This window comes from Micromonospora sp. AMSO1212t, from assembly GCF_008868145.1.
GTDB lineage: Bacteria > Actinomycetota > Actinomycetes > Mycobacteriales > Micromonosporaceae > Micromonospora > Micromonospora tulbaghiae.
This window is the reverse complement of the sequence record NZ_WBKS01000026.1, coordinates 1-54,886: the sequence shown is the minus strand read 5'-3', so window position 1 is coordinate 54,886 and position 54,886 is coordinate 1. Positions and strand designations below refer to the sequence as shown.

The window sequence follows — 54,886 nt, the reverse complement described above, 5'->3', positions numbered from 1 at the left end:
GGGACAGGTGGGGGTGGGCGGCCGGGCCGGGTCGCCACGGGCCGGGCTCCAGATCGGTGTCCGGCCAGGGCAGGGCCGGGGCGGCCGGGCGGTCCCAGCCACGCGACTCGGTGTTGCCGTAGGGGTCGGGGTGGGACATCACGCACCGGCAGCCGGTACGAGAGCCACCACATGACGCAAGACCAAGACCATCCCCTACCGGCGTGAGACTTCCTGTTTTACCGACCGACGGCCGGGCGACTCCCGCCGTTCACCCCGTGGTGGTCGGGAATCGTGCCGAGCCTACTGCACCCGCCGCAGCGCCGAGGGTGTGCGCCGCCGGGCACGACGACGGCACCGGGCCGCCGCCCGGGCGGGCGACGGCGGCGCGGTGCCGTGCGAGGTACGCGGGTGCTCAGACCTCGAGCAGCTCGCTCTCCTTGTGCTTGACCAGCTCGTCGACGTTGGCGACGAAGCGCTGGGTCAGGTCGTCCAGCTCCTTCTCCGCGCGCCGGCCCTCGTCCTCGCCGACCTCGCCGTCCTTGACCAGGCGGTCCAGCTCTTCCTTGGCCTTGCGGCGGATGTTGCGGACGGCGACCTTGGCCTCCTCGCCCTTCTGCCGGGCGACCTTGATCATGTCGCGGCGCCGCTCCTCGGTCATCTGCGGCAGGACGATGCGGAGCTGGTTGCCCTCGTTGTTCGGGTTGGCCCCGAGGTCCGAGTCACGGATCGCCTTCTCCATGGCGCCCAGCTGCGAGTTGTCGTACGGCTTGATGATCACCATGCGCGGCTCGGGCACCGCGATGGACGCCATCTGCGGCAGCGGGGTCGGGCTGCCGTAGTAGTCGATGACGATCCGGGAGAACATGGCGGCGTTGGCGCGTCCGGTACGGATGCCGCCGAACTCCTCCTTGGCGTGCTCGATGGCACGCTCCATCTTCTCCTCCGCCTCGAGGAGGGTGTCGTCGATCACCGGTCTCCTCGCCTCCTTCTGTCGCTCGTCGTGTGTGGTGCGGGTGCTGCCGTGGCAGAGGGACCGCTGCCGGTCCGGCGGGCCGGTCAGGCGGTGATCAGGGTGCCGATCTTCTCGCCGCCGACGGCCCGGACGATGGTGTCGTCGCCCTGGGCGCCGAAGACCAGCATCGGCAGGCCGTTCTCCATGCAGAGGCTGAACGCGGCGGCGTCGGCCACCCGCAGGTTACGGCGCAGCACCTCGGAGAAGGTGATCGAGTCGAGCTTGCTCGCGGTCGGGTCGATCCGGGGGTCGGCGGTGTAGACGGCGTCCACGCCGTTCTTGCTCATCAGCACCACGTCCGCGCGGATCTCCAGCGCCCGCTGGGCGGCCACCGTGTCGGTGGAGAAGTACGGCATGCCGGCGCCGGCGCCGAAGATGACCACGCGGCCCTTCTCCAGGTGCCGGATCGCGCGCAGCGGGATGTACGGCTCGGCGACCTGGGCCATGGTGATCGCGCTCTGCACCCGGGTCTCGATGCCCTCCTTCTCCAGGAAGTCCTGGAGGGCCAGGCAGTTCATGACCGTGCCGAGCATGCCCATGTAGTCGGCGCGGGCGCGGTCCATGCCGCGCTTCTGCAGTTCGGCGCCGCGGAAGAAGTTGCCGCCGCCGACCACCACGGAGACCTGCACGCCGCGGCGTACCACGGTGGCGATCTGGCGGGCGATGCCCTGCACGACGTCGGGGTCGACGCCGATCGCGCCGCCGCCGAAGACCTCACCGGAGAGCTTCAGCACCACCCGGCGGGACCGACCGGGCGGAGGGGCGGTCGGGTCCTCCGCCGCCAGGCTCCGGTCACTCACAACCTGCGTCATCCGCCCCGCCCCTTCTCCCCGCGCATCGCGCGAGCGTCGCGTACGTGCCCCTGCCGACCCTATGTGACGAGGAGGCCGCGGTGCCTGTCGCGTACACCGGCGGCCTCCTCGTCGACGTTCTCCCCTGTGCCCGGGCCGGACGGCCCGGTGCGGCGGCTCAGGCCTGGCCGACCTCGAACCGCAGGAAGCGGGTCACCTCGATGCCGGCGTCGGCCAGCACCTGCTTGACGGTCTTCTTGTTGTCGGCGACCGACGCCTGCTCCAGCAGGACGAAGTCCTTGAAGAAGGCGTTGACCCGGCCCTCGACGATCTTCGGCAGCGCCGCCGCGGGCTTGTTCTCCTCGCGGGCGGTCTGCTCGGCGATGCGCCGCTCGGACTCGACGGTCTCGGCCGGCACCTCGTCACGGGTCAGGTACTTCGGCCGCATCGCGGCGATCTGCATCGCCACGGCGCGCGCATCCGAGGCAGCGGCCTCGTCGTCCGCCACCGACTGGCCGGCGCTCGCGCCGGCGGTGCCGGTGAACTCGACCAGCACGCCGACCGCCGGGGGCAGGTCCTGGCTCTTGCGGTGCATGTAGACCGCGGTGGTGCCGTCCAGCTTGGCGAAGCGGTTGAGCACCAGCTTCTCGCCGATCTTGGCGGACTGCTCCTGGATCAGGTCGGCCACGCTCTTGCCGTCGATGCTGCTGGCGAGCAGCTCCTCGGCGTTGGTGGCGCCGCTGGCCACGCCGTGCTCGACGAGCTGCTGGGCCAGCGCGATGAAGGCGTCGTTCTTGGCGACGAAGTCGGTCTCGCAGTTGAGCTCGAGCAGCGCCTGACCGGAGTGGGCGATGAGGCCGTTGGCGGCGGTGCGCCCGGCCCGCTTGCCGACGTCCTTGGCGCCCTTGACGCGCAGGATCTCGACGGCCTTGTCGAAGTCGCCCTCGGCCTCGGTCAGCGCCTTCTTGGAGTCCATCATGCCGGCGCCGGTGAGGTCGCGGAGCTTCTTGACGTCCGCGGCGGTGAAGTTGGACATGACTCTCTCTTCGGTGTCAGTGAGGTGGTCTGGGGTGCTGGTTACCCGATTCCGGGCCGGTTCTGCCCGGCGTACCCGTCGCGCCCCACCGCCGGGAATCGCCGACGGTGGGGACGCGACGGCGAGATCACTCCGCGGCGGCGGTCGCCGGCTGCTCGGCGGCGGGCGCGGGCTGCTCGGCGGCGGGCGCGGGCTGCTCCGTGGCGGCGGTCGCCGGCTGCTCGGCAGCGGCGGTCGCCGGCTGCTCGTCGGCCTTCTTCGGCTCCTCGAGCAGCTCGCGCTCCCACTCGGCCAGCGGCTCGTCGGCGCCGACCTGGCCGGCCTCGGGCTTCTCGTCCGCGCCCCGGTTACGGCCGGAGCGGGCGATCAGACCGTCGGCGACGGCGGCGGCGACGACCCTGGTCAGCAGCTCGGCCGAGCGGATGGCGTCGTCGTTGCCCGGGATCGGGAAGTCGACCTCGTCCGGGTCGCAGTTGGTGTCGAGCACCGCGATCACCGGGATGCCCAGCTTGCGAGCCTCGTCGACGGCGATGTGCTCCTTCTTGGTGTCGACGATCCACACCGCGGCGGGGAGCTTCTGCATGTCCCGCAGACCACCGAGGGTCTTGGTGAGCTTGATCTTCTCGCGGGAGAGCTGGAGCGTCTCCTTCTTGGTGTAACCGGCGGCGGTGCCGCTCAGGTCACCCAGGGCCTCCAGCTCCTTCATCCGCTGCAGCCGCTTGTACACGGTCTGGAAGTTGGTCAGCATGCCACCGAGCCAGCGGTGGTTGACGTACGGCTGGCCGACCCGGGTCGCCTGCTCGGCGATGGCCTCCTGGGCCTGCTTCTTGGTGCCGACGAACAGGATGCTGCCGCCGCCCGCGACGGTGGTGCGCACGAACTCGTACGCCTTCTCGATGTAGTCGAGCGTCTGGCGCAGGTCGATGATGTAGATACCGTTGCGCTCGGTGAAGATGAAGCGCTTCATCTTCGGGTTCCAGCGCCGGGTCTGGTGCCCGAAGTGCACACCGCTTTCCAGCAGCTGACGCATGGTCACGACGGCCATGGTGGGTTACTCCTACGTTGTCCCTGGTTGTCCGTCCGGCCGGCGGCCGGACGCCTGGCGCCCGGTCGCCGGCCAGGGTGGGCCCGGTAAGTCAGACCGGGACCAGGGAGGCCGTCGCCCCACGGAGGAGACCGTGGAGAGGGCACGCGAGGTCGACCGCGCGAGGCGGTCGCCAGTCGACCAGTGTACGCGCCCTCTCCGCTGCACGACCCCCGGGTGCGGAGCACGCCCGTGGTGTGCGGACTGCGGCCCGCGGTCAGCCGGCGGCGAGGGCGGCGGCGAGGAAGAGCACCAGGCCGACGGTCAGGTACGCCGTCGGCGGGCGCAGCCAGCCCCGGCTGCCGTCGGCGAGCGCCAGCCCGCCGGTACGCAGCCCGTACAGGCCGGTGCCGAAGATCGGCAGCCCGACCACCAGGAAAATGCCCACCACGACGTGCGACGTCGACACCGGGTCGCCGAACAGGCCGTGCAGCAACACCCGCACCGCCGGCACCTCCAGCACCAGCACCATCACCGCCAGCAGCACCGCCAGCGCGGGACGCCGGGTCCGGTAGACGCCGTCACCGGGCGGCGGCCCGTCCGGACGCGGCAGCACCGCGGGCATCGGACCGGTCGGCATCTCCAGCGGGTTCGGGGTCGCCATCGGCTGGGCCGGGCCACCCGGACGCTCACCGATCCGCAGCGGGGTGGCCTCACCGGGGTTCAGCCGCGCCGCGGCGGTCGGTTCGGCTCCTCCGTCCGGGCCCGTGGTTCCCGGTGCCGCCTCGACGACCGGGTAGCCGCCGATCGGGCTGAGCCGTGGCTTGTCGACGCCGCCGACAGCGCTCCGGGCGTCGACGCCAGGGCCGCCGGCCGGGTCGCTGCCGTGGGCGATGAGGCCGTACGGGTCGGTGCCGGCCGGGGCCGCGCCGGTCAGCGGGGCGGTCGCCGGCGTACCGAGCGAACTCGACAGCGGGTTCCCGTGCGCGGCGGTGCCGAGCGCGTCGACGCCGCTGCGGGACACCGCGCCGAGCGGGTCGTCCGCACCACGGGCCGCCGACTCGCGAGCCGCGCGACGGCCGGCGCGCGACCCGGGCAGCTCACCGGAGACCTCCGGGTCATCCGGCCGCTGCGACCGCCAGCTGCTCGTGTCGTCCACCAGCGGATCGGCGGAAGAGTACCGGCCCGGCTCGGCGTACCGGTTCTCACCGGCGCGCTGCTCGGGCGTGCCGTAGTCGTCGTCGCGGTAGCGGGGCTCGCCCGCGGCGCGCCAGTCCGACTCGTATCCCCGGTCGCCCCATCGCGACCCCTGCTCATCCTCGGAATAGCTCCGTCGTCCGTCCACGACCGGCACGGTATGCGACACGCACCAGCCGCGCCATTCGGGTCACCCGGGGATCGGCCCAGGTCAGCGCCGATATCGCCGGGTCGCCGACGGGACACGGTCAGTAGCCGTACGGCGTGAACGTCGGTGCGACGTCCGGGTACGGGAAGTCGTCGGCGAAAGCGGGCACCACCCACTCGCGGTTCAGCACGGCGACCAGGAAGTGAGCCAGGCAACCGTCGAACAGGTGCCACTCGCCGAAGTCCCTGGCCCCGTTCACGGTCACCCGCCACCGGTCCGGCGCGCTGCCCGGCTCGCGCAGCCAGTAGACCGTGTCCCCGTTGTCGGTCAGTGCGACCGCCGTCAGATTGTCGACCGGCGCGGGTAGCGCCTCACCGCTCGACGCGTACGCGCGCACCGTGTCGGCGGCCTCGGCGACACCGCGCGAGAGGTCCAGCCGCGGCACCGGATGACCGGGCGCGAGCACCGCCAGGAAGTCGTCGAACCTACCCGGGCCGTACCGGTCGACGAGATCCTTGTAGTCGCCGGGGAGCGCGAAGCCGAGCGAGCGCTCCACCGCCGGCCAGTTCGGCGGCGCGCTCAGCCGGGCGGGAGGCGGCACCATCCGCGCGAGCCGCTCGACGTACTGATTCATGCGAGTCTGAAGTCACTTCTGGTGACCCCGTACTCGTCGGGCACCACCAGGCAGCTGAATCGCCGGCCCGGGAGGCCGGACTCCTCGACACCCAGATTCAGGGCGAGCACGGCCGCATCCGTCTTCCGAAGCCTGGATCCGGCGTCCGCCTCGCGGAACTCCGCGATCCCGCCCCGCGTACCGACCACGACGTATTCGACTCTCCGGCCGGCGCCGTGTCCGTCGCGGTCATGGCGGGCATCCTGCAGCTGCCCACAGATGCCGCAGGTCGAAGCGTCGATGGACGTGTTCCGAGCCGTCACGGCGTTCCCTTCGCGGTCGCGTCGGCTCATCATGCCTCCGCATGGCCGCTCCGTAGCCGATCGGGCTCATGATCGTCGTTCCGTCCACAGGCGGCACCTTGTCCACAGGGCGGCCCTTCACGGCGCCCCTGATCGCGGCCGCCGGTCGCATCCTGGCCGGCATGACGAACCGGAACCGAGCCGTCGGAGCGTACGGCGAGCGGTGCGCGCTACGGCACCTGATCGAGACGGGCCTGCGCCCGGTCGCCCGCAACTGGCGCTGCCCCGAGGGCGAGATCGACATCATCGCCTGGGAGGGTCCGGTCCTCGCCATCTGCGAGGTCAAGACCCGCCGTGGCGAGCAGTTCGGCTCCCCCGCCGAGGCCGTCGTGCACGCCAAGGCCCGCCGGCTGCGCGGCCTGGCCGCGCGCTGGCTCGCCGAGACCGGCACCACCGCCGCCGAGGTCCGCTTCGACGTGCTCTCCGTCCGGCTCCCGGTCACCGGCCCCGCCCGCGTCGAGCACCTCCGCGGCGCGTTCTGACATGGGGTACGCGAAAGTGCTGAGCGTCGGCCTGGCCGGAGTCGCCGGGCATCTCGTCGAGGTCGAGGCCGACCTGGCTCCCGGCCTGCCCGCCGTGATCATCTCCGGCCTGCCGGACACCGCGCTGCACGAGGCGCGCGACCGGGTCCGCGCCGCGATCGTCAACTCCGGCCAGAAATGGCCCAACCGCCGCATCACGCTCAACCTGCTCCCCGCCACCCTGCCCAAGTACGGCTCGGCGTTCGACCTCGCCATCGCGCTCGCCGTCCTGGCCGGCTCGGGTGAGCTGCCGCCGGTCGCCCTGGACGCCACGGTCGTGCTCGGCGAACTCGGCCTCGACGGCGCGGTACGCCCCGTCCGCGGCACGCTGCCCATGGTCGCCGCCGCCGCCCGCGCCGGGCACACCCGCGTCGTCGTGCCCGCCGGCAACGCCGCCGAGGCCGCAGTCATCCCCGGCGTACGGGTGCACGCGGTCGACACGCTGCACCGGCTCGTCGCCCACGTCCGCGACGGCAGTCCACTGCTCGCCCCACCCGCCCACGTCCCGGCCGACGGCCCGGCCGGGCCCGACCTCGTCGACGTGGCAGGGCAACCGCTCGGGCGGCGCGCCCTGGAGATCGCCGCCGCCGGGGGCCACCACCTCGCCCTGTTCGGTCCGCCCGGCGCCGGCAAGACCATGCTCGCCGAGCGACTGCCGTCGATCCTGCCCGCACTGGACGACGAGGCCGCCCTGGAGGTCACCGCGCTGCACTCGATCGCCGGCCTGCTGCCGCCCGGCGGCGGGCTGCTGCGCCGTCCCCCGTTCCAGGCGCCGCACCACACGGCCACGGTGCCCGCGCTCGTCGGAGGCGGCTCCGGGCTGGCCCGGCCCGGCGCGGTGTCGCTCGCCCACCGCGGGGTCCTGTTCCTGGACGAGGCGCCCGAGTTCGGCAAGGGCGCGCTGGAGGCGTTGCGGCAGCCGCTGGAGAGCGGCCGGGTGCGGGTGGCGCGCACCCGGGGCGCCACCGAGTACCCGGCCCGCACCCAACTGGTGCTGGCAGCCAATCCCTGCCCGTGCGCGAAACCCTCCGGTGACGTCGACTGCGAGTGCCCGCCGCTGGCCCGGCGACGCTACCTGGGACGGTTGTCGGGCCCGCTGCTCGACCGGGTGGACGTGCAGGTCCAGCTGAAGGCGGTACGCGCGGCGGAGCTGCTGAGCACCGACGCCGCCCACGAGTCCTCGGCCACCGTCGCCGCCCGGGTCGTCGCCGCGCGGCACGCCGCCGCCGATCGCTGGGCGGCCACCGGGCACCGGGTGAACGCCGACGTACCCGGCCCGTACCTGCGCCGGCCGCCGTGGCACCTGTCCGCCCGGGTCACCACGGATCTGCGCCGCCGACTCGACACCGGTTCGCTGTCCGCGCGCGGCTACGACCGCGTACTCCGTCTCGCCTGGACCATCGCCGACCTGGACGGGCGGGACCGGCCCGGCCACGACGACGTTGCGGAGGCCATCCAGCTCAGGACCGGGGAGGTCGCGTGAGCGCCGACGATCGCCGGCTGGCGCGGGTCGCGCTCACCTGGCTCGCCGAGCCCGGCACCCGGTCGGTGTACGCCCTGGTCGAGCGGATCGGCCCGGTCGCCACGCTCGACCTGTTGCTGTCCGGCGAGGCCCCGGAACGGACACTCCGGTCGGCCGTCGCGGCGCGCGGCGTCTCCGGCGACGCCCGGGCGATCGCCGCGGAGGCGCTGGCCCGCGGCGAACGGCTCGGGGCCCGGCTGGTCACCCCCGAGGACGACGAATGGCCCACTCAGGTCGGCGACCTGCGCCGGCTGGCGCTGTCCGGGGCCACCCGGCGGGTCGACGTGGAGACCGACCCGCCGCTCTGCTTCTGGGTACGCGGAGCGTGGCCGCTCGGCGAGGCGCTGGCGCGCTCGGTGGCGGTCGTCGGCGCCCGGGCGGCCACCCCCTACGGCGCGCACATCGCCACCGAGTTGGGGTACGGCCTGGCCGACCGGGAGTGGACAGTGGTGTCCGGTGGAGCGTTCGGCATCGACGCCGCCGCACATCGCGGGGCGTTGACGGCGGGCGGGCGCACCGTGGCCGTGCTGGCCTGCGGGGTGGACCGCCCGTACCCGATGGGCAACGCCGCGCTGTTCGACCGGATCGCCGAGACCGGTCTGCTGGTGAGCGAATGGATTCCGGGCGCGGAGCCGCTGCGGCCACGGTTCCTCATCCGCAACCGGGTGATCGCGGCGGCGACGAGCGGCACGGTGCTCGTCGAGGCCGCCGCCCGCAGCGGCGCCACCCAGACGCTCAACCGGGCGCTCGGCCTGCGCCGCCCGGCGATGGTGATCCCCGGGCCGGTGGCCTCCGCCATGTCCGTCGGTGGGCACGAGGTGCTGCGGGAGCGGCCGGAGGCACGGTTGGTCACGAACGTCGCACATGTGCTGGAGGAGGTGGGGCGCATCGGGTACGACCTGGCCCCGCCCGCCCGGGCGCCCGAGCGCCCCCGGGACCGGCTCGACGAGGAGGCGACGCAGGTGCTGGAGGCGCTGCCCCGCCGCCGAGCGCTCGACCTGGAGAGCGTCGCGGCGCGCGCGGGCGTGGACCTGCGGACCGCCATGCGCAAGCTGTCCATGCGGGAGGAACTGGGGATGGTGGTACGCCGCGACGGCGGCTACGCGCTCGCGCCGCAGCCGGCCGCACGCACGTGAGCGCGTCAGTCGCCCTCGAACCGGATCTCGGCGTCGCGGCGCTCCGCACACCGGCGGGCGAGCCGGGCCAGCCGGTGGACGTGGTCGATCTCGACCGGCGCCCCGGCCACCTCGGCCAGGCATCGCAGCTCGCCGAGGAGCTGCGGCATCCGTTCGGTGCCCACGGTCAGCTCGCCGAGCGGATCGACACGGTCCAGCAGCGGGGTCCGGCCACCGCCACGGACACGCTTGAGCAGGTCGAGCAACACGTCCTGCGGGTCCGCCACGACCTCGATCGAGACGTACGCGGGCCGGTGACGGCCATTGCCCGCCGAAATCTGCCGGTAGAGGACGGCGTCCACTCCCACTCTCGGCCCTCCTCGTACCGGCGTCACCGTCACGGGACGCGTTCGCCTGATCGCGGCCGGATCGACCCTCCGTCAGGGCCGGCTCGGCCACGCTGCCCGCCGGTCGCCGCACCGGAGCGTGCCGCAGCATGAGTTTCCCCTGTCCAGACCGGCTTCTGCCACCCCCCGATCAGCGCGTCGGCACGCATCCCACGCCGGAAGGAGGCGGGCGACGTGCCGGATGGCACACCCGACGGGCGACGGCCGACACCGCGACGACGGAGCGACGGCCGCGCCGGCACGGCGAACGGCGGCGCTCCAGCCTTACGCTGGGACGGTGATCGCCGTCCGCATCCGCAGCCGCGACCGCGTGCGCCCGGACCGGGTGCCGCGGTGAGTCAGCGGCGGCGCGGCACCCGGGACGCGCACGAGGAGCTGCCCGCGTCGATGCGCGAGGCGGTGGACGACTTCGCCGACCACCTGTCGCGGGTCCGCAACCGCTCCGTCCACACCGTCCGGGCGTATGTCACGGATCTCGTGTCCTTGCTCGACCATGCGGTCCGGATGGGCTGCGCCGAACTGTCGGAGCTGGACCTCGCCGTGGTGCGTAGCTGGCTGGCGAAGCAGCGGACCATGGGGGCGGCCCGGACGACGATGGCACGGCGCGCCGCCGCGGCCCGGACGTTCAGCGCCTGGGCGCACCGGACCGGCCTGCTCGCCGACGACGTGGCCGCGCCGCTGGCCAGCCCTCGGGCCCGGCGGGACCTGCCCACCGTGCTGCGCGCCGACCAGGCCGCTGCCCTGATGGAGGCCCCGTCGCCAGGTCCACCCGAGGCCGACCGCTCGACGGTCCACCCCGACGGCGCCGGGCTCGGACGCGACCACGGAACGGCCGCCGAGCCGGACGGCGACGGCCCGCCCGACGCGGTGCTGCTGCGCGACCGGCTGCTGCTGGAACTGCTCTACGGCACCGGGGTACGCATCAGCGAGGCGTGCGGCCTGGACGTCACCGACGTCGACCAGGACCGCCGGGTGGTACGCGTGCTGGGTAAGGGCGGGCGGGAGCGGTCGGTGCCCTACGGAGTGCCGGCCCAGCGGGCGCTGGACGCCTGGCTGCGCGACGGCCGGCCCGCCCTGCTGACCCCGGGCTCGGAACGGGCGCTGCTGCTCGGGGCGCGGGGCGGGCGGCTCAACCCGACCACCGCGCGACGGATCGTGGCCGGCTGGACCGAGGCCGCCGGGGTGCCGCGGGTGACGCCGCACGGACTGCGCCACTCGGCCGCCACACACCTGCTCGAAGGAGGCGCCGACCTGCGCGCCGTGCAGGAGTTGCTGGGGCACTCGTCGCTCGCCAGCACCCAGATCTACACGCACGTCTCGGTGGAGCGGCTCCGGGCCGCGTACCGGCAGGCGCACCCCCGCGCCTGACCGCCGGGAGCGCACAGGCAGCGTCGGTGGAACGGTCAGCGTGCGGAATCCGGCCAGCGCATGATCCATCTCGGGCTAGGATCGACGGATGACGGTGCCGCAGCCACCCGAGCCGATTCCCGGGGCTCGGCTGCTCTTCTCCCTCGATCCCTCCGTCAGTCATCTCAACCACGGCTCGTTCGGCGCCGTACCGATCGCCGTGCAACGCGCCCAGCAGCGCCTGCGCGACGAGATGGAGGCCAACCCGCTGCGGTTCTTCACGCAGGGCCTGGTCGACCGGATCGCCCACGCCCGGCGGCACCTGGCCGCGTTCCTCGGCGCCGACCCGGACGGCACCACGCTCGTCGGCAACGCCACCGCGGGGGCGGCCGTGGTGTTGCAGTCGCTGGCGCTGCGCCCCGGCGACGAGATCGTGACCACCGACCACGGATACGGCGCGGTGGCGCTGTCGGTCGCCCGGGAGTGCGCCCGCACCGGAGCGGTGTCCCGCACCCTGCCGGTGCCGCTGACCGCCACCGACGAAGAGGTGGTCGAGATCGTCCGCGACGGGCTGCGCCCCGGGCGTACCAAGCTGCTGATCGTCGACCAGCTCACCTCGCCGACCGCCCGGCTGTTCCCCACCGCGGCGATCGTCGCGGTGGCCCGGGAGCGGGGCGTGCCGGTGCTGGTGGACGCCGCCCACGCGCCGGGGATGCTGCCGGCCACCGTCGCGTCCGTCGGCGCCGACTTCTGGGTCGGCAACCTGCACAAGTGGGCGTACGCGCCGCGCGGCACCGCCGCGCTCGTGGTCGCGCCGCCGTGGCGGGAGCGCATCCAGCCGCTCGTCGTCTCATGGGAACAGGACAGCGGCTTCCCGGTCCGGGTGGAGTGGCAGGCGACACTCGACTACACCGGCTGGCTGGCCGCCCCGGTGGGCCTGTTCACGTTGCGCAGCCTCGGAGTGGACCGGGTACGCGCGCACAACGCGGCGCTGGCGGCGTACGGGCAACGGGTCGTCGGGGACGCGCTCGGTGTGGCGCCCGAGCGGCTGCCGGAGCCCGGCGGGCCGGCGGTCGCCATGCGGCTCGTGCCGCTGCCGCCCGGTGTCGCGACGACGCTGGACGCGGCCCGGGAGCTTCGGGCCCGGATCGCCGACCGGCTCTCTGCCGAGGTCTCGATCGCAGGCTGGAACGGGCGCGGTTATCTGCGGCTGTGCGGCCAGGTCTACAACACCCCCGACGAGTACGACCGGCTGGCCGTCCGGCTGCCCACGCTGCTCGCCCAGGGCTGAGCCCGCGCGCCCGCCGCTCACCGGTGCCGTCGCCGGTCACCCGGTGAGGTCGGCGGAGACGGGGTGCAGCGGCAGCAACCGCACGCGGCCGAGACCGAGCAGGGCCAGCGGATCGAGGTATTCCGCGTCGCGTCGCAGCCCCCAGTGCAGGCAGGCCACCCCGGCACAGCCGGGATGCCCGGCGAGCAGGTCGCCGACCGGCGTGCCGGCGTCCACAGGGGTACCGGCGGTGAGCCGGACGCGGACCGGTTCGTAGGTGGTGCGCAGCCCGTCGGAGTGGCCGACGGTCAGCACCGGCCGGCCGGCGACGGTGCCGGCGAACAGGATGATCCCAGCGCCGGCCGCCAGCACCGGCGCACCGGGCTCGGCTGCGAGGTCGACGCCCCGGTGCCCGGACAGCCAGGGCTGCGGCGGCGGGTCGAACCGCCGCACCACCCGGGGCGCATCCGGCAGCGGCCACCGGAACCGCCCACCGGGCGCAGCCCGAAGTCCCGCCCCCGAGACACCCGCCATCGGGTCACCGGCTGCCGGGACACCCGCCGCAGAACCGGAGAACGGCCCGACCACGAACGAAGAGGCGCCGGCCCAGGACGACAGCGGCCCGGCCGAGGACGACAGCGCCGCCCGGGGCGGCGCGGAGGCGCCCGGCAGGCAGGCGACGAGGACCAACACCGGCAGCACGGCCCGGCCGGCGTGAGAGATGGAGGAACGCACGCCGGACACCTTGCCGACCCCGAGCACCGTCCCGCGAACCCCGCACGACCCCGCTGTGGACAACGCACCGGCTGTGGACGAGCGCCGAAATCGGGGCCGATCTGCTACGGCCCGGACGCCTATGCTGGCCGGGTGACGAAGGACTGGTACGCCTGGCACAGCGACTACGACCAGCCCGAGTCCGCACTGGCCCGGCGACTCGCCGAGGTGCGGCAGCGCGTCGCCGACGCGCTGGACGCGGCGCCGCCCGGTCCGCTGCGCGCGCTGAGTCTCTGCGCGGGTCAGGGCCGCGATCTGATCCCGGTGCTGGCCGCCCATGCCCGGGGCGGCGACGTGACCGCCCGCCTGGTCGAACTGGATCCGCGCAACGCCGACCTGGCACGCCGCGCCGCCGCCGACGCGGGGCTCACCGGCGTGGAGGTGGTGACCGGGGACGCCTCGCTGACCGACCGGTACGCCGACCTGGCCCCGGCGGATCTGGTGCTGGTGTGCGGCGTCTTCGGCAACATCGGCGACGACGACATCCGGGCCACGGTGCGGCACTGTGCCTCGCTCTGCGCCACCGGCGGCACGGTGCTGTGGACGCGGCACCGGCGCGAGCCGGACCTGGTGCCGGTCATCTGCGAGTGGTTCGCCGAGGAGGGCTTCGAGCCGGTCGCGGTGAACAGCCCGGCCGACGGTGTGGGCGTCGGCGCGCACCGCTTCACCGGCACGCCCCGCCCGCTGGCACCGGGCGCGCGGATGTTCGAGTTCGTGGGCTACGACGTGCTGGAGCGGACGGAGCAGCCATGACCACTGTGGACGACGTCAGCCGGCCCTCCCGGGTGGCCGGGCCGGACGAGGCGATCAGCGCCGAGGAGCTTCAGCTCGCCGCGCGCAACCACGGCATCCCGCTGGAGGCGTTGCGGTACGACGTGACCCCGGCGGGCCTGCACTACCTGCTCATCCACTACGACATCCCGGACGTCGACCCGGCCGCGTACGCACTGAACGTGTCCGGCGCGGTCGAGCGTCCACTGCGGCTGGACCTGGCGGCGCTGCGCGACCGGCCCCGGGTGACCCACCGGGTCACGTTGGAGTGCGCTGGTAACGGCCGGGCGCTGCTGCACCCCCGTCCGGTCAGCCAGCCCTGGCTGGTGGAGGCCGTGGGCAACGCCGAGTGGACCGGTACGCCGCTGGCCCCGCTGCTGCGCGAGGCCGGCCTGTCCGGCGACGCGGTGGACGTGGTGTTCACCGGCGCGGACCACGGGGTGGAGCGCGGCGTCGAGCAGGACTACCAGCGGGCGCTGCCGATTGCCGACGCGCTGCGCGAGGAGGTGCTCCTGGCGTACGAGATGAACGGCGCTCCGCTGCTGCCGCAGCACGGCGCGCCGCTGCGCCTGATCGTGCCCGGCTGGTACGGCATGGCGCACGTGAAGTGGCTGCGCGACATCACTGTGACGACCGAGCCGTTCGACGGCTACCAGAACGCGGTGGCTTACCGGCTGCGGCGCGACGCCGACGACCCGGGCGTACCGGTGACCCGGATCGAGCCGCGTGCGCTGGTGCGTCCGCCCGGGTTCCCGGACTTCATGTCCCGCACCCGGGTGCTGCGTCCGGGACCGTGCACTCTGGACGGCCGCGCCTGGTCCGGCCACGCGCCGGTGACCTCGGTCGAGGTGACGGTGGACGGCGGCGGGACGTGGACGCCCGCGGTCCTGGACGAGCCGGCCGGGGGCGAGTGGGCGTGGCGCCGATGGTCGGTGAGCTGGACGGCGACGCCGGGGCGGCACGTGCTCGGCGCCCGGGCGACCGACGCGTCGGGGCGTACCCAGCCGGTCGAGCAGCCGTGGAACCGGGGCGGGTTCGCGAACAACCTGGTGCAGCGGGTCGAGGTGGTCGTGCCGGCGGAGTGATCCGGGGGCGGTCAGCCGCCTGTGGTCAGCTCCCGAATCCGGAATCTGCGGGAAGCGAGATGTCGGGCTTTTCGAGCTCTTCCACATTGACGTCCTTGAACGTCATCACTCGAACATTCTTGACGAAACGGGCAGGGCGGTACATGTCCCACACCCAGGCGTCGTGCATCTCGACCTCGAAGTAGACCTCGCCGTCGGAGTTGCGCACGTGCAGGTCGACCTGGTTGGCCAGGTAGAAACGGCGCTCGGTCTCCACCACGTAGGAGAACTGGCGGACGATGTCCCGGTACTCCCGGTAGAGCTGCAGCTCCATCTCGGTCTCGTACTTTTCGAGATCTTCCGCGCTCATCGCACTCCGCCTTCCATGACCACATCTTCCCCCACCGGCGCCGGAGGTCGCGGCTGCTCGCCCAACGCCACGCCGACGGTACCCCCTGACGCGCCGCAGTGCCCCATCGGCTCGTCCGGGCGGCCGGCGAACGCGCCGGGCCCGAGACCCGGCAGCCCGGCCGCGGGCTCGGGTGGCGCCGTACCGGTGCCGTCGCCCGCCGGGCGGCGGGCGCGGGGAGGCCGACCGTCCCGTCCGGAGACGGTGGCCACGTTCACGTACGAGAAGCGGTGTTCCCGGCAGGGCCCGAGCGTGCGCAGGGCGGCGCTGTGCTCGGCGGTGATGTAGCCCTTGTGCTCGGCGAAGCCGTAGCCGGGGAACCGCCCGTCCAGTTCCACCATGATTCGGTCCCGGGTGACCTTGGCCAGCACGCTCGCCGCCGCCACACATGCGGCCACCCGGTCGCCCTTCCAGACCGCCAGGCCCGGCACGTCCAGCCCGTCGACGCCGAAGCCGTCGGTCAGCACGTACTCCGGGCGGGTGGTGAGCGAGGCGAGCGCCCGGCGCATCGCGGCGAGGTTGCACACGTGCAGCCCGCGGGCGTCCACCTCCTCGGCCGGGATGACCACCACGGCGTACGCCAGGGCCCGTGCCACCACCTCGTCGTAGACACGCTCGCGGGCGGCGGGGGTGAGCAGCTTCGAGTCGGCCAGCTCGTCGATCTCGCCGCGCCGGCCCTCGGGCAGGATCGCGGCGGCGGCCACGAGCGGCCCGGCGCAGGCGCCTCGACCGGCCTCGTCGGCGCCCGCCACGTGCCGGAAGCCGCGCCGTTGCAGGGCCCGCTCCAGCGCGTAGAGGCCCCCGTCGCGGCGCACCACGGTGCGCGGCGGGGTCAGCATGCGCCGCCTCCCGTCAGCACGGCGCCGAGCCGGCCGGGCAGGTCCGGCGGGTAGTAGCGCTCCGCGGAGGCGGCCAGGTCGGCGACCGGCCACCAGCGGTGCCCGTGCACGCTCGCCCGTTCGACGTCGTTGAAGCCGGCCGTGTCGACCTCCCAGCCCGTCACCCGGACCAGGTAGAACTGCTGATCCTGGCGGTACCAGACGCCGTCGAACGGGAACTCGACGGTCTCCGACCAGACCGGCGCGCCCAGCTCGGCCGGGGCCAGCCGCAGGCCGGTCTCCTCGGCCAGCTCCCGGGCGGCGCCGTCGGCCGGGGACTCCCCCGGGTCGAGCCCGCCGCCGGGGGTGAACCAGTAGCGGTGACCCGGCCGGGCCGGATCACTGCCCTGGAAGAGCAGCACCCGGTCGGACGCGTCGACCAGCAGCACCCGGGCCGCGCGACGAGGGGTGTAGACGGTCACCGCACCAGCCTGCCAGACGCCTGCGACGAACGACCACGCCGTCCCGCCGCCGAGGCGGGGCCGGCGTGCCGGCGCGTGGCGCGGGCCTGCTCAGGGATTGGGGATCCCGTCGAACTGCTCGGGGACGCTGAGCCAGGTCGCGCGGCTGACCGGCCAGAAGATGGTGAAGGCCCGGCCGACGACCTCGCCCTCGGGGATGGTGGCGACGTTGATGTCCTCGCCCGACTGCTGCCAGTGCTCCAGCGAGTCGCCGGACGCCTCCCGGTGGTCACCCATGACCCACAGGCGCCCCTTCGGCACCGTGACGTCGAAGTCCTGGTCGGCGGGCTTGTTGCCGGGGAAGATGAACGGCTCGTCGATCGGCTTGCCGTTGATGACCAGCCGCTCCTGACCACCGGTGCGGTCGCAGCAGACCACGTGATCGCCGCCGACGCCGATCACCCGCTTGATGAAGTCCTCGCCGTCGGGGTTGCCGCTCCACTCGGTGGGCGCCTTGAAGACGATCACCTCGCCCCGGTGCGGCGAGCGGAAGTCGTAGACCAGCTTGTTGACAAGCACCCGATCGTCGATCTTGAGGGTGTTCTCCATGGACGGCGACGGGATGAAGAAGGTCTGCAGCACGAAGGCACGCACCAGCACCGCGACCAGGATCGCCACGCCCAGGAGGATGGGCAGCTCCTTCCAGAAGGAGCTGCGGGGCTTCTCGGTCTGCTCGTCGATCACGGGAGGAGCCTACGTCGCCGGGTACGGCGCGGTCGCCCCGAACCCGCCAGAACGGTGAGCGTCGCCGCGACCGGGAGGATCAGGACGACGCCGCCGACCGGGTCGGGATCCACCGGCACCGGCCCCGCGGGCGCGGCGTCCGCGCGGGGCACGCTGGTGAACGTCTCCGGTACGGGCAGACTGGTCCACCGCTGCGACGGCCAGACGATCATGAAGGCGCGGCCGACCACGTTCTCGATCGGCACCGGCCCCTGACATCGGGCGTCCTGCGAGACCAGCCGGTGGTCACCCATCACGAAGATCTGCCCCGGTGGCACCACCACCTCGGTGAACTGCCGGGACCGGCACTCCTTGGGATTGGGCGGCAGCTCGACCGGGGAGTCCTCGGAAACGTACGCCTGCTCGTCCAGCGGCACCCCGTTGACCACCACCCGGCCGTCGTCGCAGCACCAGATCTTGTCGCCGGGCACGCCGATGACGCGCTTGATGAAGTCCTTCTCGCCGGGGCGGCTGACCCCCACCAGGTCGCCGAGCGTACGGCCGACCCGGCCGGCGAAGTTGGCCGGCGGCGCGGGCGCCTCCTGGGCGACCCAACGGTCGGTGCCCCGGAACACCACGACCTCGCCGCGGACCGGGTCGCGGACGTCGTAGACGACCTTGTTGACGAGCACCCGGTCGCCGACGAGCAGCGTGTTCTCCATCGACCCGGAGGGGATGAAGAACGCCTGGAGCAGGAACGTACGGATCAGCACGGCGAGGCAGAACGCCACGATCAGCAGCAGCGGCAACTCCTGCCAGAGCGGCATCTGGCGGCGGCCACGGCGGGCCCGCCGGCGCCAGGGATCGACGGCACCGTCCTCGTCAACCATCTGCACCATGCCACTCTCCGGTCCGCGGAAACGACACTACCGCCCGGGAGTCCCCTCGGAGACCCCACGGGCGGTAGTGGACCGTTTCGCACCGTCCGGCTGCGCCCGTACCGACCAGGGTAGTGCGATCTGGTCGATACGACATCCGCGCAGCTCGGGCGGCGTGGCGAACGAGAATCAGTTCGCCGGCTGCTTCTCCCGCAGCTCCTTGATCTTGGCCTTCTTGCCCCGCAGCTCGCGCAGGTAGTAGAGCTTGGCGCGACGCACGTCACCGCGGGTCACGACCTCGATCCGGTCGATGCCGGGGCCGTTGAGCGGGTAGGTCCGCTCCACGCCGACGCCGAAGCTGACCTTGCGGACCGAGAAGGTCTCGCGCAGACCGTCACCCTGGCGGCGGATGACGACGCCCTGGAAGATCTGGACCCGGGACCGGGCGCCCTCGACGACTCGCGCGTGCACCTTGACGGTGTCACCGGCACGGAAGTCGGGCAGGTCGGTACGCTTCGACTGGGCGTCAAGGGCGTCCAGGATGTTCATCGCTGCGTCCTCGTGAGGCTCACGGCGCATCGTCAGTCGATGCGCGAACGGGTGATTCTGACCCCCGGGTGGTGACCGGCGAGGCCGGCCCCGGTCGAGGGTCCTCGCAACCGCCCACGGCGTGGACGGATGCGGCAACCCCTCTACTTTGCCACATGCCCCGGTGGCGAGGAAAATCCGCCCCGGTCCAGCGTCGCCCGGTCCCGCTTGTCGAGCGTCTCCGGGTTCAGCGCGCCGATCATGTCGGGGCGCCGGGCGGCGGTCCGCAGCAGCGACTCGTCCCGCCGCCAGCGGTCGATCCGGGCGTGGTCGCCGGAGCGCAGCACCTCGGGCACGTCCAGCCCGCGCCAGCTCGCCGGCTTGGTGTAGAGGGGGGCCTCCAGCAGCCCGTGCGCGTGCGACTCCTCGTCCAGCGACCCGGCGTTGCCGAGCACACCGGGCAGCAGCCGGGTGACCGCCTCGAGGATCACCAGCACGGCCACCTCGCCGCCGAACAGCACGTAGTCGCCGAGGGAGACCTCGGTCACCGGCATCCGGGTCGCGGCGTGGTCCAGCACCCGCTGGTCGATGCCCTCGTACCGGCCGCAGGCGAACAGCAGGTGCGACTCGGCGGCCAGCTCGTGCGCCAGGGCCTGGGTGAACGGGACGCCCGCGGGCGACGGCACGAGCAGCCGGGGCAGCGTGTGCCCGTCCGGGCTCAGCTCACCGGGCGCCAGCGCGTCCAGCGCCTCACCCCACGGCTCCGGACGCATGACCATGCCCGGACCGCCGCCGTAGGGCGTGTCGTCGACGGTGCGGTGCACGTCGTGGGTCCAGGTCCGCAGATCGTGTACGGCCAGCCGCAGCGTGCCGTTCGCCCGGGCCTTGCCGATGAGCGACAGGTCGAGCGGGGCGAAGTACTCGGGGAAGATCGACACGATGTCGACGCGCATGCGGTGGCTCCAGCCGGAGGTCGAGAGCTAGAGGTCGAGCAGGCCGCCGGGCAGGTCGACGACGACGCGACCGCCGGCCAGATCCACCTCGGGCACGATCGCCTTGACGAACGGGACCAGCGCGGCACGCCCCTCGGGGCGCCGCAGCACCAGCATGTCGGACGCGGGCGCGTGGTCGATGCGGGTGACCTCGCCCACGTGCTCCCCGTCCCGGGTGACCACGGTGAGCCCGACCAGCTGGTGGTCGTGGAACTCCTCCGGGTCCTCCGGCGGGGCGACGTCGGCGCTGTCCACGCCGAGCAGCGTGTTGCGCAGCGCCTCGGCGACGTCCCGGCCCAGTACGCCCTCGAAGACGACGAGCAGGCGCCCCTGGTGCCAGCGGGCCGACTCGACGGTGAGCGTCGGCGGCACCCGCCAGGCGCCGGGCTCCGACGGGGTGACCCCCGGCTCGGTGGTCAACACCGAACCGGGGGCGAACCGTGCTTCGGGCTCGTCGGTACGCACCTCCACGGTGACCTCACCGCGGATGCCGTGCGGCTTACCGATCCGGCCTACGACGAGAAGCATCAGTACGAGTCGACGATGTCGACGCGTACCCCACGCCCGCCGATGGAGCCGATCACCTGGCGCAGCGCCTTGGCGGTCCGGCCGGACCGCCCGATCACCGTGCCGAGGTCCTCGGGGTGCACGCGGACTTCGAGGCGCTTGCCCCGACGCGAGTCGACCATGCGCACCCGGACGTCGTCCGGGTGGTCGACGATCCCCTTGACCAGGTGCTCCAGGGCGGGACGCAGCGCCATGTCAGGCCTGCTCGCCGGACTCGGCACCGGTCTGCTCCTCGGCCTTCGGCGCCTCGGCCTCCGGCTTGGCGGCCTCCGGCTTCGCGGCCTTCTTGGCCGGCTTGGCCGGGGTGTCCGCCACGCCGGCGGCGGCCTTCGCCTCGGCCTCGTACGCCGCCTTGCGGTCGGCCCGCTCGGGGGCGACCTTCAGCGGCGGCGGGGCCGGCAGGCCCTTGAACTTCTGCCAGTCACCGGTCAGCTCCAGCAGGCGCTGCACGGCCTCGCTCGGCTGAGCGCCGACCGACAGCCAGTACTGGACCCGCTCCGACTTGACCTCGATCACCGAAGGGTCTTCCTTCGGCTGGTACACACCGACGAACTCGATCGCGCGACCGTCACGCTTGGTGCGCGAGTCGGCGATGACGATGCGGTACTGCGGGTTGCGGATCTTGCCCATCCGCAGGAGCCGGATCTTTACGGCCACAGTTGTTTCGCTCCTGTTGCGATCTCACCGGCCCGTACGGGCGGTGTGGCGGGTGAGCGCCGACCGGCACAGTGGGGTTTGGGCCGGAGACTGCTCGGTGAACTGGCGACGCGCCCGGGTTAGAGGGCGCCGGACGCGCGCCGGATACCAGCGGTCCATTCTGCCAGATGCGGCCCGGAACTCTCACACCGGACCCGGACATCACGCCCGGGGCGGGTCGGGCCGTGACGGAGGACACCGGTTCAGCGCACCGGCGGGCGGTCCCAGCCCGGGGGGAGTTCGTCCGGTACGTCCCATTCCGCAGGTGGGACGAAGTCGCACCAGGTGCCGTCGAACGGGAACTCGCCCGCCTCGGCGATCCGGATCACCCGCTCGCCCTCGGCGCGTACCGCCTTCTCGTCGGCCACCCAGTAGTGCTCCGGGAACGCCAGCCGCTCGGCGAACTCGTCCTCGTCCTTCCACTCCCAGCTCAGGTCCGGGTACACCACCACGTCGAGATCCTGGTCGACCATGTCGACGCCGGCCACCGCGCCGTCGTCCCAGCGGACGCCGGGCTCCTCCAGGTTGACGTACCAGTTCTTGAAGCGGCCCGCCGCGTCGCGGAACCACCAGACCGAGTGGGCCGCGCCCGTGGGCAGGAACTTCAGCACCGGCGGCCCGTTCCACAACCCCTGCGCGAGCCGGTAGGACGACGTCACCCACTCGGCGAACGGCACGGCCCGCATGCCCAGGCCGGCGGCCGTCACCTCATGGGCGACGGGCGCTGTCCGCGCCACCCAGAGCAGCAGGCCGCGCTCGTCGTCGGAGACCACGCGGGCCGACCGGACCCAGCCGATCCGGCCGTGCCGCACGTTCCGGTGCAGGATCAGCCGGCCCGGCGCGAACCGGCCGGAAGGATCGCCGGGCCGCACCTCAGTACGCGCGGGCGAGGATCGCCACCAGTTCGGGCTCGTCCTCCGAGTCCGGCACCGAGCCGTCGGCGCGCACCAGGCAGCGGACCGTCACGCCCTGGCCGTTCGCCTCGGCCTCGCCCTCGACGCCGACCGCCGACCAGGGCACCCGCGCCCAGCCGGTGGCGGACGCCTCGATCGCCTCGGCCAGCGTCGACACCTCGACGGTGCGGGACCGGCGGAACTCCAGCGCCTGGTCGTGCAGCGCCCGCTGGTCTGCCTCCAGCGCGGCCAGTACCGCGCCGACCACGTCGGCGACGGGCGTCGGGGCCTTCGAGCCGTCCGTACGCCGAACCACCACGGCGTTGCCGGCGGCCAGGTCACGCGGGCCGACCTCGACGCGCACCGGGTAGCCGCGCAGCTCGGCGTCGACGGCACGGCGACCGAACGCGGTGTCGGTCCGGTCGTCCAGCGCCACCCGGACCCCGGCGTCGCGCAGCGCGTCACAGAGCTTCTGTGCCGCCTCGCCGACACCCTCGCCGTCCTTGACGATCATCACGTACGCCTGGACGGGCGCCAGCTTCGGCGGCACCCGCAGCCCGTTGTCGTCGCCGTGGCACATGATCAGGCCGCCGAGCATCCGCGTGGAGGTGCCCCAGGAGGTGGTCCACGCGTGCTCCCGGCCGCCCTCGGCCGAGGAGTAGCTGATGTCGAACGCCTTGGCGAAGTTCTGGCCCAGCTCGTGGCTGGTGCCCAGCTGGAGCGCCTTGCCGTCGCCCATCATGCCCTCGCACGTGTACGTGGCGGTGGCGCCGGCGAAGCGCTCCCGGGCGGTCTTCAGGCCGACCACCACCGGGATGCCGAGCACGTTGACCATCAGGTCCTCGTACGCCTCGTGCAGGATCCGCCGGGCGTAGGCCCGGGCGTCCTCCCGGGTGGCGTGCGCGGTGTGCCCCTCCTGCCAGAGGAACTCGCTGGTCCGCAGGAAGATCCGCGGGCGCAGCTCCCACCGGACCACGTTGGCCCACTGGTTGAGCAGCAGCGGCAGGTCGCGGTACGAGTCGATCCACTTGGCCATGAACTCGCCGATGACCGTCTCGCTCGTGGGGCGGACCACCACCGGCTCGGCGAGCTGCTTGCCGCCACCGTGGGTGACCACTGCCAGCTCGGGCGAGAAGCCCTCGACGTGCTCGGCCTCCCGCTTGAGGTAGCTCTCCGGGATGAACAGCGGGAAGTACGCGTTCTCCGCGCCGGCCGCCTTGATCCGGGCGTCCATCTCGGCCTGCATCCGCTCCCAGATGGCGTAGCCGGCCGGTCGGATCACCATGGTCCCCCGGACCGGGCCGTTGTCGGCCAGCTTCGCCTTGGCGATCAGGTCCTGGTACCAGCGGGGAAAGTCCTCCGCACGGGGAGTGAGCACGCGTGCCATGACCGCACATCCTATGCGTCCCGTGACGGGTCGCCGCAGCCGGGCGCGCCCGCACTACCATCTGCCGTCATGCTCTCCCCCAGCCCCGACCCGGCGCCGGCGCTGGCCCCGCTCGCCGCCCGATGGGTGGCCTGGGTGGCCGCCCACCGCCAGCCGGTCAACCCGCTCAAGGACACGACCGGCCGGCACGGCGGGCGCCACCAGCCCGACGACGTGTGGTTCCTCGCCGGCACGCAGGGCGGCGGGGTCGCCCGGCGTTGCGTGGTACCGGCGGGTCGCCCCCTGTTCTTCCCGGCGATCTGCTGCTGGCGGGTCGGCCGCCGGGACGGCCCGGTCGCGCCGATGTCGGACGCCGGCGGGCACGCCGAACTGGACGGGGTCGCGGTGCCGGTACGGCCGGCGGGCTCCCCCGCCTCGTTCCCGGTACGGGGGTTCTTCAACAACGTCGTCACCGCGTGGCCGTGGCCGGTGCACGTCTCCTGCTGGGGCCTGTGGGGTCTGGTGCCGCCACCCGCGCGGGGGACGCACCACCTGACCTTCGGCGGCCACGACGGAACGTTCCGGGTCGAGGCGGAGTACGAACTCGAGGTGCGCTGACGAGCGCCCGTAGACTTCGATCACCATGCCTAAGCCGAGGAACGTCACACCGGTGCGCGAGTCGATCGTCGACGCCGCCCGCTCGCTGACCGTCACGACCGGCTGGGCCCGGCTCCGGATGGGCGCCGTCGCGAGCGCGGCCGGGGTGAGCCGGCAGACGGTCTACAACGAGTTCGGCAGCAAGGCGGGCCTGGGCGAGGCGCTGGCCCGGCACGAGGTGGACCGGTTCGTCGGCCAGGTCCGGTCCGCGCTCGACGAGCACGACTCCGACGTACGCGCGGCCGCCTACGCCGCGATCCACCGCACCCTCGCCTCGGCGGCCGAGAACCCGCTGGTCCGGGCGGTGCTGACCAGCACCCGGGGCGGCTCGGAGGAGTTGCTGCCGTACCTGACCACCCGGTCCGAACTGGTGCTCGCCGAGGCCGCGGCGGCGCTGCTGGAGTGGACCGGGCACCGCCTGCCGGGCGCCGACCCGGCCGCGCTGGCGTTCGCGGCGGACAGCGTCGTACGCCTGGTGGTGAGTCACATCGTGCTGCCGGGCGGCCCGGTCGACGAGACCGCCGACCGGCTGGCCGACCTGGCGGTGCGGCTGTTCCTGACGGCGGCGACGACCCGCTAGGGCCGCCGACGCCGAGGGCGGCCGGTCAGCGGACGACCCGGCCGCGCAGCACGATCCGGCTGGGCGCCCGGACCACGCGCAGGTCACGGCGCGGATCCTCGGGGTAGACCACCAGGTCGGCGAGGCCGCCCTCGACCAGCCCGGGGAAGCCGAGCCACTCGCGGGCCCGCCAGGAGGCGGCGGCGAGCACGTCGAACGCGGACATCCCGGCCTGCTCGTGCAGCAGGAGCATCTCCTCGGCCGCGAGCCCGTGGTCGATGCCGCCACCGGCGTCGGTGCCGACGTAGATCGGCACGCCCGCCTCGTGCGCGGCGCGCACCACCTCGGGGAAGCGGTCGCGCAGCGCGAGCATGTGGTCGGCGTACCCGGGAAACTTGGGCCGGGCCTGCTCCGCGATGTGGCCGAAGGTCTTGATGTTGATCATCGTAGGGACGAGCGCGGTGCCCTGCCGGGCCATCAGGTCGATCAGGTCGAGGCTCAGCCCGGTGCCGTGCTCCACCGAGTCCACCCCGGCCCGCACCATGATCTCCACGGCCGACTCGGAGAACGTGTGCACCGCCGCGCGTACCCCGGCCGCGTGCGCTGCGGCGACCGCCGCGGTCATGGTGTCCTCGTCCCAGGCCGGTGCCAGGTCGCCCACACCGCGATCGATCCAGTCGCCGACCAGCTTGACCCAGCCGTTGCCGGCCGCGGCCTGCGCGGCGACGGTCTCAGCCACCTCCGCCGCCCCGACCTCCACGCCGATGTCGCGCAGGTAGCGCTTGGGCGGCGCGACGTGCCGGCCCGCGCGGGCCAGTCGCGGCAGGTCCGGCTCGTCCTCCAGTTCGGGGTACGGGTACGGCGAACCGGCGTCGCGGATCGCCAGCACGCCCGCGTCCCGGTCGATCCGGGCCAGCTCCCGGGCCTGGTCGAGCGAGGTGATCGGGCTGCCGCCGCGGGCGATGCCGATGTGGCAGTGCGCGTCGGTCAGGCCGGGAAGGACGAAGCCGCCGTCGGCCACCGTCTCGGCGCCGGGCACCGGTTCGAATGTCACCCGGTCGCCGACCAGCCAGACGTCCCGGACCTCGTCGTCGGGAAGGAACACACCGCGCACGTGCAGAGCCATGTGCACAGTCCTACCCGATCAGTCCTCCTCGCCGGCGAGGAGGTCGTTGCGGCGCGCGGTCAGCGCCGGCAGATCGACCGAGACCTTCCACGGCCGCTCGGTGACGAACAGGTCCTCGGCCTGACTGACCTGCTTGTACTCGCGATTGACGCCGAGCACGTACTCGGTCAGCGTGATCTTCTCCTTGACCGGGTCGAGCACCCAGTAGGAACGGACACCTGCGTGCGCGTAGACCCTGGCCTTGTCGTACATGTCGCGGAAGGTGGAGGTCGGCGAGATGACCTCGACGGCGAGCACCGCGTCCTCGACCGGCAACGGGCTCCGGTTGGCGTTGCCCCGCACGACCGCGACGACGTCCGGCCGGGGCTCGTTACGGTGGTCGACCCGCATCGACAGGTCGATCCCGACCTGGTACTCCTTCGGGCAGTTGACGCGGAGCGCGAGCAGCAACTCGACACACATGTCCTGGTGCAGCAGAGTGGGCGACGGCACGATCAACCTTCCGTTGATCAGTTCGTACGGAAGGTCCTTGGGCAGCTCGCCCAGGTCGTCGACCGTCCACTCGTGCCGCTCCGGCAGGATCGGGGCCGCGGTCATTGACATCTCCTTCCAGGGGGCGACATCACCCTAAGAGAGAGCGACGTCGCCCACCGTCACCGACACGCTAGCGCGGACCCTTGTCGCCGCCCTTGCCGAGCTTGTTGAAGTCGATCTTCGGGAGCTTGAAGCCCGGCGGCAGGCCCTGCCCACCGGCCAGGTCACCCGGGTCCAGGCCCGGCGGGAGCTGCGGCATGCCGCCCGGGAAGCCGCCCGGCATCCCGGCGCCGGTACGCGGCCGCCCGCCACCCTTGGTGCCCTTGCGCTTGTTCTTCGGCGACTTGGTCGCCTTGCGCCGGCCGCCGCCGGGCAGGCCCATCATGCCGCCCATCTGCTTCATCATCTTCTGCGCGTCGGCGAAGCGGTTGAGCAGCTGGTTGACGTCCATGACGGTGACGCCGGAGCCGCCCGCGATCCGGGCCCGGCGGGAGCCGTTGATGATCTTCGGGTTGGTGCGCTCGGCCGGGGTCATCGACCGGATGATCGCGGTGACCCGGTCGAAGTGCTTGTCGTCCAGCTCGGCGAGCTGGTCCTTCATCTGCCCCATGCCCGGCATCATGGCCAGCACGTTGGCGATCGGACCCATCCGCCGGACCGCGATGAGCTGATCGAGGAAGTCCTCCAGCGTGAAGGTCTCCCCGCCCATCAGCTTGGCGGTCATCTTCTCCTTCTGATCGGAGTCGAAGGCCGCCTCGGCCTGCTCGATCAGGGTGAGGACGTCGCCCATGCCGAGGATCCGGCTGGCCATCCGGTCGGGGTGGAAGACGTCGAAGTCCTCCAGCTTCTCGCCGGTGGAGGCGAACAGGATCGGCTGGCCGGTGACCTGGCGGACGGAGAGCGCGGCGCCACCGCGGGCGTCGCCGTCGAGCTTGGACAGCACCACGCCGGTGATGCCCACGCCGTCGCGGAACGCCTCGGCGGTGCGCACGGCGTCCTGACCGACCATCGCGTCGATGACGAAGATGACCTCGTCGGGCTGGACCGCGTCGCGGATGTTCGCGGCCTGCTGCATCATCTCGGTGTCGATACCGAGCCGGCCGGCGGTGTCGACGATGACGATGTCCCGGGCGGCGCGGCGGGCGTGCTCGATCGAGTCGCGGGCCACCTGCACCGGGTCGCCGACGCCGTTGCCGGGCGCCGGGGCGTACACCTCGACGCCGGCCCGGCCACCGAGCACCTGGAGCTGCCCGACGGCGTTGGGACGCTGGAGGTCGGCGGCGACGAGCAGCGGCTGGTGGCCCTGGCTCTTGAGCCAGCGGGCCAGCTTGCCGGCGAGCGTCGTCTTGCCGGAGCCCTGGAGGCCGGCCAGCATGATCACCGTCGGCGGGTTCTTGGCGAACTGGAGCCGCCGCCCCTCGCCGCCGAGGACGTTGATCAGCTCCTCGTTGACGATCTTGACGATCTGCTGCGCCGGGTTGAGCGCCTGGGAGACCTCGGCGCTCCGCGCCCGCTCCTTGACGTTCGCGATGAAGCCCTTGACCACCGGCAGGGCGACGTCGGCCTCCAGCAACGCCATCCGGATCTCGCGCGCGGTGGCGTCGATGTCGGCGTCGGTGAGCCGGCCCTTGCCGCGGAGCTTGGTGAAGATCCCGGACAGGCGGTCACTCAAGGTGTCAAACACGCGAACATCCCGTTTGTCGTTTTCGGCGGGCACATGCTGCCGGGCCGGTGGTCCAGCCCACCGTTAGGGTAGCCCGCCGCCCACCCGCCCGCTCCGGCCCGGCGGCTCGTTCCGCTACACGGCGGCGAGCACGGCGGCCTCGATCCGGGCCCGTTCCTCGTCCGAGGGCCAGCCGCCGACCAGGTAGAACGCGTCCACCACGTCACCGCCGAGCGTCGAGATCCGGGCCGCCCGCACCTGGGCGCCCGCGTCGTCCAGCGCGCAGGTGACCCGGTACAGCAGCCCGGCCGCGTCGGCCGCCCGCAGCTCCAGCAGAACCGCGTCGGTGGCCGCCTCCCGGTGCCAGACCACCCGCGGCGCGGCGCCCTGGCTGCGCGCGGCCAGGGCCCGCCCGCGCAGCCGCTGGATGACCGAGACGTCGCCGCCGACCGCGCGGCGCAGGTCGGCGCTGAGCGCGATCGGCTCCGGGGCCAGCCCGTAGCGCGGCTGCACCCGGCACTCGACCAGGGCCCGGCCGTCGACAGTGGCGGCGTCCGCGGAGATCACCTCCAGGCGGTGCAGCGCCAGGCAGCCGGCGACAGTGGCGAGCAGCCCCCGCCGGTCCGCCGCGGCCACCGACACCCGGTCCTCACCCAGGTGTACGACCGGCAGCGGCCCGGCCACGAGCGCCGGGTCCGGAGCCGGCGGGGCGGGCACCACGCCCGTGTCCAGCGTGGTACGCACCCGGCTCACCAGCTCGGCGATCAGCCGGCCCTTCCAGCCGGACCAGACGGCCGGACCGGTGGCGGCGGCGTCGGCGCGGACCAGGGCGTGCAGCAGTTCCAGCGTGCCGGTGTCACCGACGCGCTCGGCGACCCCGGCGATGGTCTTCGGGTCGGACAGGTCGCGCCGGGTGGCCACGTCGGGCAGCAGCAGGTGCAGCCGGACCAGTGTGCCGATGAGCGCCGCCTCGGCCGGCGGCAGCCCGATCCGGGCGGCGACCGCCTCGGCCAGCGGCGCGCCCACTGTCGAATGGTCGCCGGGTAGCCCTTTGCCGATGTCGTGCAGGAACGCGCCGAGCAGCAGCAGGTCCGGCCGTTCCACGTCGCGGGTGTGCCGGCTCGCCTCGTACGCGGTCTGCACCAGATGCCGGTCGAGCGTGAACCGGTGCACCGGGTTGTGCTGGGGCAGGCTGCGCATCCGCGTCCACTCGGGCAGCCAGCGGTCGATCAGCCCGTACCTGTCGCAGGTCTCCCAGGCGGGCACCAGGCCGGAACCGGCGCCGAGCAGGGTGATCAGCGCGGCGCGGGCCGCCGGCGGCCAGGGCGCGGGCAGCGGCGGGCAGTACGCGGCAAGCCACTCGCAGGTGGCCCGCGCGATCGGCAGCCGGGTGGCGGCGGCAGCGGCGGCCACGCGCAGCGACAGGCTCGGGTCGGGGCGGGCCCCGATGGCGGTGCGGGCGAGCACCAGCTCCCCGTCCTGCTCCACCACGTCCCGGGCGACCGGGCGGCGCAGCGGACGGCCGGGTGCGGCGCGGTGCCGGCCGGAGCGGAGCCGGTCGGCGGCCCGCCAGGCGTCGTCGAGGGCGTGGCTCACCGTGCGGGCGTCGCCGGCCACCAGCCGCAGCAGCGCATCGCCGTCCTCGGCGCCGAGCAGGCGCGCCACGCCGTCGCGTTCCTGGGCGACCAGGCGGTCGACCCGTCGGCCCACCTGCTGGTGCAGCGCGTCGCGGGTGTCCAGCAGCCGCCGGTGTGCCGCGTGCACGGCCGGGCGGAGCGCGTCGGTGACCCCGGCGGTGGCGATGGCGCGCAGGATGCCCACGTCGCGCAGCCCGCCGGCCGCCTCCTTGAGGTCGCCTTCGAGCAGGAAGGCCAGTTCGCCGTGCGCCTCCCAGCGGGCGGCGGTGATCTCGCGCAGGCCGGGGAGCTGGCGGATCGCGGTCCGCCGCCAGTGGTCGGTGGCGGTACGGGAGAGCTGGTCGGTGAGCGCCGGGTCGCCCGCCACGTGCCGGGCGTCGAGCAGGCCGAGGGCGACCTTGACGTCGTCCTGGGCCACCGACAGCGCCTCGGCGACGGTGCGCACCGAGTGGTCCAGCCGCAGCCCGGCGTCCCAGATCGGATACCAGAGCGACGCGGCCAGCTCGTCGATGCCGGGCACCCCCGCGTGCAGCAGCACCAGGTCGAGGTCGCCGTAGGGGGCGCACTGGCGGCGGCCCAGCCCGCCCACCGCGACGAGCGCGACCCCGTCCCGCTCCGGGAAGGCCCGGCACAGCCAGGCGTCGAGCGCGTCGGCTCGCGCGGACCGGGCCGCCACGCCGATGCCCCCGGGTACGCCGACGACCCCGTTGACCACCGCCGCCTGACCCTCGGAAGGGCCGGTGGCAGTGGTCAACGAGGTCATGTCGGCGGATCCGGCGATCAGAGGGCGTCGAGCCCGCGCTCGCCGGTACGCACCCGGACGACCTCCTCGACGCCGGTCACCCAGACCTTGCCGTCGCCGATCTTGCCGGTCCGGGCGGCGCCGACGATCGCGTCCACGATCTTGTCGACGTCCATCTCGTCGGTGAGCACCTCGACCCGGATCTTGGGCAGGAACTCGACCGTGTACTCGGCACCCCGGTAGACCTCGGTGTGCCCCTTCTGCCGGCCGTAGCCCTGGACCTCGCTGACGGTCAGCCCGGCCACGCCGAGTGCGTGCAGGGCCTCCTTCACCGCGTCCAGCTGGTACGGCTTGATGACCGCGGTCACCAGCTTCATGTCCAACCCCTCCATCCCAGGAACGTTAACCGGCGACCTTCTCGCTGACCGGCGCGGACTCGTCGGACTCGACGGCGGGCTCCGCGGTCGACTTGCCGGCGCCGATCCCGGCCATCGCGAACGCGCCACCGCTGCTGCCCGTGGTGGGCGACAGGTCGTAGCCGCTCTCCGCGTGCTCGGCGATGTCGATGCCGTCGACCTCGGCCTCGGCGGAGACCCGCAGGCCGATCGTCTTGTCGATCACGAAGCCCAGGGCGAAGGCGATCACGAAGGAGTAGACGCTGACGATCAGCGCGCTGATCGCCTGCTTGCCGAGCAGCGTGGCGTCGCCGCCGACGAACAGGCCGTCGGTCTCCACCAGCGAGCTGACCGAGGCGGTGCCGAACAGGCCGATCCAGAGGCAGCCGATCCAGCCGCCGACGAAGTGCACGCCCACCACGTCGAGGGAGTCGTCGTAGCCGAGCCGGTACTTCAGACCGACCGCGAGGGCGCAGACCGCACCGGCCACCACGCCCAGCAGCACCGCTGCGGCCGGGGTGATGAACGCACAGGCCGGGGTGATCGCGACCAGGCCGGCGATGGCACCGGACGAGGCGCCGACCAGGGTCGGCTTGCCGTCGCGCAGCCACTCCACCACGATCCAGCCGAGCAGCGCGGCGGCGGTGGCGACCTGGGTGTTGATGAACGCCAGCGCGGTGACCCCGTCGGCGGTCAGCTCGGAGCCGGCGTTGAAGCCGAACCAGCCGAACCACAGCAGCGCGGCGCCGAGGGCGACCATCGGGACGTTGTGCGGCTTCATGCTCTCGCGCGGCCAGCCGACCCGCTTGCCGAGCACCAGCACCAGCGCGAGCGCCGCCGCACCGGCGTTGATGTGCACAGCGGTTCCACCGGCGAAGTCCAGCGCGCCGATGTCGCCGCCGATCAGCCCGCCGCCCCAGACCATGTGGGCGACCGGGAAGTAGACCAGGGTGGCCCAGCCGAACGCGAACAGCAGCCAGCCGGCGAACTTCACCCGGTCGGACAGCGCGCCGCTGATCAGCGCCACGGTGATGACCGCGAACATCATCTGGAAGGCGATGAAGACGTAGATCGGGATACCCGTCTCGCCCCACAGGTCGTTCTCGCCGACGAAGGTCTTGGTGCCCAGGTACTGGCCCAGGTCACCCCAGAACTTGCCGCCCTCGCCGAAGGCGACGGTGAAGCCGTAGAAAAGCCACAGGATGCTGACGAGCCCGATGGACGAGAAGCTCATCATCATCATGTTCAGAACGCCCTTGGACCGGTTCAGGCCGCCGTAGAACAGCGCGAGACCGGGGGTCATGAGCAGCACGAGGGCAGTCGAGACAAGCAACCAGGCAGTGTTCCCGGTGTCGATCTCCACGCTGCCTCCTCTCGTTGTCGTATTCCTCCCTCCGACTGAGACCTGGCAGCATCGCCCGTCAGCCGGTTGCGCGGAAGCTTTGTCGCCGGCTGTTTCCTTCAGCGACACCGCACGATTTCCGACGCGTGACGGGTTGTTTCCGGCGTGTGAAGAACGCCGATCTTGGTCAGCGGAGCGCGTACTCCAGCTGGTGCCGCTCGTAGTCGAGCAGCCGCAGGTCACGCATAGGACGACGCAGGTGACCCTTGTGGACGATCCGGACGAACGCCGGCTCACCGGCCGCGGCCATCCGCCGGATGCCCTCGACGTGGTCGACGATGCGCTTGCGGATGGTCCGGATGAGGCGGTGCCGGTCGCGCGGGATCAGCCCGTACGCGTCGGCGAACAGCCGCAGCCGGCGCGGCCGGTCGGGGTGCTTCCAGCCGAGCGTGACCGAGTCGCGGTCGGAAAAGATCGGCACCCAGGTCCAGGCCGCGTACGCCACGTCGTAGATGCGGGCGCCGGGCGAGGCGAGGTCGAAGTCGATCAGCCCGAGCGTGCCGTCCGGCCGCCAGATCACGTTGTGCGGCGCGGCGTCGTGGTGGCAGATGACCTCGGTGTCCGGCGGGGGCGGCCCGAACGAGCGCCAGACCGCGCCGGGCGGCGGGGTGAAGCCGTACTGCGCGTCGTGGAACATCCGCAGCATGGTGGCCACCGTCACCAGGGCCTCGTCGGTGACCCAGTGCGGGGCCAGCGGGTACTCCCCGCACTCCCCCTCCAGGTACGACAGGACCTCCCGGTTGCGCTCGTCCATGCCGAGCGCCCGGGGCGCGCCGGTGAATCCGACGTACTCCAGGTGGCGCAGCAGCGCGTGCACGGAGGGCGTCCACGGGCCGGCGTTGCGCCGGACCGTGTCTCCCACACGGACCACTGTGCTCACGTTCCCGCCGTGCAGCGGGATCTCCTGCGAAGTCACGTACGGTCTCCCGAGGCGTGGCGACGGGTGGCTGGGGTCGCGCCACCCCGCGTAGGCGCGATCGTCAGTCGTCACGGGAGAGGCTACGCGTCCCGGGCGAGCGGCTCGGTGCCGAGCAACGCGTCGACGAACTGTGCCGGGTCGAACGGGGCCAGGTCGTCCTTGCCCTCGCCGAGGCCGACGAGCTTGACCGGGATGCCGAGCTTGCGCTGCACGGCGATCACGATGCCGCCCTTGGCCGTCCCGTCGAGCTTGGTCAGCACCACGCCGGTGACGTTCACCGCCTCGGTGAAGACCCGCGCCTGCTCCAGCCCGTTCTGGCCGGTGGTGGCGTCGAGGATCAGCAGCGTCTCGTCGATCGGGCCGTGCTTCTCCACCACCCGCTTGACCTTGCCCAGCTCGTCCATCAGCCCGACCTTGTTCTGCAGCCGGCCGGCGGTGTCGATGAGCACGGTGTCGACGCCGGTGTCGATGCCTCGCTTGACCGCGTCGAACGCGACGCTCGCCGGGTCGGCCGCCTCAGGCCCGCGGACCGTCTCGGCGCCCACCCGGCCGCCCCAGGTCTCCAGCTGGTCGGCGGCGGCGGCCCGGAACGTGTCGGCCGCGCCGAGCAGCACGCTGCGGCCGTCCGCGACGAGCACCCGGGCGATCTTGCCGCAGGTGGTGGTCTTGCCGGCGCCGTTGACGCCGACCACGAGCACCACCGCCGGGACGCCCTCCTTCGGCGCGGTGCGCAGCGAGCGGTCCAGGCTCGGGTCGAGCGCGTTGACCAGCTCGGCGGCGAGCAGCGCCCGCAGCTCGTCCCCGGTACGGGTGCCGAGCACCCGGGTCCGCTCGCGCAGCCGGTCGACGATCTCCCGGGTGGCGTCGATGCCGACGTCGGCGGTGATCAGGCTGTCCTCGATCTCCTCCCAGGTGTCCTCGTCCAGCCGGTCACGGCTGAGCAGGCCGAGCAGGCCCTTGCCGAAGACGTTCTGCGAGCGGGACAGCCGGGAGCGCAGCCGGACCAGCCGGCCGGCGGTGGGCTCCGGCACCTCGACCTGCGGCACCTCGACCGGAGGGGCCGGCGGCGCCTCGACCACCACGCCGGTGGTGAGTTCCGCCTCCGGGGCCTCGACCGGCGGGCCGGCCAGGTCCTCCTCCGTCCGGGTGTCGACCTCCGTGCGCGGCAGCGGCGGCTGCGGGCGCCGGCGCAGCCGGGGCACCACGAGGCTCAGGCCGCCGATGATCAGCACGCCGAGCAGGGCGAGAGCGACGAGGAGGTATTCCGTCATGCCCGAAATCCTGTCAGATGCCGGCGACGGCGTCCCACTCACCGCCTCGGCACGCGCACAACCTGCGGGTACGCTCGCACCGGAAGGCGTACCGCAACCGCCGGCCGGGTAGGGAACAGCCGAAACGATCTTGTCGGAGGTGTGTGTCGTGCTCGGTTCCCGCCTGCTCATCGGCCCGTTGCTGCGCCGGGTCGTCGACACGCGGGCGACCGTCTGGGTCGAGACGAGCGCGCCCGCGGTGGTCACCGTCCGCACGGCCGACGGCGCCACCGGCAGCGCGCCCACCTTCTCCGCGTACGACCACCACTACGCGATCGTCGTGGTGACCGGGCTCACCCCGGACAGCGCCACGACCTACGAGGTGCTGGTCGACGACGAGGTCGCGTGGCCGCTGCCCGACTCGTCGTTCCCGCCGAGCGTGATCCGGACCCGCGCGCTCGACGACGCCGACCAGCCGGTGCGGCTGCTGTTCGGCTCCTGCCGGGAGACCACCCAGCACTCCACCGCCCGGAAGCTGCCGCCGGACGCGCTGGACGCGTACGCCCGGCGGGTGATGGCCGCGCCCGACCAGGCCGTGCTGCCCGACCTGCTGGTGCTGCTCGGCGACCAGGTGTACGCGGACGAGACCTCGCCGACGGTGCGGCGGCTGCTCAAGCGACGCCGGCGCCGGCCGAAGGACGCCCCGGCGACGCAGGTGGTCAGCTTCGACGAGTACACCAAGCTCTACCTGGAGTCGTGGCGCGACCCGGAGATCCGCTGGCTGTTCTCCACCGTGCCGAGCGTGATGATCTTCGACGACCACGAGGTGATCGACGACTGGAACACCTCGCAGTCGTGGCGCGCGGACATGCGCGAGCAGCCGTGGTGGGCCGAGCGGATCCGCAGCGGCCTCGCCTCCTACTGGGTCTACCAGCACCTGGGCAACCTGAGCCCGGACGAGATCGCCGCCGACCCGGTGTACGCGAAGGTGATCGCCGCCGAGGACGCCACGAGCGTGCTGCACGAGTTCGGCGAGCGGGTCGACAAGGAGGCCGACCTGGCGCACGACACCGAGCGCTGGCGGGCCGTGCAGTACCAGTGGAGCTACGCGCTGGACCTGGGCCGCACCCGCCTGGTCATGCTGGACAACCGGTCCAGCCGGGTGCTCCTGCCGCGCAACCGGGCGATGCTGCCGCCGGGCGAGTGGTCGTGGTTCCTCGACCAGGCGCACGGCACCTACGACCATCTGGTGGTGGGCAGCTCGCTGCCGTGGCTGCTGCCGCCGGGCATCCACCACGTCGAGGCGTGGAACGAGCGCCTGGCCGACTCGGACCGCCCCTGGGTGGCCCGGCTCTCCGAGCAGATCCGCCGGGCCCTGGACCTGGAGCACTGGGCGGCGTTCCGGCGCTCGTTCGAGGCGCTGGGCGAGCTGTTCGCGCGGCTGGGCAGCGGCACCGCGCCACGCACCGGCGCGCGGGTGGGCGCCGGGCCGGCGTACGCGCGACCGGCGTCGATCAGCGTGCTCTCCGGCGACGTGCACCACTCGTACGTGGCGCGGGCCCGGTTCGCCGACCGCGACGTCCGCACGCCGGTGCACCAGCTCACCTGTTCGCCGATCCACAACCAGGTGCCGGCCGGCATGCGCCCGCTGATGACGCTGGGCTGGAATCCGGGGCCGGCCGGGGCGACCCGGGCGCTGGCGCGTTCGGCCGGGGTACGCCGCCCGCCGGTGCGCTGGCGGAAGCTGGCCGGGCCCTATTTCGGCAACGCCGTGGCCACGCTCACCCACCAGGGCCGTAAGGCCGCCGTGGTGATCGAGGGCACGACCAGCGACGGCGAACTGCGACCGGTGGCGCAACAGCAACTCAGCGAGGGCGACTGAGTACCCTCTGAGCGTGGACGAGACGCTGCGCGCCGTGGAGCACGAGTTGACCGCGCTGCTGCGCCGCGGCCGGGCGCTGTCGTGGGAGATCGCCCGCGAGGTCCACCCGAACCTGGAGCCCAACGCGTACGGCCTGCTGCTCTGGCTGCGGCGGTCGGGGTCGACCCGGCTCACCGACCTGGCCGCGAAGCTGGGCATCGGCAAGGGCACGCTGAGCCGCCAGATCGGCGGGCTGGAGGCGCTGGGCCTGGTCCGCCGCGACCCGGACCCGACGGACCGGCGGGCCGCCCAGCTCAGCCTCACCGAAGAGGGCACCCGGCGGTTCGACGCGGCCCGGGCGGCCCGACTCGGACAGATCAGGCGTTCGCTCGAAAGCTGGCCACAAGAGGACGTCGCGGACCTTGCCCGGCTGATGCACCGCTTCAACGAGTCGTTCTGACCCGGCCCCACCTGGAACAAAGCCCGGCCGGGTGAAGTTGTTGCTTTAGGCAACCACCTCCTACGGTTGCCCGAGGCAACCCTTCTCCCCCGTCCCGGAGGCCACCCACGATGACGACTCAGGCGACTGCGCCCGCACGGGCGACCGCCGTCGACATGTCCCACCGGCAGATCCTGGAAGCCCTCTCCGGCCTGCTGCTGGGCATGTTCGTCGCGATCCTCTCCTCCACGGTCGTCTCCAACGCGCTGCCGCGGATCATCACCGACCTGCGCGGCGGTCAGTCCGCGTACACCTGGGTGGTCACCTCGACGCTGCTGGCGACCACCGCGACCACGCCCATCTGGGGCAAGCTCTCCGACCTGTTCAGCAAGAAGCTGCTGGTCCAGCTCTCCCTGGTGGTCTTCGTGCTGGGCTCGGTGCTCGCCGGGCAGGCACAGACCACCGGTGAGCTGATCGCCTGCCGGGTCGTGCAGGGCGTCGGCGCGGGCGGCCTCACCGCCCTCGCCCAGGTGATCATGGCGACGATGATCGCCCCGCGCGAGCGCGGCCGGTACAGCGGCTACCTCGGCGCGGTGATGGCCGTCGGCACCATCGGCGGGCCGCTCATCGGCGGCGTGATCGTGGACACCTCCTGGCTCGGCTGGCGCTGGTGCTTCTACGTCGGCGTGCCGTTCGCCGTGCTCGCCCTGATCGTGCTCCAGCGGACGCTGCGGCTACCGGTGGTCAAGCGCGATGTGAAGATCGACTGGTGGGGCGCCACGCTCATCACCGCCGCCGTCTCGCTGCTGCTCGTCTGGATCACGCTGGCCGGTGACAGGTACGACTGGGTCTCCTGGCAGAGCGGTGCGATGGTGGCCGGCGCGGCGCTGCTCGGCGTGCTCGCCACCCGGGTCGAGAAGCGTGCCGCGGACCCGATGATCCCGCCGCGGCTGTTCCGCAACCGCACCATCACGCTCGCCGTCATCGCCAGCATCGCGGTCGGCGTCGGCATGTTCGGCGCCTCGGTGTTCCTCGGGCAGTATTTCCAGATCAGCCGCGGCGCCAGCCCGACGATGTCCGGCCTGATGACGCTCCCGATGATCGGCGGCCTGCTGGTCTCCTCCACGGTGGTCGGCCGGATCATCACCGCCACCGGCCGCTGGAAGAGCTGGCTCGTCATCGGCTCGGTACTGCTCACCGCCGGCTTCGCGCTGATGGGCACCATGCGCGCGGACACCCCGTACTGGCACCTCGCCGTCTTCATGGCCCTGATCGGCCTCGGCGTCGGCATGTCCATGCAGAACCTGGTGCTGGCCGTGCAGAACACGGTCCGCCCGGACGAACTGGGCGCGGCCAGCTCGGTGGTGGCGTTCTTCCGCAGCCTCGGCGGCGCGATCGGCGTGAGCGCGCTCGGCGCGGTGCTCGGGCACCGGGTCACCGGCTACACGGCCGACGGTCTGAGCCGCCTCGGCATCCCGGCCTCCGGGTCGGGTGGCGGCCTGCCGGACGTGCATACGCTGCCCGGCCCGATCCGCACCGTGGTCGAGTCCGCGTACGGGCACGCCGCCGGTGACATCTTCCTGGCCGCCGCCCCGTTCGGGCTGCTCGCCCTCGTCGCGGTGGTCCTCATCCGGGAGGTGCCGCTGCGCCGCTCCAACGCCGAGCCGGTCCCCGCCGGGCGGGAGAAGGCCGACGTGATCCCGGTCGGAGCGGGGGACTGACGATGGACGCCGCGGAACGTGAGCGGTACGGCCCGCGGACCCGTCCGCTGCCCTACGAACGGGGTACGGACGGGCCACGGGTGGTACTGGTCGGCGTGGACGGCAGCCGCACCTCGATGCGCGCCGCCGCGTACGCCGCCGGGCTGGCCCGGCGGCAGGGCGCCACGCTGGTGGCGGTGTTCGTCAGCTCGCCGACCTCGTACAGCGCGATGCTCTCCGGCGTGGTGGCCGGCGCGGTCCAGCAGACCCACGACGAGCTGGCCGACGAGCTGCGCGCCGAGTGCCGGCGTGGGGCCGAGGAACTGGACCTGCCGGTGACGTTCCTGTGCCGGCGCGGCGACGCCTACACCGAGCTGTGCCGGGCCGCCGACGAGCACCGGGCCGACATGGTGGTGGTCGGGTCCTCCGAGCAGGCCGGGCACAAGCTGGTCGGCTCGGTCGCCACCCGGCTGGTCCGCACCGGCCGCTGGCCGGTCGTCGTGGTGCCGTAGGCCGGCGATTAACGCATCGCGGCGTGCCCGGCGCTCACCTAGCATCCCTCGGATGACCTGGACCGCACCTGAGATCGACCGCCGCCACGAGCCCTACGTCGCCGACGAGCGCTCCATGCTGCAAGGCTGGCTCGACCTCCACCGTGACACCCTGCAACACAAGTGCGCCGGGCTGACCGCCGAGCAACTGCGCACACCGAGCGTGGAGCCCTCCGGGCTGACCCTGCTCGGCCTGGTCCGGCACATGGCCGACGTCGAGCGGTGGTGGTTCCGCCACCGCGCCGCCGCCCTGGACCTGCCGGACCTCTACGACTACAGCACCGACCCGGACGCCGACCTCAACGACATCGCCGACGTCGACCCGGCCGAGGCGTTCGCCACGCTGCGGGCCGAGATCGAGGCCGCCGACCGGGCCGTGGCCGACCTGCCGCTGGACCACACCTTCCGCCTACGCCGGGGCGACACCGTCAACGAGATCAGCCTGCGCTGGGTGTACGTGCACATGATCGAGGAGTACGCCCGGCACAACGGCCACGCCGACCTGATCCGGGAACGTGTCGACGGCGTGACCGGGAGCTGACCCGGCTCAGTACGCCAGCGCCGCCCGCAGGTACCGCAGGTCGGCCGGGCCGCTCCAGCGGTGCGCGGACAGGCCCGCCACCCGGGCGCCGGCCACCGCGCGGTCCTCGTCGTCGACGAACAGCACCCGCCCCGGCGGCGTCTCCAGTGCCTCGCAGGCGGCCTGGAAGTACTCCTTCGCCGGCTTGTGCACCCCGATGACCGAGGAGTTGACGATCACGTCCAGCTCCTCGGTCAGGCCCAGCGCGGCCAGGTCGGCGTCGAGCAGGTCGGTGGCGTTGGTACCCAGCCCCACCCGGATGCCCGCCGCCCGCACCTCACGGACGAACGCCAGCACGTCCGGATCGACCTCGCCGCGGTAGCTCTGCCACTCCTGGACCGCCGCACGGGCCCGGTCCACGCCGACTGCGGGGGTCAGCGCGTCGGCCACGCTCGTCATCCACTGGGCGTGGCTGACCTGCCCGGTCAGCACCGGCTGGAGCAGTCCCCAGGACATCGCGATCTCACCGAGGACGCCCTCGGTCAGCCCGTACTCCCGCTCGACGCCGACGGCCACCGCCGGGTCCCAGCGGCGCAGCACGCCGTCGAAGTCCACCAGGAGCGCCGTGGCGCGTTCCCGACTCACTCGTCTGTCACCTGTTCCTCGTCGTCGGCCCGGTTGAGCCGCTGGCTGATCACCTGGGTCACACCGGCGCGCATGGTCACCCCGTAGAGCGCGTCGGCGATCTCCATGGTCCGCTTCTGGTGTGTGATCACGATCAGCTGGCTCTTCTCCCGCAACTGTGCCAGCAGCGTGATCAGGCGGCCCAGGTTCACGTCGTCGAGCGCCGCCTCCACCTCGTCCATGATGTAGAACGGGCTGGGCCGGGCGCGGAAGATCGCCACGAGCATGGCCACCGCGGTCAGTGACCGCTCCCCGCCGGAGAGCAGCGAGAGCCGCTTGATCTTCTTGCCCGGCGGGCGGGCCTCGACCTCGACACCGGTGGTGAGCATGTCCTCCGGGTCGGTGAGGATCAGCCGGCCCTCGCCGCCGGGGAACAGCACCGTGAAGACCTGCTCGAACTCCCGGGCGGTGTCGGCGAACGCGCTGGCGAAGACCTCAAGGATGCGGTCGTCCACGTCCTTGACCACTGTGAGCAGGTCCCGGCGGGTGGCCTTGAGGTCCTCCAGCTGCTCGGAGAGAAACTTGAAACGCTCCTCCAGCGCCGCGAACTCCTCCAGCGCGAGCGGGTTCACCTTGCCCAGCAGGGCCAGCTCCCGCTCCGCCTTGGCGGCCCGCTTCTCCTGCACCGGCCGCTCGTAGCGGACCGGCTCCGGCACCGGCCGGCCGTCCTTCTCGGCGAGCGCCACGTCCGCGTCGGTGGGCGGCACCAGCCGGTCCGGGCCGTACTCGGCGACGAGCGTGGCCACGTCCAGCCCGAAGTCCTCGGCGGCCTTGGCCTCCAGCTGCTCGATGCGCATCCGCTGTTCGGCGCGGGCCACCTCGTCGCGGTGCACCTGGCTGGTGAGCCGTTCCAGCTCGGCGGCGAGGCGCTTGGCCGCGCCGCGTACCTCGGACAGCTCGGCCTCGCGCGCGGCGCGCTCGCGGGCGACGGCGTCGCGGTGCTCCTCGGCCCGGGCGATGGAGACGGTGAGCCGGGTGAGCGCCTCGCGGGCGCCGCCGACCACGGCCCGGGCGATCTGGGCGCCCCGGGTACGGGCCGCGCGCCGGGCCGCGGCGCGCTCCCGCGCCGCGCGTTCGGCGGTGGCCTGCCGGGCCAGCGAGTCGGCCCGCCCGGCGATCGAGGCCACCCGCTCCTCGGCGGTACGCACAGCGAGCCGGACCTCCATCTCGTTCTGCCGTGCCTGCGGCACCATGGCGGCGAGCTGGTCCCGCTCCTCGGTGGACGGCTCGGCGTCGATCGGGGTGGCCTCGGCCAGCCGGAGCCGTTCCTCCAGTTCGGCGAGCGCCGCCAGGTCCCGTTCCCGGGCCGCCTCGGCGCGGGAACGGGACTCGCCGAGCCGGTCGGTCTCCGCCTTCGCCGAGCGGGCCGCGGCGCCCAGTTCGGCGAGGCGGCGCGCGGCGGCGTTGCGGTGGCTCTCCGCCTCCCGCTTGGCGGCGGCGGCGTGCTGCACCGCCTCCTTGGCGGCGGCCACCTCGGCGCGCGCCTCGGCCAGCTGTTCCCGCAGCTCGGTGGCGGTGCGCTCGGCGGTGGCCCGGTTGGCCCGCGCCTCCTCGACGGCGGCCTGCACCTCGATGAAGCTCGGCGCCTTGGCCGAGCCGCCCGCCGCCGCGTACGCACCGACAACGTCACCGTCGGGGGTGACCGCGCGCAGCTCCGGGTTCGCGGCGACGAGCGCGGACGCGGCGGCCAGGTCGTCGACGAGCGCCACGTCGCGCAGCGCCCGGTGCACGGCCGGGCGGATCGAGGCCGAGCACTCCACCAGGTCGGGGGCCCAGCGGGCGCCCTCGGGCAGCTTCGGGCGCAGCGCGTCGGCGGAGCCGTCCATGCCCGGTCCGGCGGGGCTGCCGACGAGCAGTCCGGCCCGGCCGGCGTCGGAAATCTTGAGCAGCCGCATCGCCTCGACCGCCTCGTCCACGCCGCTGACCGCCACCGCGTCGGCCAGGCCGCCCAGCGCGGCGGCGAGCGCCGCCTCGTCACCGGGTGCGACGGTGAGCAGCCCGGCGAGGCTGCCGAGCAGCCCTGGCACCTGGTCGGCGCGGGCGAGCAGTTCCCCGGCGCCGTCCTTGCGGCGCAGGCCCATGGCGAGCGCCTCCTCGCGGGCCTTCCAGGTGGCGGCGTCCTTCTCGGCGGCGCGCTCACCGTCGGCGAGGCTGCGCACCGCAGCCTGGGCCCGCTCGTGCACGGCCACCGCCTCGTCGTGCCGGGCGTCCAGGTCGGCGTTGTCCCGGTCGGCCTCGGTCGACTGTTCGGCGACCGCGTCCAGGTCGGCCTGCGCCTTCTCGGCCCGGCCCATCGCGTCGGTGTGCGCCGCGGCGAGCCGTTCGATCTCCTCGCCGGCGCTCGTGGTCCGTGCCCGGGCGGAGTTGACCTGGCCGGTCAGGCGGGCCAGCCCCTCCCGCCGGTCGGCGATGGCCTTGGCGGCGGCGACCAGCTCCCGCTCGGCGGCGGCGAGCTGCCGTTCCAGCTCCTGGCGGTGCTCGACCGCCTCGGCCAGCCGGATCTGGTCCTCGGTGAGCGCGGCGCGCAGCTCCTCCTCCTGCTCGCGGACACGCCGCGACTCCGCCTCCAGCTGTTCCGGGTCGCGGCCGGGGCGCTCGTCGTCGCCGGGGGCGCTGAGGTGACGCAGCCGCTCCCGGGCCAGTTGCTCGATCGAGCGGAACCGCTCCTGGAGCGCGGAGAGGCGGTACCAGGTGTCCTGCGCCGCCGCGAGCAGCGGTGCGTCCTCGGCCAGCGCCGCCTCCAGCTCGCCGAGGCGGCCCTGCACCTCGCCGTGCTCGGCCTCGATCAGCTCGCGCCGCTCGCGCAGCGCGGTCTCGTCGGCGATCTCCTTGTCCAGTGTGGTCCGCAGCGTGTACAGGTCGTCGGCGAGCAACCGCAGCCGGGCGTCACGCAGGTTGGCCTGGATCCCGGCGGCGCGGCGGGCCACCTCGGCCTGACGGCCCAGCGGCTTGAGCTGGCGGCGCAGCTCGGCGGTGAGGTCGGTCAGGCGGTTGAGGTTGGTCTGCATCGCGTCGAGCTTCCGCAGCGCCTTCTCCTTGCGCTTGCGGTGCTTGAGGACGCCCGCCGCCTCCTCGATGAACGCCCGCCGGTCCTCCGGCTTGGCGTGCAGCATGCCGTCGAGGCGGCCCTGGCCGACGATGATGTGCATCTCCCGGCCGATGCCCGAGTCGGACAGCAGCTCCTGGATGTCCAGCAGACGGCAGGAGTCGCCGTTGATCTCGTACTCGCTCTCGCCGGAGCGGAACATCCGGCGGGTGATGGAGACCTCGGTGTACTCGATCGGCAGCGCGCCGTCGGTGTTGTCGATGGTGAGGGTGACCTCGGCCCGGCCCAGCGGCGCCCGCCCGGCGGTGCCGGCGAAGATGACGTCCTCCATCTTGCCGCCACGCAGCGCCTTGGCGCCCTGCTCGCCGAGGACCCAGGCGATGGCGTCGACGACGTTGGACTTGCCGGAGCCGTTCGGGCCGACCACGCAGGTGATCCCGGGCTCCAGCTTCAACGTCGTGGCAGAGGCGAAGGATTTGAAGCCCTTCACCGTCAGGCTCTTGAGATGCACCTTCTCGATCCTCGTCCGGTGGCCGCCGTACCGTCGCCGGCTGCGCGGACCTGGTGAACCCGCAGACTAACCCGGGACCGGGGCGGCGCCGCCACGCGACCCACCCGCCGGACCGGCTGTCTGCTTTCCGCCCGGAGGTCACGGACGGAACGGAAATGCATGATCACAATTACCGGGCGCAATTCCGGGCGGTTCCGCAAGATCGAGAATTGCGACGGCGGCGACGAAAAGGGGTACGCACATGGCTGCGCGCCGGCACTTGAGTGTCGGCGCGCTTTTCGGTGTGGTGCGATTCAGTTTTCCGACAACTGGAGATCAGGTCAGCGCGGGCTCGGCCAGACGGAGGAGGTCATCTGCCTCCGCCGCTGCCGCCGCAAGCCGATCGTTGTCGGCGCGCAGACGCGTGATCTCGAACTCCAGTGCCTGAACCCTGGCACGCAGTCGGGTGACCTCGTCGAGCAGACGCCGGTCGGGCGCTGCACTTACGTGGCCGTAGAGGGCCTTCGCCATGCTGACTCCTTGATGTGCGCTGCCGGAAAGGCCGGCCAACGCGCGCCCATGATGTTCGCGGCTGCCATTCCCACTGCATCGGGGCATGGCTGGGCGCGACTGGCGACACCTACATATTGAGCCGAAACCCCCTCCTTCGTCAAGTTGACCAAGGCCGTAGATCATCTCCACGTCGGCCGGTCCACTCGCCGGGGGCTGCCACAAGGCGCGGACACGCTCTGTCCGGACGCCTTTACTGTACGCCGGAAATGTGCGAAGGACTCATCCTTGCCGCCGGCTTCGCCTTAACTCTTTCTTAGCCACGTTGCCGCAGCTTGGAGCGCGCCCGTAGCGTCACCCGGGCCCGCAACCGACCCGTGGAGGGGACAGGCGTGTACCGCTGGAACGACCCGATCGAACCGGAGGGCGCCCGCCGGCGTCCCGAGCCGCCGACCGACGAGGGTCCGGCGTGGCTCAGCGACCGGCCCGAGCCGCGGTCGTCGTACCTGTTCGGGGACGGAGCGCAGCAGCCGCCCGCCGACTCCTACCCGCCGGCCCGGGACCGGTGGAACGGCGAGGAGCAGCCGACCGCCGCGTGGCACGGCCAGGAGCCCGCGTGGCGGGGCCACGAGCAGCCCGCGGCGTGGCAGGGGCAGGAACAGCCCACCGCCTGGCAGGGGCAGGAACAGCCGGCCACCTGGCAGGGGCATGAGCAGCCGGCCGGCGGCTGGGAGCAGCCCGCCGCGACCTGGCGGCCGGCGACCGACACCCCGGCCGACGACCGGCGGAGCCCGAAGCGGCGCCTGTCCCGGCCGTTCGTGATCGGCGGTGCCGCCGCCGCGGCGACGCTCGTGGTGAGCCTCGGCGTGGGCGCCGTCCTGCTGCCCCGCGACGACCAGGGCACCAAGCGCACCTCCGCCGACGCGCCGGTGGCCGCCGCGCCGCAGGCGCCCGAGGGGTCGGAGGAGGCGCCCGCCGACGCGCTCGCCCCCGAGTCGGCGAGCCCGTCCGCCGTACCGACCACCGCCGCGCCGAGCCCGACGAAGAAGGCCACCCCGAAGCCGAACCGCAGCACCGCCCCGTCGCGGCAGCAGGAGCGCAGCAGCGCCCCGAGCGGCGGGTCGAGCAGTGGTGGATCGAGCGGCGGCTCCACGAGCACCAAGGCCACCGCCACGACCGGGCTCAGCGCCGAACTCCAGAAGGTCGTCACGATCGTCAATCAGGAGCGGGCGAAGGCCGGCTGCAAGGCGCTCACCGTCAACGCCAAGCTGAACCTGGCCGCCCAGCGGCACAGCCAGGACCAGGCCGACCACCAGAAGATGGACCACACGGGCAGCGACGGCAGCCAGCCCTGGGACCGGGTCAAGGCCGCCGGCTACAGCTACCGCATGGTGGGCGAGAACGTGGCCTGGAACTACCAGACGCCGGCGGCGGTCATGGAGGGCTGGATGAACTCCGAAGGCCACCGGAAGAACATCCTCAACTGCTCGTACACCCAGATCGGGGTGGGTGTGGCGCGCAGCAACGGGCCGTACTGGACGCAGGTCTTCGCCACCCCGAGCTGACCGCGCGTCGTGACCGGCCCGGCGCTCGTTGACCGGTCGGGGGCGGCGTCGGGCCGCCCGCGTCCGGGGAGCTGTCGATGCGGATCCGGCCGGTGTGGGCCGTGCCGCGCTCCCGGCCGGCCCACGTCCGCCGACGTGGCCCGCGCCGGGGCGCGGCGCTCGCGCTGACCGCGCTGCTGCTCGCCCCGGTGCCGGCCTGCCGCCGGCCGATCACACCGCCCGGCGCGCCCACGCCCTGGCCGGCCGCCCAGGCCGAAAGCTGGCGGTGGCAGTGGCAGCTCACCACCCCGGTGGACGTCACGGTCGACGCCGACGTCTTCCTCCTCGACCCGGTGACGACCACCTCGGCCGAGACCGCCGCGCTGCGCGAGCAGGGCCGCCGGCTGGTCTGCCACGTGCGGGTCGGCACGTACGCCGCCGACGACCCGGACGCCACCCGCTTCCCCGCCGCCGTACGCGGCGCGGCGGCGCCGGGGCGGCCGGCAAGCCGCTTCCTGGACGTACGGAACTGGGACGCGCTCGCGCCGGTGCTGGCCGACCGGTTCCGGCTGTGCCGGGGCAAGGGCTTCGGCGCGGTGGCGTTCGCCGACGCGGACGGCTACCGGCACCGCTCCGGCTTCTCGCTGGACTTCGACGACCAGTTGCTGTTCAACCGCCGGCTGGCCGGGCTGGCCCGCAAGATCGACCTCTCTCCCGGGCTGGTCGACGACGTGGCGCAGGTGGCCGCGCTCGCCCCCGACTTCGACTTCGCGGTCAACCAGGAGTGCGTACGCCGCCGCGAGTGCGCGAAGCTGCTGCCGTTCGTCGACGCCGGGAAGCCGGTCTTCCACGTCGAGTACACCGGCGACCCGGCGGACTTCTGCGTCACCTCGGTCGGCTACGGCTTCGCCTCGATCCGCAAGGACCGGCAGCTGGACGCCGGGCGGGAGCCGTGCGTGCTGCCGTGACGCCGCGGCGCCCCCGCCCGTCGGGGAGCGGGGGCGCCGGCGTGCGCGCTCAGCCGGTGGTCGCGCCGGTGGCCGAGGTGGTGGTCTCACCGCCGCGCTGCGACGGCACCCCCGCGTGTTCCGCGCTCAGCGGGGTGGCCAGGTCCTCCAGGGACTTGCCCTCGGCCTTGACGCCGAGCGCCAGCTCCACCAGCCCGCCGATGATCATGATGGTGGCGCCGATGACGAACGCCAGCACGGTCTGCCCGACCTCGCCGCTGCCGACCAGCTTGGCGAAGAGCAGCGGGCCGGTGATGCCACCGGCGGCGGTGCCGATCGCGTAGAAGAACGCGATCGCCATGGCCCGGGTCTCCATCGGGAAGATCTCACTGACCGTCAGGTACGCCGCGCTCGCGCCGGCCGAGGCGAAGAACAGCACCACGCACCAGCAGGCGGTCATGGTCACCGCGCTCAGCACGCCGGAGTGGAACAGCCAGGCGGTGCCGAGCAGCAGCACCCCCGAGCCGATGTACGACCCGGCGATCATCGGCACCCGGCCCACTGTGTCGAACAGCCGGCCCAGCAGCAGCGGGCCGAGCAGGTTGCCGACCGCGATCACCGCGAAGTAGTAGCCGCTGTTGCCGGGCGGCACGTCGAAGAACGTCTCCAGGATCTGGGCGAACCCGAACGTGATCGCGTTGTAGAGGAACGCCTGGCCGATGAAGAGCGCGAAGCCCAGCGTGGCCCGTTTGGGATAGCGGCGGAACAGGGTCCGGGCGATCTCCAGGAAGTTCGTGCTCCTACGCTGCCGGATCTCGATGTAGTTGTCCGCCTCGGCGAGGTCCTTGCCGGTCTCCCGTCTCACCTCGGCCTCGACCGAGTCCACGAGGTGGTTGGCCTCGTCGGCGTGCCCGTGGATGAACAGCCACCGTGGGCTCTCCGGTACGTGCCGGCGCACCAGCAGGATCACCACGCCGAGCACCGCGCCCAGCCCGAACGCCACCCGCCAGCCGAGGTTGGTCGGCAGGCCGTTGAGCAGCGGTACGGTCAGCAGCGCGCCGAGCGCCGCGCCGAGCCAGAACGTGCCGTTGATGATGATGTCGATGCGGCCGCGGTGGCGGGCCGGGATCAGCTCGTCGATCGCCGAGTTGATGGCGGCGTACTCACCGCCGATGCCCATGCCGGTGAGGAACCGGAACAGGAAGAACCACCAGGTGTCGAACGACAGCGCGGTGAGCGCGGTGGCGACCAGGTACAGCCCGAGCGTCAGCAGGAACAGCTTCTTGCGGCCGAACCGGTCGGTGAGCCACCCGAACAGGAGCGCGCCGGTGCAGGCGCCCGCGACGTAGAGCGCGGCGGCCAGGCCGGTGACCTGGCTCTGGGTGATGTCCAGGCCGCTGCCCGGCTCGGCGAGCTTGCCGGAGAGGTTGCCGACGATCGTCACCTCGAGCCCGTCGAGGATCCAGACCGTGCCCAGACCGATGACGATCATCCAGTGCCAGCGGGACCACGGCAGCCGGTCGAGGCGGGCCGGGACGTTGGTCCGTACGGTGCCGGTCGCGGCGTCGGTGCTCACGACGCCCGCCGGCGGGATGCGGAGGCCGGGGCACGACGCGCCGCCGGGGATAGCTGTTCGTCCATGGCGGCCCACATGCCCCGCAGGTAGGGGCCTTAATCACGGCGAAGAACCGGAACCGGCATGCCCCGGGAGCCGTGACTCCCGGGGCATGTCGTGCAGGCCGCACGCCGCCCGGCCGACCCTGGTCAGCGGGCGCCGACCAGCTCCGGCGCCGGGGCGGGCGGCGGCTCGACCGCCGGGGCGGCCGTACGGCGGCGCATGAAGCGCGGCGCCCACCAGTTCGCGTCACCGAGCAGCGTCATCACCGAGGGCAGCACGACCGCGCGGATGATCGTGGCGTCCAGCAGGATCGCCGCCGCCAGCCCGATGCCGAGCTGCTTGAAATCGATCATGCTGAGCGTGGCGAAGATGGAGAACACCGCCACCATCACCACCGCCGCGCTGGTCACCACCCCGGCCGAGGAGGTGATGCCGTGCGCCACCGCCTCCCGGTTGGGCATGCCCCGGTCGACCGCCTCGCGGATCCGGCTCACCACGAAGACGTGGTAGTCCATGGACAGTCCGAACAGCACCACGAACAGGAACAGCGGCAGCCAGGTGACGATCGCGTCCATCGAGGTGAAGCCGAGCAGCCCCTCCGCCCAGTCGCTCTGGAAGACCAGCACCAGCAGCCCGTACGCGGCGCCGGCGGAGAGCAGGTTCAGCACGATCGAGGTCAGCGCCACCACCACCGACCGGAACGTCCACGCCATCACCAGGAACGTGAGCGCCAGCACGAACGCCGCGACGATCGGCAGCTTCGCCCAGATGTGGGCGGCGTAGTCCTCGCTGGCGGCCACGCCGCCGCCGACCGCGTACTCCACGCCCGGGATGCCGCCGAGCGTGGCCGGGACCAGGTCCTGGCGCAGCTCGTGCAGCGACCGGGACGCCTCGTCGGAGCGGCTGGCGTGCGGCGTGGCCACCTCCAGCACCGACACCCGCCGGTCCGCCGACACCCGGATCTCCGGGCCGTCCCCCTCGGCCGGCGCGAAGAGCGGGTCGACGGCGGTACGGCCGGCCAGGTCGGTGAGCGCGGCCCGCACCTGTTCGGCCTGCTCGGCGGGCGCCCGCACGGCGACCGTGTGGCTGGTGCCGTTGCTCGGGTAGGCCGCGGTGAGCCGGTCGTACGCCTGCATGGCCGCGGTGTTGCGCGGCACGTCCTCGGCGGCGGGGAACTTCAGCTTCATGCCGAGCGCCGGCGCGGCGAGCGCGAGCAGCAGCGCGACCGAGATCAGCAGCGTGGCCACCGGCGCGCGCAGCGCCGGCTTGAGCACCGTCGGCCAGAACCGGGGCCGGGCCGGCTGCCCGTCCCGCCCGGTGCGCGGGGCGGTGAGGCGCCACAGCAGCGGCACCCGCGGCCGGTCGACCCAGCGGCCCAGCTTCGCCAGCAGCGCCGGCAGCACGGTCAGCGAGCCGATCACGGCGACCGCCACCACCAGGATCGAGCCGACCGCCAGCGAGGAGAAGATCGCGTCCTGGGCGAGCAGCAGACCGCCCATCGAGATGATCACGGCGGTGCCGGAGACCACCACGGCGTGCCCGGAGGTCTCCGCCGCGATCTCCACCGCGTCGAGGCCGGACCGGCCCTTGGCCCGTTCCTCCCGTTCCCGCCGCACGTAGAACAGCGAGTAGTCCACGCCGACCGCCATGCCGATCAGCAGGATGACGCTCGCGGTGGTGTCGGTGGCCGGCACCAGGTGGGAGGCGAGTGTGGAGAGACCCATCGCGGCGGCCACCGAGGAGAGTGCCAGCAGCACCGGCACCCCGGCGGCGATCAGCGCGCCGAACGCGATGATCAGGATGGCCAGCGTCACCGGCAGGCTGAGCAGCTCGGCGCGCTTGAAGTCCTTGCCGAGCGTGTCGTCGAGCGCCTTGTCGATCGACGGGCCGCCGACCTGCTCCACCCGCAGTTGCGGGTGCGCGACCTGCACCTTCGCGGTGGTGTCCCGCAGCGGCTGCACCCGGTCCCCCGCGGTGCCCGGGTCGCCCGACATGGTGATCGGCACCAGCAGCGCGCTGCCGTCGCGCGACGGCATCGGCGTACCGATCGAGGCCACGCCGTCGACCTGCCGCAGCCGGTCCGCCGCGTCCTGCGCGGCGGCCTTCGCGGCCGCCTGGTCGAGCGAGCCCGACCGGGCGGTGATCAGCACGTTCTCGGTCGCCGGCTGGTCGAACCCGCCACTGTCGACGATCAGCTGTGCCCGTCCGAACTCGCCGATCGCCTGATCCTCGTCGGTGGCCTCGTTCAGCCCGGCGGCGCTGCCGCCGACGAAACACACCGCCACGAAGACCACCCACAACGCGATCGCGCGCCACGGATGCTCCGCACTCCACCGTGCCAGCCGCACGGTAACCGGTCGCCTGCCCATGTCCCGGGTTCCACCCTCCTGATGCCGGCCCTGCGCCGACCCAAGATGACGCTAGGCAGCCGGCGGGGCCCCGACATCGGGGAACGGCCCCCGCTCGTCCCCGATCCGGGCGACGAGGTCCGCGCGGCCGGTTCCGGCCGCGCGGACCGGGCGGAAAAGGGCATCTCCGGGTACGCTCCGGCGCGTCTCCGGGGACCGTCCGGCGATGCACACCGGCACAACCCCGAACCGGCTCGGGGTCATCCCCGGAGGGTGCCCCGGGGCCGCGGCTGGCATCGCGGGCAACTGTAGGAGGACCGGTTCATGAACGCCTCGCGCCGGATCGGGGCGCCGCAGCGCGGGCAGGGCTCCCCCTCCCGGCCGTACGCGTTGAGCGACCGGTCGAAGTAGCCGCTCTCGCCGTTGACGTTGACGTACAGCTCGTCGAAGCTGGTGCCGCCCTGCTTGATCGCCTCGGCGAGCACGTCCCGGACGTGCCCGAGCAGCCGCAGCGCGGCCGGACGGGTGAGCGCGTCGGCGGGGCGGGTACCGTGCAGCTTCGCCCGCCACAGTGCCTCGTCGGCGTAGATGTTGCCCACCCCGGAGATCAGCGTCTGGTCGAGCAGCGCCCGTTTGATCTCCGTACGCTTGCGCCGCAGCGCCGCCACGAACGCCTCGTCGGAGAACTCCGGGTCCATCGGATCGCGGGCGATGTGGGCGATCTCGGCGGGCAACTCCGCCCCACCGGCCGACACGGACAGCCCGCCGAACGTGCGCTGGTCGACGAAGCGCAGCTCCGGCCCGTCGTCGGCGAACCGGAACCGGACGCGCAGGTGCAGTTCGTCGGCCGCGCCGACCGGCTGCAACAGCAGCTGGCCGGACATGCCGAGGTGGCCGATCACCGCGTCGCCGCTGTCCAGCGGCAGCCAGAGGTACTTGCCCCGGCGGCGTACGCCGGTGACGGTCCGGCCGGCGAGCACGTCGGCGAAGTGCGCGCCACCAGGCGCGTGCCGGCGTACCGCCCGGGGGTGGCGCACCTCGACGGCGGCGATCCGCCGGCCGATCACCCACTGGGCGAGTCCGAGCCGGACGGTCTCGACCTCGGGCAGCTCAGGCACGGCCGGCGCCCGCCTCGACGTCCGTCGTGTCGTCCTGCGGGCTCGTCCCGTCCTGGGCCTGCGCCGCCGCCTCCGCCTGCGCCGCCGCCTCGGCCTGCTCGGTGAGCGTGCGCCAGGCCGACTCGGCCGCGCGCTGCTCGGCCTCCTTCTTGCTGCGCCCCTCCGCGCCGCCGTAACGGTTGCCGGCCACCACCACCCAGGCGGTGAACGTCTTGAGGTGGTCCGGCCCGGTGCCCTCGATCCGGTACTCGGGCACGCCGAGCCCGAGCGCGGCGGTCAGCTCCTGGAGGCTGGTCTTCCAGTCCAGCGCCGCGCCCCGGCCCGCCGACTCGGCCATCAGCGGGTCGAACAGCCGGTGGATGACGATGGCCGCGGTGTCCAGGCCGTACTGGAGGTAGATCGCGCCCAGCAGCGCCTCCAGCGTGTCGGCCAGGATGCTCGCCTTGTCCCGTCCGCCGGTGGCCTCCTCGCCCTTGCCGAGCAGCAGGTACGCGCCCAGCCCGTCCGGGCCCAGACCACGCGCCACGTCGGCGAGCGCCCGCATGTTGACCACGCTGGCGCGCAGCTTCGCCAGCTGCCCCTCGGGCAGGTCGGGGTGGTTGTGGAACAGCGCTGTGGTGATCACCACGCCGAGCACCGAGTCGCCCAGGAACTCCAGCCGCTCGTTCGTGGGCAGGCCGCCGTTCTCGTACGCGTACGAGCGGTGGGTCAGCGCCCGCTCCAGCAGCTCCGGGTCGAGCGACACCCCGAAGGCCGCCTCCAGGTGGCCGACGGGAGCACGCCGCCGCTTGTCGTTGGTCATGGTGCTACCTCGGTGTCGTGTCGGTCAGGTGCGAAATCGTGCGGGATGTCGTCGAGCAGGGCGCGGACCGTCCCGGCGGCGTCACGACGCCACAGGTGGGCGGCCAGCGCGATACCGGAGGCGAGGTCCTCGGAGCCGGCCGCGCCGTGGCACACGACCACGGTGCCGCCCACCCCGAGCAGCGCCGCGGCACGCGGGGCGCCGCCGCGTGACGGTGGGCCGCCGGCCATGGCGTACGCGCCCTCGATGGCCTTCAGCAGGACGTTTCCGGTGAAACCGTCGGTCACCACGACGTCGGCGCGGGCGCCGAGCGAGATGTCGTACCCCTCGACCAGGCCGACGTAGCGGCCGTCGCAGGGCAGCGGCGCGGCGGCGAGCGCGGGCGCGGCGGTCCGGCGCAGGCGGTCGCCCTTGCCCGTCTCGAGGCCGACGGAGAGCAACCCGACGCGGGGTGCGGTGACGGCGTGGGCCACCGACGCGTAGGCGGCGCCGAGGAGGGCGTGCCGCGCCAGCGTGGCCGGTCCGGGTTCGAGCGTGCCGCCGACGTCGAGCAGCACCACCGGCCCCTCGACGGCGGGCAGCGTGGCGGCGAGCGCGGGCCGGCGTATCCCGGTCCAGCGGCCGAGGCCGAGCGCGGCGGCGGTGACTGTGGCGCCGGTCGAGCCGGCGGAGACGACGGCGTCGGCGAGTCCGTCGCGGACGGCCTGCACGGCGGTGCGTACCGTGCTCTCGCCGCGGGCGGCGGTGGGATGGTCGGCCATACCGACGGCGGTCCGCACCGGGCGGACCGTGACCCGGGCGCGCTGGGCCGGGTCGAGCGCACCGATCAGCTCGTCGGCCACCTCGATCGGGCCGACGAGCAGCAGGTGCAGGGCGGGATCCGTGCGTACCGCTCGCAGAGCGCCGTCAACCACGACGGCGGGAGCATCGTCCCCGCCGAGGAGGTCGACGGCGATCCGCGCGGTGCCCGGCTCCGACGCTCCGCCGGCCGGAAGCCGGTCGGCGGTGGCGGGAGCCGGGGCACCGGGCGTGAGCCTTGGTGCGCGCGTCACCCGACCGGGGGTCGGGGACGTCACTCGGCGGCCGGGTCAGACCTCGAGGACCTGACGGCCGTTGTAGGTGCCGCAGACGGAGCAGGCGGTGTGCGGCAGCTTGGCCGACTTGCACTGCGGGCAGGCCACGGTCGCCACCGCCGAGGCCTTCCAGTTCGCCCGGCGGGCGCGGGTGTTGCTGCGCGACATCTTGCGCTTGGGGACGGCCACGGTTCTTACTCCTCTGTACGGGTCATTTGCGTCAGGCTCGCCCAACGCGGGTCGACCTGCTGATGGCTGTGGTCGGCCGGCAGATCGTCCCAGTGCACCCCGCAGTCGGGGCACAGGCCTGGGCAGTCCTCCCGGCAGAGCGGGTTCGTCGGCAGCGCCAGCACCACCGCGTCCCGCAACGCCGGCTCCAGGTCGATCAGATCGCCCTGCATCCGGCCCACCTCGTCCTCTTCGGTCGTGTCGTCCGTGGTGCTGTTCTCGTACGCGTACAGCTCCTGGATCGTCACGGCCAACGAGTCGTCGATCTCGCGCAGGCAGCGCCCGCACTCGCCCTTGACGGGACCGGTGACGGTCCCGGAGACGAGCACGCCCTCGGACACCGACTCCAACCTCAGGTCGAGGTCGAGGTCCGCGCCCTCCGGCACGCCGATCAACTCCACGCCGAGGTCCGCCGGTGCCGGCACGACCCGCTTGTGCGTACGCAACGCGCCAGGTCGGCGCGGCAGTTCCCTCGTGTCGAGGACCAGCGGCGACCTGGGGTTGAGTGTGCTTGGCGAGTGTTTGGGCATAGTCAGACTCCGGCCGTTGAGAGGCCGACAAAGAAGGTTACCTGCCAGGTGGGCGGACCGTCGAACCGGGGCTCACCTCCGGCTCGACGGCAGCCGGCTGTCGGCGACCGGCTCGCGCGCCGCTCAGAAGGGTAGCGGGCGGTCCGCCTCGTCCCCGGCGAAGGTGCCGATCTCGCGCAGCGCGTGCATCTTGTCCCGGCCGCGCTCTATCGAGGCCAGCGCCCGGGTGAGGAACTGCTCGAAGTTCGCCAGCGCGGTGTCGACGTAGTCGTCCACCTCCTCGCGGAGGCGCTGCGCCTCGGCCCGCGCCTCGGCGATGATCCGCGCTCCCTCGTGCTCGGCCGAGACGGTGATCTCGTTGACCGAGACCAGCCGGGCGTGTTCCGCCTCACCCTCGCTGATGATCCGGTCGGCCTCACGCTTGCCGGCCTCCATGATCTTGTCCCGCTCCTCCAGCAGCGCGGCGGCCCGCCGCAGGTCCGCGGGAAGCTCCGCGCGCAGCTCGTCGAGCACGGCGATCATCTCGCCCCGGTCGACCATGCAGTTGTTGCGCGACATCGGGACGGAGCGGGCCTGCTCCACCATGGTGATCAGTTCGTCGATGCGATCGAGCGGGTCCACCGGTACCTCACTCCTGTCTTCGTCGGCCGCCCTCCATCATGCGGCCTGCGCCCCGTCTCGGCGCTGCAGACATCATGTCGCGCCG

At 73.1% G+C, this 54,886-nt stretch carries 56 protein-coding genes; 16 read left to right on the top strand and 40 right to left on the bottom strand.

Annotation, left to right across the window (positions count from 1 at the left end; translation table 11 throughout):
* Positions 1-394 precede the first annotated feature (394 nt).
* The 7 genes from frr to F8279_RS10070 form a co-directional block, all read right to left on the bottom strand.
* Positions 395-952: a ribosome recycling factor gene (gene frr, locus F8279_RS10100; RefSeq protein WP_091419619.1), complete on the bottom strand. Its 558-nt coding sequence runs from the start codon at positions 950-952 to the stop codon at positions 395-397.
* Positions 953-1,038: 86 nt separating this feature from the next.
* Positions 1,039-1,806, bottom strand: a complete 768-nt coding sequence (gene pyrH / locus F8279_RS10095) for a UMP kinase (RefSeq protein ID WP_013284607.1) — start codon at positions 1,804-1,806, stop codon at positions 1,039-1,041.
* Between the two features lie 157 nt (positions 1,807-1,963).
* Positions 1,964-2,821 carry a translation elongation factor Ts gene (tsf, locus tag F8279_RS10090; RefSeq protein ID WP_091419617.1) on the bottom strand — a complete coding sequence of 286 codons (858 nt, stop codon included), beginning with the start codon at positions 2,819-2,821 and terminating at the stop codon, positions 1,964-1,966.
* Positions 2,822-2,948: 127 nt separating this feature from the next.
* Positions 2,949-3,866 carry a 30S ribosomal protein S2 gene (gene rpsB, locus F8279_RS10085; RefSeq protein ID WP_091419615.1) on the bottom strand — a complete coding sequence of 306 codons (918 nt, stop codon included), beginning with the start codon at positions 3,864-3,866 and terminating at the stop codon, positions 2,949-2,951.
* Positions 3,867-4,122: 256 nt separating this feature from the next.
* Positions 4,123-5,190 carry a hypothetical protein gene (locus tag F8279_RS10080; RefSeq protein ID WP_225853211.1) on the bottom strand — a complete coding sequence of 356 codons (1,068 nt, stop codon included), beginning with the start codon at positions 5,188-5,190 and terminating at the stop codon, positions 4,123-4,125.
* A 100-nt stretch (positions 5,191-5,290) separates the two neighbouring features.
* Positions 5,291-5,824 carry a hypothetical protein gene (locus tag F8279_RS10075; protein ID WP_091419612.1) on the bottom strand — a complete coding sequence of 178 codons (534 nt, stop codon included), beginning with the start codon at positions 5,822-5,824 and terminating at the stop codon, positions 5,291-5,293.
* Positions 5,821-6,156, bottom strand: coding sequence for a hypothetical protein (locus tag F8279_RS10070; protein WP_208577178.1), 336 nt, complete (start codon positions 6,154-6,156; stop codon positions 5,821-5,823). Before F8279_RS10070 ends, F8279_RS10075 begins: the two co-directional genes overlap by 4 nt.
* Positions 6,157-6,287: 131 nt before the next feature.
* On the opposite strand from F8279_RS10070, the gene F8279_RS10065 reads away from it, so the two are divergent.
* The 3 genes from F8279_RS10065 to F8279_RS10055 are packed head-to-tail and all read left to right on the top strand — an operon-like array spanning position 6,288 to position 9,344.
* A complete protein-coding gene (locus tag F8279_RS10065; RefSeq protein WP_091420226.1) occupies positions 6,288-6,647 on the top strand; it encodes a YraN family protein in 360 nt (119 codons plus the stop codon).
* Between the two features lies 1 nt (position 6,648).
* Positions 6,649-8,169 (top strand): YifB family Mg chelatase-like AAA ATPase, encoded by a 1,521-nt coding sequence (locus F8279_RS10060; protein ID WP_091419610.1) that lies wholly within the window; start codon positions 6,649-6,651, stop codon positions 8,167-8,169.
* Positions 8,166-9,344, top strand: coding sequence for a DNA-processing protein DprA (locus F8279_RS10055; RefSeq protein WP_151499775.1), 1,179 nt, complete (start codon positions 8,166-8,168; stop codon positions 9,342-9,344). Before F8279_RS10060 ends, F8279_RS10055 begins: the two co-directional genes overlap by 4 nt.
* A gap of 5 nt (positions 9,345-9,349) precedes the next feature.
* Here the strand turns inward: F8279_RS10055 and F8279_RS10050 are convergent, their stop codons facing one another.
* A complete protein-coding gene (locus F8279_RS10050) occupies positions 9,350-9,691 on the bottom strand; it encodes a hypothetical protein (RefSeq protein WP_151499774.1) in 342 nt (113 codons plus the stop codon).
* A 426-nt stretch (positions 9,692-10,117) separates the two neighbouring features.
* On the opposite strand from F8279_RS10050, the gene F8279_RS10045 reads away from it, so the two are divergent.
* Positions 10,118-11,098: a tyrosine recombinase XerC gene (locus tag F8279_RS10045; RefSeq protein ID WP_192580668.1), complete on the top strand. Its 981-nt coding sequence runs from the start codon at positions 10,118-10,120 to the stop codon at positions 11,096-11,098.
* Positions 11,099-11,186: 88 nt separating this feature from the next.
* On the top strand, positions 11,187-12,368 hold the full coding sequence (locus tag F8279_RS10040; RefSeq protein WP_091419603.1) for an aminotransferase class V-fold PLP-dependent enzyme: 1,182 nt from the start codon (positions 11,187-11,189) through the stop codon (positions 12,366-12,368).
* A gap of 36 nt (positions 12,369-12,404) precedes the next feature.
* Here the strand turns inward: F8279_RS10040 and F8279_RS10035 are convergent, their stop codons facing one another.
* On the bottom strand, positions 12,405-12,965 hold the full coding sequence (locus F8279_RS10035) for a murein hydrolase activator EnvC (RefSeq protein ID WP_225853212.1): 561 nt from the start codon (positions 12,963-12,965) through the stop codon (positions 12,405-12,407).
* 249 nt (positions 12,966-13,214) lie between these two features.
* Here F8279_RS10035 and F8279_RS10030 point away from each other — a divergent pair, with 249 nt between their 5' ends.
* A complete protein-coding gene (locus tag F8279_RS10030) occupies positions 13,215-13,874 on the top strand; it encodes a methyltransferase (RefSeq protein ID WP_091419602.1) in 660 nt (219 codons plus the stop codon).
* On the top strand, positions 13,871-14,977 hold the full coding sequence (locus tag F8279_RS10025; protein WP_151499772.1) for a sulfite oxidase: 1,107 nt from the start codon (positions 13,871-13,873) through the stop codon (positions 14,975-14,977). Before F8279_RS10030 ends, F8279_RS10025 begins: the two co-directional genes overlap by 4 nt.
* A gap of 25 nt (positions 14,978-15,002) precedes the next feature.
* On the opposite strand, the gene F8279_RS10020 is transcribed toward F8279_RS10025, so the two are convergent.
* The 12 genes from F8279_RS10020 to proS all read right to left on the bottom strand — a co-directional run bounded on the left by F8279_RS10020 (position 15,003) and on the right by proS (position 23,308).
* The gene (locus F8279_RS10020) at positions 15,003-15,326 is read right to left on the bottom strand and encodes a DUF2469 domain-containing protein (protein WP_011905215.1); all 324 of its coding nucleotides are present in this window, start codon (positions 15,324-15,326) and stop codon (positions 15,003-15,005) included.
* Complete coding sequence (locus F8279_RS10015) at positions 15,323-16,204, bottom strand: ribonuclease HII (protein WP_151499771.1); 882 nt, start codon at positions 16,202-16,204, stop codon at positions 15,323-15,325. The genes F8279_RS10020 and F8279_RS10015 overlap by 4 nt, the downstream gene beginning before the upstream one ends.
* Positions 16,198-16,665 carry an NUDIX hydrolase gene (locus tag F8279_RS10010; protein ID WP_151499770.1) on the bottom strand — a complete coding sequence of 156 codons (468 nt, stop codon included), beginning with the start codon at positions 16,663-16,665 and terminating at the stop codon, positions 16,198-16,200. Before F8279_RS10010 ends, F8279_RS10015 begins: the two co-directional genes overlap by 7 nt.
* 90 nt (positions 16,666-16,755) lie before the next feature.
* Positions 16,756-17,388, bottom strand: coding sequence for a signal peptidase I (gene lepB, locus F8279_RS10005; protein WP_120571172.1), 633 nt, complete (start codon positions 17,386-17,388; stop codon positions 16,756-16,758).
* A complete protein-coding gene (gene lepB / locus F8279_RS10000; protein WP_091419588.1) occupies positions 17,385-18,266 on the bottom strand; it encodes a signal peptidase I in 882 nt (293 codons plus the stop codon). Before lepB (F8279_RS10000) ends, lepB (F8279_RS10005) begins: the two co-directional genes overlap by 4 nt.
* A gap of 168 nt (positions 18,267-18,434) precedes the next feature.
* Positions 18,435-18,794, bottom strand: coding sequence for a 50S ribosomal protein L19 (rplS, locus tag F8279_RS09995; RefSeq protein WP_091419585.1), 360 nt, complete (start codon positions 18,792-18,794; stop codon positions 18,435-18,437).
* 143 nt (positions 18,795-18,937) lie between these two features.
* Positions 18,938-19,726 carry a tRNA (guanosine(37)-N1)-methyltransferase TrmD gene (gene trmD, locus F8279_RS09990; protein WP_091419583.1) on the bottom strand — a complete coding sequence of 263 codons (789 nt, stop codon included), beginning with the start codon at positions 19,724-19,726 and terminating at the stop codon, positions 18,938-18,940.
* A gap of 27 nt (positions 19,727-19,753) precedes the next feature.
* Positions 19,754-20,293 (bottom strand): ribosome maturation factor RimM, encoded by a 540-nt coding sequence (rimM, locus tag F8279_RS09985; RefSeq protein ID WP_091419580.1) that lies wholly within the window; start codon positions 20,291-20,293, stop codon positions 19,754-19,756.
* Positions 20,293-20,553, bottom strand: a complete 261-nt coding sequence (locus F8279_RS09980) for an RNA-binding protein (protein WP_030500803.1) — start codon at positions 20,551-20,553, stop codon at positions 20,293-20,295. Before F8279_RS09980 ends, rimM begins: the two co-directional genes overlap by 1 nt.
* Entirely contained in the window at positions 20,528-20,989 is a 462-nt protein-coding gene (rpsP, locus tag F8279_RS09975; RefSeq protein WP_091419578.1) for a 30S ribosomal protein S16, read from the bottom strand. Before rpsP ends, F8279_RS09980 begins: the two co-directional genes overlap by 26 nt.
* A gap of 242 nt (positions 20,990-21,231) precedes the next feature.
* Complete coding sequence (locus F8279_RS09970; protein WP_091419575.1) at positions 21,232-21,900, bottom strand: DUF402 domain-containing protein; 669 nt, start codon at positions 21,898-21,900, stop codon at positions 21,232-21,234.
* Position 21,901: 1 nt separating this feature from the next.
* Positions 21,902-23,308, bottom strand: coding sequence for a proline--tRNA ligase (gene proS, locus F8279_RS09965; protein ID WP_151499769.1), 1,407 nt, complete (start codon positions 23,306-23,308; stop codon positions 21,902-21,904).
* A gap of 69 nt (positions 23,309-23,377) precedes the next feature.
* On the opposite strand from proS, the gene F8279_RS09960 reads away from it, so the two are divergent.
* Positions 23,378-23,905: a hypothetical protein gene (locus F8279_RS09960; protein ID WP_151499768.1), complete on the top strand. Its 528-nt coding sequence runs from the start codon at positions 23,378-23,380 to the stop codon at positions 23,903-23,905.
* A gap of 25 nt (positions 23,906-23,930) precedes the next feature.
* Positions 23,931-24,524 carry a TetR/AcrR family transcriptional regulator gene (locus F8279_RS09955; protein WP_151499767.1) on the top strand — a complete coding sequence of 198 codons (594 nt, stop codon included), beginning with the start codon at positions 23,931-23,933 and terminating at the stop codon, positions 24,522-24,524.
* Between the two features lie 25 nt (positions 24,525-24,549).
* On the opposite strand, the gene F8279_RS09950 is transcribed toward F8279_RS09955, so the two are convergent.
* The 8 genes from F8279_RS09950 to ftsY all read right to left on the bottom strand — a co-directional run bounded on the left by F8279_RS09950 (position 24,550) and on the right by ftsY (position 34,192).
* On the bottom strand, positions 24,550-25,629 hold the full coding sequence (locus tag F8279_RS09950; RefSeq protein WP_091419565.1) for an amidohydrolase family protein: 1,080 nt from the start codon (positions 25,627-25,629) through the stop codon (positions 24,550-24,552).
* 18 nt (positions 25,630-25,647) lie between these two features.
* Entirely contained in the window at positions 25,648-26,226 is a 579-nt protein-coding gene (locus F8279_RS09945) for a Uma2 family endonuclease (RefSeq protein ID WP_151499766.1), read from the bottom strand.
* 67 nt (positions 26,227-26,293) lie between these two features.
* Positions 26,294-27,847 (bottom strand): signal recognition particle protein, encoded by a 1,554-nt coding sequence (gene ffh / locus F8279_RS09940; RefSeq protein ID WP_091419559.1) that lies wholly within the window; start codon positions 27,845-27,847, stop codon positions 26,294-26,296.
* A 114-nt stretch (positions 27,848-27,961) separates the two neighbouring features.
* On the bottom strand, positions 27,962-30,226 hold the full coding sequence (locus tag F8279_RS09935) for a [protein-PII] uridylyltransferase (protein WP_151499765.1): 2,265 nt from the start codon (positions 30,224-30,226) through the stop codon (positions 27,962-27,964).
* Positions 30,227-30,243: 17 nt separating this feature from the next.
* Positions 30,244-30,582, bottom strand: a complete 339-nt coding sequence (locus F8279_RS09930) for a P-II family nitrogen regulator (protein WP_013284578.1) — start codon at positions 30,580-30,582, stop codon at positions 30,244-30,246.
* A 25-nt stretch (positions 30,583-30,607) separates the two neighbouring features.
* The gene (locus F8279_RS09925; RefSeq protein ID WP_151499763.1) at positions 30,608-31,963 is read right to left on the bottom strand and encodes an ammonium transporter; all 1,356 of its coding nucleotides are present in this window, start codon (positions 31,961-31,963) and stop codon (positions 30,608-30,610) included.
* A gap of 166 nt (positions 31,964-32,129) precedes the next feature.
* A complete protein-coding gene (locus F8279_RS09920; RefSeq protein WP_175438700.1) occupies positions 32,130-32,993 on the bottom strand; it encodes an aminoglycoside phosphotransferase family protein in 864 nt (287 codons plus the stop codon).
* Positions 32,994-33,001: 8 nt separating this feature from the next.
* Positions 33,002-34,192 (bottom strand): signal recognition particle-docking protein FtsY, encoded by a 1,191-nt coding sequence (gene ftsY, locus F8279_RS09915; protein WP_091419549.1) that lies wholly within the window; start codon positions 34,190-34,192, stop codon positions 33,002-33,004.
* 148 nt (positions 34,193-34,340) lie between these two features.
* Between ftsY and F8279_RS09910 the strand changes: the two genes are divergently transcribed.
* The 5 genes from F8279_RS09910 (at position 34,341) to F8279_RS09890 (ending at position 39,263) form a co-directional block, all read left to right on the top strand.
* Positions 34,341-36,053 (top strand): alkaline phosphatase D family protein, encoded by a 1,713-nt coding sequence (locus tag F8279_RS09910; RefSeq protein ID WP_151499762.1) that lies wholly within the window; start codon positions 34,341-34,343, stop codon positions 36,051-36,053.
* Between the two features lie 13 nt (positions 36,054-36,066).
* A complete protein-coding gene (locus tag F8279_RS09905) occupies positions 36,067-36,492 on the top strand; it encodes a MarR family winged helix-turn-helix transcriptional regulator (protein ID WP_091419544.1) in 426 nt (141 codons plus the stop codon).
* A 110-nt stretch (positions 36,493-36,602) separates the two neighbouring features.
* On the top strand, positions 36,603-38,192 hold the full coding sequence (locus F8279_RS09900; RefSeq protein WP_151499760.1) for an MDR family MFS transporter: 1,590 nt from the start codon (positions 36,603-36,605) through the stop codon (positions 38,190-38,192).
* Between the two features lie 2 nt (positions 38,193-38,194).
* The gene (locus tag F8279_RS09895; protein ID WP_091419539.1) at positions 38,195-38,683 is read left to right on the top strand and encodes a universal stress protein; all 489 of its coding nucleotides are present in this window, start codon (positions 38,195-38,197) and stop codon (positions 38,681-38,683) included.
* Positions 38,684-38,735: 52 nt separating this feature from the next.
* Entirely contained in the window at positions 38,736-39,263 is a 528-nt protein-coding gene (locus F8279_RS09890) for a DinB family protein (protein WP_151499758.1), read from the top strand.
* A gap of 6 nt (positions 39,264-39,269) precedes the next feature.
* On the opposite strand, the gene F8279_RS09885 is transcribed toward F8279_RS09890, so the two are convergent.
* The 3 genes from F8279_RS09885 to F8279_RS09875 all read right to left on the bottom strand — a co-directional run bounded on the left by F8279_RS09885 (position 39,270) and on the right by F8279_RS09875 (position 43,993).
* The gene (locus F8279_RS09885) at positions 39,270-39,887 is read right to left on the bottom strand and encodes an HAD family hydrolase (protein WP_091419534.1); all 618 of its coding nucleotides are present in this window, start codon (positions 39,885-39,887) and stop codon (positions 39,270-39,272) included.
* Entirely contained in the window at positions 39,884-43,483 is a 3,600-nt protein-coding gene (gene smc, locus F8279_RS09880; RefSeq protein WP_151499757.1) for a chromosome segregation protein SMC, read from the bottom strand. Before smc ends, F8279_RS09885 begins: the two co-directional genes overlap by 4 nt.
* Before the next feature lie 315 nt (positions 43,484-43,798).
* A complete protein-coding gene (locus tag F8279_RS09875) occupies positions 43,799-43,993 on the bottom strand; it encodes a hypothetical protein (protein WP_013284566.1) in 195 nt (64 codons plus the stop codon).
* Between the two features lie 371 nt (positions 43,994-44,364).
* Here F8279_RS09875 and F8279_RS09870 point away from each other — a divergent pair, with 371 nt between their 5' ends.
* Positions 44,365-45,537, top strand: coding sequence for a CAP domain-containing protein (locus F8279_RS09870; RefSeq protein ID WP_151499756.1), 1,173 nt, complete (start codon positions 44,365-44,367; stop codon positions 45,535-45,537).
* 77 nt (positions 45,538-45,614) lie between these two features.
* Positions 45,615-46,484 (top strand): endo alpha-1,4 polygalactosaminidase, encoded by an 870-nt coding sequence (locus F8279_RS09865; protein WP_151499754.1) that lies wholly within the window; start codon positions 45,615-45,617, stop codon positions 46,482-46,484.
* Positions 46,485-46,533: 49 nt separating this feature from the next.
* On the opposite strand, the gene F8279_RS09860 is transcribed toward F8279_RS09865, so the two are convergent.
* The 8 genes from F8279_RS09860 to F8279_RS09825 all read right to left on the bottom strand — a co-directional run bounded on the left by F8279_RS09860 (position 46,534) and on the right by F8279_RS09825 (position 54,801).
* Positions 46,534-48,039 carry an MFS transporter gene (locus F8279_RS09860; RefSeq protein WP_225853210.1) on the bottom strand — a complete coding sequence of 502 codons (1,506 nt, stop codon included), beginning with the start codon at positions 48,037-48,039 and terminating at the stop codon, positions 46,534-46,536.
* Positions 48,040-48,227: 188 nt separating this feature from the next.
* The gene (locus F8279_RS09855) at positions 48,228-50,450 is read right to left on the bottom strand and encodes an MMPL family transporter (RefSeq protein WP_091419486.1); all 2,223 of its coding nucleotides are present in this window, start codon (positions 50,448-50,450) and stop codon (positions 48,228-48,230) included.
* Between the two features lie 239 nt (positions 50,451-50,689).
* Entirely contained in the window at positions 50,690-51,547 is an 858-nt protein-coding gene (mutM, locus tag F8279_RS09850; RefSeq protein WP_091419483.1) for a bifunctional DNA-formamidopyrimidine glycosylase/DNA-(apurinic or apyrimidinic site) lyase, read from the bottom strand.
* Complete coding sequence (rnc, locus tag F8279_RS09845; protein ID WP_091419480.1) at positions 51,540-52,349, bottom strand: ribonuclease III; 810 nt, start codon at positions 52,347-52,349, stop codon at positions 51,540-51,542. The genes mutM and rnc overlap by 8 nt, the downstream gene beginning before the upstream one ends.
* Positions 52,346-53,305, bottom strand: coding sequence for a phosphate acyltransferase PlsX (locus F8279_RS09840; RefSeq protein ID WP_175438719.1), 960 nt, complete (start codon positions 53,303-53,305; stop codon positions 52,346-52,348). The genes rnc and F8279_RS09840 overlap by 4 nt, the downstream gene beginning before the upstream one ends.
* Before the next feature lie 132 nt (positions 53,306-53,437).
* Positions 53,438-53,611 (bottom strand): 50S ribosomal protein L32, encoded by a 174-nt coding sequence (rpmF, locus tag F8279_RS09835; RefSeq protein ID WP_013284559.1) that lies wholly within the window; start codon positions 53,609-53,611, stop codon positions 53,438-53,440.
* Positions 53,612-53,616: 5 nt separating this feature from the next.
* Positions 53,617-54,180 (bottom strand): DUF177 domain-containing protein, encoded by a 564-nt coding sequence (locus F8279_RS09830; protein WP_091419475.1) that lies wholly within the window; start codon positions 54,178-54,180, stop codon positions 53,617-53,619.
* 123 nt (positions 54,181-54,303) lie between these two features.
* A complete protein-coding gene (locus F8279_RS09825) occupies positions 54,304-54,801 on the bottom strand; it encodes a hypothetical protein (protein ID WP_091419472.1) in 498 nt (165 codons plus the stop codon).
* Positions 54,802-54,886 lie beyond the last annotated feature (85 nt).

Bases quoted from the DNA above. Each gene is read 5' to 3' on its own strand.
- F8279_RS09955 (WP_151499767.1), top strand. From the start codon at position 23,931: ATGCCTAAGCCGAGGAACGTCACACCGGTGCGCGAGTCGATCGTCGAC.
- trmD (WP_091419583.1), bottom strand. From the start codon at position 19,726: ATGCGCGTCGACATCGTGTCGATCTTCCCCGAGTACTTCGCCCCGCTC.
- F8279_RS10020 (WP_011905215.1), bottom strand. From the start codon at position 15,326: ATGAGCGCGGAAGATCTCGAAAAGTACGAGACCGAGATGGAGCTGCAG.
- rplS (WP_091419585.1), bottom strand. From the start codon at position 18,794: ATGAACATCCTGGACGCCCTTGACGCCCAGTCGAAGCGTACCGACCTG.
- rpsB (WP_091419615.1), bottom strand. From the start codon at position 3,866: ATGGCCGTCGTGACCATGCGTCAGCTGCTGGAAAGCGGTGTGCACTTC.
- F8279_RS09830 (WP_091419475.1), bottom strand. From the start codon at position 54,180: ATGCCCAAACACTCGCCAAGCACACTCAACCCCAGGTCGCCGCTGGTC.
- F8279_RS09960 (WP_151499768.1), top strand. From the start codon at position 23,378: ATGCTCTCCCCCAGCCCCGACCCGGCGCCGGCGCTGGCCCCGCTCGCC.
- proS (WP_151499769.1), bottom strand. From the start codon at position 23,308: ATGGCACGCGTGCTCACTCCCCGTGCGGAGGACTTTCCCCGCTGGTAC.
- F8279_RS09950 (WP_091419565.1), bottom strand. From the start codon at position 25,629: ATGGCTCTGCACGTGCGCGGTGTGTTCCTTCCCGACGACGAGGTCCGG.
- F8279_RS09945 (WP_151499766.1), bottom strand. From the start codon at position 26,226: ATGACCGCGGCCCCGATCCTGCCGGAGCGGCACGAGTGGACGGTCGAC.
- F8279_RS09890 (WP_151499758.1), top strand. From the start codon at position 38,736: ATGACCTGGACCGCACCTGAGATCGACCGCCGCCACGAGCCCTACGTC.
- F8279_RS09875 (WP_013284566.1), bottom strand. From the start codon at position 43,993: ATGGCGAAGGCCCTCTACGGCCACGTAAGTGCAGCGCCCGACCGGCGT.
- rimM (WP_091419580.1), bottom strand. From the start codon at position 20,293: ATGCTTCTCGTCGTAGGCCGGATCGGTAAGCCGCACGGCATCCGCGGT.
- lepB (WP_091419588.1), bottom strand. From the start codon at position 18,266: ATGGTGCAGATGGTTGACGAGGACGGTGCCGTCGATCCCTGGCGCCGG.
- tsf (WP_091419617.1), bottom strand. From the start codon at position 2,821: ATGTCCAACTTCACCGCCGCGGACGTCAAGAAGCTCCGCGACCTCACC.
- F8279_RS10075 (WP_091419612.1), bottom strand. From the start codon at position 5,824: ATGAATCAGTACGTCGAGCGGCTCGCGCGGATGGTGCCGCCTCCCGCC.
- F8279_RS10045 (WP_192580668.1), top strand. From the start codon at position 10,118: ATGCGCGAGGCGGTGGACGACTTCGCCGACCACCTGTCGCGGGTCCGC.
- F8279_RS09935 (WP_151499765.1), bottom strand. From the start codon at position 30,226: ATGACCTCGTTGACCACTGCCACCGGCCCTTCCGAGGGTCAGGCGGCG.
- rnc (WP_091419480.1), bottom strand. From the start codon at position 52,349: ATGACCAACGACAAGCGGCGGCGTGCTCCCGTCGGCCACCTGGAGGCG.
- F8279_RS10040 (WP_091419603.1), top strand. From the start codon at position 11,187: ATGACGGTGCCGCAGCCACCCGAGCCGATTCCCGGGGCTCGGCTGCTC.
- ftsY (WP_091419549.1), bottom strand. From the start codon at position 34,192: ATGACGGAATACCTCCTCGTCGCTCTCGCCCTGCTCGGCGTGCTGATC.
- F8279_RS09855 (WP_091419486.1), bottom strand. From the start codon at position 50,450: ATGGGCAGGCGACCGGTTACCGTGCGGCTGGCACGGTGGAGTGCGGAG.
- F8279_RS10025 (WP_151499772.1), top strand. From the start codon at position 13,871: ATGACCACTGTGGACGACGTCAGCCGGCCCTCCCGGGTGGCCGGGCCG.
- F8279_RS10015 (WP_151499771.1), bottom strand. From the start codon at position 16,204: ATGCTGACCCCGCCGCGCACCGTGGTGCGCCGCGACGGGGGCCTCTAC.
- pyrH (WP_013284607.1), bottom strand. From the start codon at position 1,806: ATGACGCAGGTTGTGAGTGACCGGAGCCTGGCGGCGGAGGACCCGACC.
- F8279_RS10065 (WP_091420226.1), top strand. From the start codon at position 6,288: ATGACGAACCGGAACCGAGCCGTCGGAGCGTACGGCGAGCGGTGCGCG.
- F8279_RS09930 (WP_013284578.1), bottom strand. From the start codon at position 30,582: ATGAAGCTGGTGACCGCGGTCATCAAGCCGTACCAGCTGGACGCGGTG.
- F8279_RS10060 (WP_091419610.1), top strand. From the start codon at position 6,649: ATGGGGTACGCGAAAGTGCTGAGCGTCGGCCTGGCCGGAGTCGCCGGG.
- F8279_RS09900 (WP_151499760.1), top strand. From the start codon at position 36,603: ATGACGACTCAGGCGACTGCGCCCGCACGGGCGACCGCCGTCGACATG.
- F8279_RS10070 (WP_208577178.1), bottom strand. From the start codon at position 6,156: ATGAGCCGACGCGACCGCGAAGGGAACGCCGTGACGGCTCGGAACACG.
- F8279_RS09895 (WP_091419539.1), top strand. From the start codon at position 38,195: ATGGACGCCGCGGAACGTGAGCGGTACGGCCCGCGGACCCGTCCGCTG.
- F8279_RS09865 (WP_151499754.1), top strand. From the start codon at position 45,615: ATGCGGATCCGGCCGGTGTGGGCCGTGCCGCGCTCCCGGCCGGCCCAC.